Origin of the sequence: Pseudomonas sp. GL-B-19, from assembly GCF_019956415.1 — a bacterium.
In the GTDB taxonomy this organism is placed as follows: domain Bacteria; phylum Pseudomonadota; class Gammaproteobacteria; order Pseudomonadales; family Pseudomonadaceae; genus Aquipseudomonas.
Map to the genome: position 1 here is coordinate 1 of NZ_JAHBDK010000051.1, position 40437 is coordinate 40437.

Annotated in this window: 39 protein-coding genes and 1 pseudogene; 24 read left to right on the plus strand and 16 right to left on the minus strand. The window is 58.2% G+C overall.

The window, feature by feature from the left end; all coding sequences use genetic code 11:
* Window positions 1–200: transposase (locus KGB06_RS20045; RefSeq protein WP_317849395.1), on the minus strand; the 200-nt coding region annotated here is incomplete at its 3' end.
* Between the two features lie 142 nt (window positions 201–342).
* Window positions 343–630, minus strand: coding sequence for a DUF6124 family protein (locus tag KGB06_RS20050; protein ID WP_223518856.1), 288 nt, complete (start codon window positions 628–630; stop codon window positions 343–345).
* Window positions 631–1114: 484 nt separating this feature from the next.
* Between KGB06_RS20050 and KGB06_RS20055 the strand changes: the two genes are divergently transcribed.
* From KGB06_RS20055 to KGB06_RS20110, 12 genes are all read left to right on the plus strand, one after another.
* Window positions 1115–1612 carry a PAAR domain-containing protein gene (locus tag KGB06_RS20055; protein WP_223518858.1) on the plus strand — a complete coding sequence of 166 codons (498 nt, stop codon included), beginning with the start codon at window positions 1115–1117 and terminating at the stop codon, window positions 1610–1612.
* A gap of 18 nt (window positions 1613–1630) precedes the next feature.
* The gene (locus KGB06_RS20060) at window positions 1631–2794 is read left to right on the plus strand and encodes a DUF2515 family protein (RefSeq protein ID WP_223518860.1); all 1164 of its coding nucleotides are present in this window, start codon (window positions 1631–1633) and stop codon (window positions 2792–2794) included.
* Complete coding sequence (locus tag KGB06_RS20065; protein WP_223518861.1) at window positions 2791–3423, plus strand: hypothetical protein; 633 nt, start codon at window positions 2791–2793, stop codon at window positions 3421–3423. The genes KGB06_RS20060 and KGB06_RS20065 overlap by 4 nt, the downstream gene beginning before the upstream one ends.
* Window positions 3416–4066, plus strand: a complete 651-nt coding sequence (locus tag KGB06_RS20070) for a hypothetical protein (RefSeq protein ID WP_223518863.1) — start codon at window positions 3416–3418, stop codon at window positions 4064–4066. Before KGB06_RS20065 ends, KGB06_RS20070 begins: the two co-directional genes overlap by 8 nt.
* A gap of 50 nt (window positions 4067–4116) precedes the next feature.
* A complete protein-coding gene (locus KGB06_RS20075) occupies window positions 4117–4704 on the plus strand; it encodes a hypothetical protein (RefSeq protein ID WP_223518921.1) in 588 nt (195 codons plus the stop codon).
* Between the two features lie 229 nt (window positions 4705–4933).
* Window positions 4934–6592 (plus strand): Na/Pi cotransporter family protein, encoded by a 1659-nt coding sequence (locus tag KGB06_RS20080; RefSeq protein ID WP_223518865.1) that lies wholly within the window; start codon window positions 4934–4936, stop codon window positions 6590–6592.
* A 175-nt stretch (window positions 6593–6767) separates the two neighbouring features.
* Window positions 6768–8156 carry a M16 family metallopeptidase gene (locus KGB06_RS20085; protein WP_223518868.1) on the plus strand — a complete coding sequence of 463 codons (1389 nt, stop codon included), beginning with the start codon at window positions 6768–6770 and terminating at the stop codon, window positions 8154–8156.
* 220 nt (window positions 8157–8376) lie between these two features.
* Entirely contained in the window at window positions 8377–9405 is a 1029-nt protein-coding gene (locus tag KGB06_RS20090) for a DUF5924 family protein (RefSeq protein WP_223518870.1), read from the plus strand.
* Between the two features lie 54 nt (window positions 9406–9459).
* Window positions 9460–10608 carry an ABC transporter permease gene (locus KGB06_RS20095; RefSeq protein ID WP_223518872.1) on the plus strand — a complete coding sequence of 383 codons (1149 nt, stop codon included), beginning with the start codon at window positions 9460–9462 and terminating at the stop codon, window positions 10606–10608.
* A complete protein-coding gene (locus KGB06_RS20100) occupies window positions 10605–11408 on the plus strand; it encodes an ABC transporter ATP-binding protein (protein ID WP_223518873.1) in 804 nt (267 codons plus the stop codon). Before KGB06_RS20095 ends, KGB06_RS20100 begins: the two co-directional genes overlap by 4 nt.
* Window position 11409: 1 nt before the next feature.
* The gene (locus tag KGB06_RS20105; protein ID WP_223518875.1) at window positions 11410–12348 is read left to right on the plus strand and encodes an MlaD family protein; all 939 of its coding nucleotides are present in this window, start codon (window positions 11410–11412) and stop codon (window positions 12346–12348) included.
* Window positions 12345–12971 carry an ABC-type transport auxiliary lipoprotein family protein gene (locus KGB06_RS20110; RefSeq protein WP_223518877.1) on the plus strand — a complete coding sequence of 209 codons (627 nt, stop codon included), beginning with the start codon at window positions 12345–12347 and terminating at the stop codon, window positions 12969–12971. Before KGB06_RS20105 ends, KGB06_RS20110 begins: the two co-directional genes overlap by 4 nt.
* A gap of 116 nt (window positions 12972–13087) precedes the next feature.
* On the opposite strand, the gene KGB06_RS20115 is transcribed toward KGB06_RS20110, so the two are convergent.
* From KGB06_RS20115 to KGB06_RS20130, 4 genes are all read right to left on the minus strand, one after another.
* A complete protein-coding gene (locus KGB06_RS20115; RefSeq protein WP_223518878.1) occupies window positions 13088–14317 on the minus strand; it encodes a nucleoside recognition domain-containing protein in 1230 nt (409 codons plus the stop codon).
* A gap of 221 nt (window positions 14318–14538) precedes the next feature.
* Entirely contained in the window at window positions 14539–15870 is a 1332-nt protein-coding gene (gltP, locus tag KGB06_RS20120; protein WP_223518880.1) for a glutamate/aspartate:proton symporter GltP, read from the minus strand.
* An 850-nt stretch (window positions 15871–16720) separates the two neighbouring features.
* A complete protein-coding gene (locus KGB06_RS20125; RefSeq protein ID WP_003177151.1) occupies window positions 16721–16885 on the minus strand; it encodes a DUF1328 domain-containing protein in 165 nt (54 codons plus the stop codon).
* Window positions 16886–16968: 83 nt separating this feature from the next.
* The gene (locus KGB06_RS20130; RefSeq protein ID WP_223518882.1) at window positions 16969–17256 is read right to left on the minus strand and encodes a hypothetical protein; all 288 of its coding nucleotides are present in this window, start codon (window positions 17254–17256) and stop codon (window positions 16969–16971) included.
* 441 nt (window positions 17257–17697) lie between these two features.
* Here KGB06_RS20130 and algB point away from each other — a divergent pair, with 441 nt between their 5' ends.
* On the plus strand, window positions 17698–19044 hold the full coding sequence (gene algB / locus KGB06_RS20135) for a sigma-54-dependent response regulator transcription factor AlgB (RefSeq protein ID WP_223518884.1): 1347 nt from the start codon (window positions 17698–17700) through the stop codon (window positions 19042–19044).
* 10 nt (window positions 19045–19054) lie between these two features.
* Window positions 19055–20845, plus strand: coding sequence for a KinB sensor domain-containing domain (locus KGB06_RS20140; protein ID WP_223518886.1), 1791 nt, complete (start codon window positions 19055–19057; stop codon window positions 20843–20845).
* Window positions 20846–20852: 7 nt separating this feature from the next.
* On the opposite strand, the gene KGB06_RS20145 is transcribed toward KGB06_RS20140, so the two are convergent.
* From KGB06_RS20145 to KGB06_RS20175, 7 genes are all read right to left on the minus strand, one after another.
* Window positions 20853–22466: an EAL domain-containing protein gene (locus KGB06_RS20145; protein WP_223518888.1), complete on the minus strand. Its 1614-nt coding sequence runs from the start codon at window positions 22464–22466 to the stop codon at window positions 20853–20855.
* Between the two features lie 75 nt (window positions 22467–22541).
* Window positions 22542–23321, minus strand: a complete 780-nt coding sequence (locus KGB06_RS20150; protein WP_223518890.1) for an N-acetylmuramoyl-L-alanine amidase — start codon at window positions 23319–23321, stop codon at window positions 22542–22544.
* Window positions 23322–23425: 104 nt separating this feature from the next.
* Window positions 23426–25387 (minus strand): GGDEF domain-containing protein, encoded by a 1962-nt coding sequence (locus KGB06_RS20155; protein WP_223518892.1) that lies wholly within the window; start codon window positions 25385–25387, stop codon window positions 23426–23428.
* Window positions 25384–26262 carry an endonuclease/exonuclease/phosphatase family protein gene (locus KGB06_RS20160; RefSeq protein WP_223518894.1) on the minus strand — a complete coding sequence of 293 codons (879 nt, stop codon included), beginning with the start codon at window positions 26260–26262 and terminating at the stop codon, window positions 25384–25386. Before KGB06_RS20160 ends, KGB06_RS20155 begins: the two co-directional genes overlap by 4 nt.
* 14 nt (window positions 26263–26276) lie before the next feature.
* Entirely contained in the window at window positions 26277–26918 is a 642-nt protein-coding gene (locus KGB06_RS20165; RefSeq protein ID WP_223518896.1) for a thiol:disulfide interchange protein DsbA/DsbL, read from the minus strand.
* Window positions 26919–27118: 200 nt separating this feature from the next.
* Window positions 27119–27730, minus strand: a complete 612-nt coding sequence (locus KGB06_RS20170; RefSeq protein WP_223518897.1) for a c-type cytochrome — start codon at window positions 27728–27730, stop codon at window positions 27119–27121.
* A 46-nt stretch (window positions 27731–27776) separates the two neighbouring features.
* A complete protein-coding gene (locus tag KGB06_RS20175) occupies window positions 27777–28067 on the minus strand; it encodes a c-type cytochrome (protein ID WP_046031055.1) in 291 nt (96 codons plus the stop codon).
* Window positions 28068–28258: 191 nt separating this feature from the next.
* On the opposite strand from KGB06_RS20175, the gene yihA reads away from it, so the two are divergent.
* Window positions 28259–28900, plus strand: coding sequence for a ribosome biogenesis GTP-binding protein YihA/YsxC (yihA, locus tag KGB06_RS20180; protein WP_223518900.1), 642 nt, complete (start codon window positions 28259–28261; stop codon window positions 28898–28900).
* Between the two features lie 300 nt (window positions 28901–29200).
* Here the strand turns inward: yihA and polA are convergent, their stop codons facing one another.
* Entirely contained in the window at window positions 29201–31972 is a 2772-nt protein-coding gene (polA, locus tag KGB06_RS20185) for a DNA polymerase I (protein ID WP_223518902.1), read from the minus strand.
* A gap of 74 nt (window positions 31973–32046) precedes the next feature.
* Here polA and KGB06_RS20190 point away from each other — a divergent pair, with 74 nt between their 5' ends.
* Together KGB06_RS20190 and KGB06_RS20195 are read left to right on the plus strand one after the other, a co-directional pair.
* Window positions 32047–32337: a DUF2782 domain-containing protein gene (locus KGB06_RS20190; protein ID WP_223518904.1), complete on the plus strand. Its 291-nt coding sequence runs from the start codon at window positions 32047–32049 to the stop codon at window positions 32335–32337.
* A 57-nt stretch (window positions 32338–32394) separates the two neighbouring features.
* Window positions 32395–33345, plus strand: a complete 951-nt coding sequence (locus KGB06_RS20195) for a homoserine kinase (protein ID WP_223518906.1) — start codon at window positions 32395–32397, stop codon at window positions 33343–33345.
* A 90-nt stretch (window positions 33346–33435) separates the two neighbouring features.
* Here the strand turns inward: KGB06_RS20195 and KGB06_RS20200 are convergent, their stop codons facing one another.
* Window positions 33436–34356: a zinc ABC transporter substrate-binding protein gene (locus tag KGB06_RS20200; RefSeq protein WP_223518908.1), complete on the minus strand. Its 921-nt coding sequence runs from the start codon at window positions 34354–34356 to the stop codon at window positions 33436–33438.
* A gap of 66 nt (window positions 34357–34422) precedes the next feature.
* Here KGB06_RS20200 and zur point away from each other — a divergent pair, with 66 nt between their 5' ends.
* The 4 genes from zur to KGB06_RS20220 are packed head-to-tail and all read left to right on the plus strand — an operon-like array spanning window position 34423 to window position 37216.
* Window positions 34423–34905 (plus strand): zinc uptake transcriptional repressor Zur, encoded by a 483-nt coding sequence (gene zur, locus KGB06_RS20205; RefSeq protein WP_223518910.1) that lies wholly within the window; start codon window positions 34423–34425, stop codon window positions 34903–34905.
* Window positions 34905–35681, plus strand: a complete 777-nt coding sequence (gene znuC, locus KGB06_RS20210; protein ID WP_223518912.1) for a zinc ABC transporter ATP-binding protein ZnuC — start codon at window positions 34905–34907, stop codon at window positions 35679–35681. The genes zur and znuC overlap by 1 nt, the downstream gene beginning before the upstream one ends.
* Entirely contained in the window at window positions 35674–36462 is a 789-nt protein-coding gene (znuB, locus tag KGB06_RS20215; protein WP_223518914.1) for a zinc ABC transporter permease subunit ZnuB, read from the plus strand. Before znuC ends, znuB begins: the two co-directional genes overlap by 8 nt.
* Window positions 36463–36499: 37 nt before the next feature.
* Window positions 36500–37216: a PA5502 family lipoprotein gene (locus KGB06_RS20220; RefSeq protein WP_223518916.1), complete on the plus strand. Its 717-nt coding sequence runs from the start codon at window positions 36500–36502 to the stop codon at window positions 37214–37216.
* A gap of 50 nt (window positions 37217–37266) precedes the next feature.
* On the opposite strand, the pseudogene KGB06_RS20225 reads toward KGB06_RS20220, so the two are convergent.
* Window positions 37267–37461, minus strand: a pseudogene (locus KGB06_RS20225) (hypothetical protein); the annotation flags it as partial.
* A gap of 318 nt (window positions 37462–37779) precedes the next feature.
* On the opposite strand from KGB06_RS20225, the gene KGB06_RS20230 reads away from it, so the two are divergent.
* From KGB06_RS20230 to KGB06_RS20240, 3 genes are read left to right on the plus strand one after another with little or no spacing between them, the layout of a single operon-like run.
* On the plus strand, window positions 37780–38787 hold the full coding sequence (locus tag KGB06_RS20230; protein WP_223518917.1) for a methionine ABC transporter ATP-binding protein: 1008 nt from the start codon (window positions 37780–37782) through the stop codon (window positions 38785–38787).
* Window positions 38787–39461: a methionine ABC transporter permease gene (locus KGB06_RS20235; RefSeq protein WP_027926140.1), complete on the plus strand. Its 675-nt coding sequence runs from the start codon at window positions 38787–38789 to the stop codon at window positions 39459–39461. Before KGB06_RS20230 ends, KGB06_RS20235 begins: the two co-directional genes overlap by 1 nt.
* A gap of 60 nt (window positions 39462–39521) precedes the next feature.
* Complete coding sequence (locus tag KGB06_RS20240; RefSeq protein WP_223518919.1) at window positions 39522–40292, plus strand: MetQ/NlpA family ABC transporter substrate-binding protein; 771 nt, start codon at window positions 39522–39524, stop codon at window positions 40290–40292.
* The last annotated feature ends 145 nt before the right edge of the window (window positions 40293–40437 follow it).

Consider the following 40437-nt stretch of genomic DNA (forward strand, 5'->3'; position numbering starts at 1 on the left):
CCCGCTAGCGTCGAGCCTGCACGTTCTTTCCTGACCTGCTCGACCCAGCGGCGCAACGCAGTAGGGCCGATATCGAAGTTGGCGCAGACCTCAAGAATGGGCTGGTCTTCATCAAGCACCATGCTTGCAGCATTGAGCTTGAACTCGCTGGAATAGGACTTTCGCATCATCATGCACACCTTAGATTTGGGCGCCATCATAGCGCCCTATTGATGTGTCCAATTTCATTAGGCCAGATCAGCCTGCTCGCGATAGCGGTCTTTCAGTCAACAGTAATGTTGAATGTGAAGGCCCCATCGCGAGCAGGCTCGCTCCCACATTTTTTTGCGCAAGGTTTAGGGATTAGTGGTTAGCCGGCGGATCGAGGTTATCCAGCACTCGATTCACCGCCAACTCCCCGAGCATGATGACCTGCTGAATTCCCAGCAGGGTGTTGCGTTGCGGGCCCTCCAGAAACCCGGCGAAATCACTCGCCATGACGCTGGCTGATGCCAACGATTCGCAGGCGTGAGCGAGCAGGGTTTCGTTATCGACCTTGGGATCTATGAGGAAGATGGTGCTGGGTTTGCGTGGGGGGAAGTCGTGAGGGACCGGATCGGTGTCCGGTGGGTTTGGCGTAACTTTGAACATAAGCTGATTTACTCCTGAGTGGAGCCACTACCGATCTCTACTAAAAGAAGGGTGGCGGCTGTGCGCAGGTTAGTAGACCGGGGAGAATCAGCATTGCCGGCGCGCCGAAGCGCCCTGCGCACAGCCACCATCAAGTTCAGACTAAAAATCTGACTGACAGCGCTTCTGCATCTTACTGATAACACCTCGGGCTACTAAACCCGACCACTGAAAGGCAGTGGCAGGGAAACGATAGAGTCCGAGGCAAAGGCGCACAAGCCGGCGGATTCTGGAGTAACCGTAGGCAACGACGCAAGGTGTTGTAGCCTCCGAGAAGTAACTCGGAGTGTTTTTAAACAGGACTCCCGGCGCTCGAACATTTAAGCGTTTTCCTACAGCCAATCCGTGTGGTGCTTGGTACGGTCGAAACGCCAAAGGTTGACGCACAGGCCCCCGGTGGTTAGCGTCCCCCGCTCGCATCAAATGACAATGACAAGGAATGCATATGTCTGGAAAACCGGCTGCACGCGTCACGGACCCGACCACCTGCCCGCTTCCGGGCCATGGCACCAACCCCATCGCCAGCGGCTCCCCCGACGTGTTTTTCAATGGCCTCGCCGCAGCGAGAGTCAGCGACCAATGCACCTGCGGCCAAGCGCTCAGCGGCGGCTTTTCATCAACGGTGTTCATCAACGACTTGAACGCCATGACCCTCGATGGCACCACGAGCCATGGCGGCGTAATAATCGGCGGTTCCGGAAACGTCATCATCGGCAGCACCCACACCCCCGCGCCCTTCATTCCACCCCTGCCAATCATTGGCCAGCCCATCGTGGAATTCAAAGCCGTCAGTGCCGGCAATGGCGAACCGATAGCCGAACAAAACTACGAAATCGAAACCGCCGAAGGCCGCATCGTCAAAGGCCAGACCAACGCCTTGGGCATGACCCAAAGCGTCGCCACGCTAAAACCCGACCTCGCCGTCGTTCGCTGGACCGTCTAAGCCTCAAGGAAGAATCAAATGACCGGACAATGCATCGCGCCAGACGACCTGGACATGAAAAAACTCTGGGACAGTACCTGCGAACTGCCCGCCTGCAAACGCGAAACCACCACGGGCGGCCCCAACCCGAAAACCCGCGTCGAAGTGCCGTTGTTGACCTGCAACTGCCTGTGGCGCCGGTTTCAGAAAGAAGCCGAAGAATGGGTTGCACCGGGTGGCGTGCTGATTGCCGATCCGCAAGTGCGTAACCGTAAGATCAATGCCGCGTATGCGCAGTTGTGGCTGGCGGATAACCGGTTTCAGTGGGCGGGTTTGGCGGCGTTTGCTTCGAAGCAGGTGGGGTGTGGGTTGATTCATGCCTCCACGCTAGATCAGAGAATCGAAGCGGAGAAAAAAGCTTACCGAACGTTAAAAGACAGTCAGTCAAAGGATTTGTATGAACGCGTAGTGGTGAACAAATTGCGTTCGGATCCTGAGCTTTGGAACCAGTGGGATCAGGCCAAGCAGCAGAACCCGGTTCCCCTTACGAGTGATCCACTATCAGGCGACGCGATTGCATTTCTTCAAGAAGAATTGCAATACGTTCATGAAATGCTAGCGCTTGGAAACACTGCCCTTTTCCTGGATGTGTATCCACTACACCGGTTTTTCATGGTGCGAGGATTCAAGGAAATGGAGAAGTGTCTGCCCGACCGCAGCAGGCTAAAAAATGAAGTACTTTGGCCCATTGCAGATAAAGTTGAATTTGGAACTAATCACTTCGAAATATCCCAAACATTCGCCTCGATCAATGAAGGCGATGTCAGCGGCAGCGGCAGTGTCAGGGCTATGGCACGGCACGAACAGTTGAATATCCTTCAACCTGCAATGTATGACATAGCGCATTTCGCGCTGCTAATGAGAGGAACTCAAGCTGGCGACGTTGCCTCCGTTGTCACCGGATTATTTTCGGGACTACCAGAAGAAATTCAACTAACCCTGGCAAGTCAGTGCAAAGCACCTGACGACCGGAAAGTTTCTTTTAGTAGCAATCCAATCGCTGATTTGGCAGACAAAGATCAACGTATGGAGTTCGTGTTGCGAGCGGCAACACAATTCGACAATTTACTCAAAAATCCAGCCACTCTCGCTCAAGTAAAAAATTCCATTACGGAAATTGCCAATGGGGGAGGAGTCAAATGAGGCGCAAATTAATTTTGAGTCTTGTGGCTGTAATGTGTTTGTTTTTGCTTGCTTATGTCATCCATGAGCAACCATCTGTGGATACAATTTCCGTTCATATCGGAAAGTCCTATAAAGATGTAGAGCATGACTCGACATTTCCAGTCAGGGCTAAAACGGCAATCTATCCAAGTGAACCACCCGAAGTTGATTCCACTTGGATCAGCAGTCCAGTGATTGTCAAATTTGATGATCCCAAATACGGTTTCACTTTGCCCCCAACGAAATTCGGTGCTGTCGGTTACAACAATGAAAAGGTGTCAACTATTACCACTTCTCCGATGTTGGAGACATTGCGATTTGATCAGTTGATTCCCTTGCTTAATCATTTACAAGAGATGTTTAAGAGTTCCGGTTGGGTGCCACGGGATAGCGAGGATCATGCGTGGCTTATGGTAAGTAACGAAGATGACAGAAATACTCTACAGAGCCTGTTATTCGATCAGGTTGTTGTCGTGATGCTGCTGGTTCCCCATAAGTACGGTCTTGCCCTCAACGTCAAATGCTACGCTCGCTGTGACGAGCGTGATCCGAAGACGGCGAAGTATCTGATCGATGTCAGCGTGGGGTCGGATTACTACAGTGACTGAATCAAAGCAGCGCTGGTTGATTTTGATTGTTTTCATTCTTCTGGTGTCGGGAAGCTTGATGTATGCCCGTTTGAGCACCAAAACCTTATCCGTCCATATCGGAAAGCCCTATGAACAGGTCATCAAAGACTCAACTTTCCCAGTCGAAGACAAAACGGCCATCTATCCAGGTGACCCTAATAACGCGAAAGATCCTCCAAGACCTGGTTCCACGTGGATCAGCAGCCCGACTGTCATTGAGTTTGATGATCCCGTTTATGGATTCAAACTTCCTCCGACGGTGTTTGGTGCCGTTACTTATGGAGGACAGAAAGTCTCGACTGTAACCACATCGCCCATGTCTGAAACGATGCCATTCACGGAGGCTGTGGATCGATTGGTGGATGTACAAAACACCCTCAAGTCCGGAGGGTGGATGCTTGAGCCTTTGGAAAATAACGACTGGTTTAGTGTCGACTCTGCTGCAGAGCGTGAGCGACTGCAGGTCAAGCTATTCGATCAGCCAGTGGGCATTGATTTGTATGTGCCGGGAAAATACAGTCTGCTGCTTTTGATCAAGTGCTATACACGCTGTTCGCGTGATTCGACGACGGCTAAATATCTGATCGATATCAGTGTGGGCCGGGATCGAAGCGGCACATGAGGAAGCCCTACAAGCGGAAAGTTATATGTTGGCGCAGAGCAGTGTTTTTCATGCTCTTTATTTGCCTGACTTCTTTTCACTACCCAATGGATTTTTTGGTTATTCACATCGGTAAGCCATACGAAAGCGTCGTGAGGGATTCGACGTTTCCTGTGTTACGTAAAACTGCCATTTATCCAAGTGAGCCACCTCACCCGAGCTCAACCTGGATTAGCACCCCAGTCATTTTCACCTTTGATGACAAACAACATGGATTCACGTTGCCAGCTACAAAGTTTGGTGCGATTGGGTGGTCCGATTTCAAAGCGATTACCCTGACTACTTCGCCGATGCTTGAAACCTTGCTGTTCGACCAGTTGATTGTTGTGCTTGATCAGCTGCAGAACCAGCTAAAAAATGCGGGTTGGATACTGTGGAGTGCAGATAGAAATCCTTGGGTCAAAACCGCCACCGAGGCAGATAAACGAGCTCTCCAAGCCGAGTTGTTTGATCACGTAATGGTGACCGTGCTGTTGGTACCACACCGATACAGTCTTGCGCTCAACGTCAAATGCTACGCTCGCTGTGACGAGCGAGATCCGAAGACGGCGAAGTATCTGATCGATGTCAGCGTGGGGGCGGATTACTTCAGCGAATGAAAAGTCGCTCCAAGGCTTGCCGCAGTTGCTGGCAATACCGCCATCGCGAGCAGGCTCGCTCCCACAAGGGTGGCGCTGTTTTCATGACAGTCCTGTTTCATTCGCCTCTTCAGCTGTGCAATGCTGGCGTCCAGACCGTTAGCCAACTACAGCTTAAGTACAGAACGTAGAAAAAAGCGCAGTACCGTCAACTTGCCCCTTTGGGGCGCGACCACCACAGGGGGCCTTTATGCTCACCCTGCTCAATTTGTTATCGGCCGTGGCCTTGTTGATCTGGGGCACGCACATCGTCCGAACCGGCATCCTGCGGGTTTACGGCACGAACCTGCGCCATGTGATTGGTCGGAATATGTCCAGGCGTTGGCTGGCGTTTGTCGCCGGGATCGTGGTGACGGCGATGGTCCAGAGCAGTAACGCCACCGCCATGCTCGTTACTTCGTTTGTCGGTCAGGGCCTTATGGCGTTGACCCCGGCCCTGGCGACCATGCTCGGCGCCGACGTCGGTACGGCGCTGATGGCGCGGGTGCTGACGTTCGATTTGTCGTGGCTCTCGCCTTTGCTGATCTTTGTCGGGGTGATTTTCTTCCTGTCGCGCAAACAGACCCGGGTCGGGCAGATGGGCCGGGTCTGTATTGGCCTGGGCCTGATCATTCTGGCGCTGCAACTGATCGTCGAAGCCGCCGGGCCGATCACCCATGCGCAAGGGGTGAAGGTGATTTTCGCCTCACTAACCGGCGACATCCTGCTCGATGCGTTGATAGGTGCGCTGTTCGCGATGGTCTCTTACTCCAGTCTCGCGGCCGTCCTGCTGACCGCGACCCTGGCCGGCGCCAATGTGATCAGTCTGCCAGTGGCCATCGGCCTGGTGATTGGCGCCAACATTGGCAGTGGCATCCTCGCGTTCCTCAGCACCAGCATGCAAAACGCCGCTGGCCGTCAAGTCGCGCTCGGTAGCCTGTTGTACAAGCTGATCGGTTTGTTGCTGATCATTCCGGTGCTCGATCCGTTAGTGCACTGGATGGATAGCCTGGACTTCAGCCCTCAGGAAATGGTGATTGGCTTCCACCTGCTCTACAACACCACGCGTTGTTTGATCCTGCTGCCAAGCGTCGGGGGGATGGCCAGGTTGTGCGCCTGGCTGTTGCCGGAGCGGCCGGAAGCCAACGGAATGGCCAAAGCCCGGCACCTCGACCCGACAGCGCTGGCCACGCCGAGCCTGGCGTTGGCCAATGCGGCCCGGGAAACCCTGCGCATGGGTGATCTGATCGACAACATGCTTGAAGCGATGCTCGATGTGCTGCACGGCAAGCAAACCGCCGTGACCCAGGAAATGCGTCGCCTGACCGATGATGTCGAAGCACTCTACAACGCGATCAAGCTCTATCTGGCGCAAATGCCCCGCGAAGACCTCAGCGACCAGGACAGCCGGCGCTGGGCAGAAATCATTGAGTTGGCGATCAACCTCAAACTCGCCAGCGACCTGATCGAACGCATGTTGCGTAAGGTTCAGCAGCAGAAAACCTCACAGCGTCGGTCTTTTTCCGACGTTGGCCTGGAGGAGTTGGCGGGGCTGCACAGTCAGTTAATCTCCAATCTGCGCCTGGGATTGTCCGTGTTCCTGAGTTCCGACAAGGAAAGTGCCCGCCAGTTGTTGCGTGAAAAACGTCGCTTTCGCGCACAGGAACGGCGTCTGGCCCATGCCCATGTCAGCCGGTTGCAACGTAAGATTGTGCAAAGCCTCGAAACCAGTTCGTTGCACCTGGAGTTGATTGCCGACATGAAACGTCTGAACTCGCTGTTTTGCAGCAGCGCGTATGTGGTGCTGGAAACGTCGGACACCGGGGCACTGGCCGTCGACGATTTGGCTGACATCACGCATTCGCCTTGAACGTCTGGCTGTGTGGTCAGTCAGTTACTTGAGTTCCGGTTCAAAAGCTTTCGCGAGCAGGCTCGCTCCCACAGTTGACTGACGGCGTTCACAAAACCAATGTGGGAGCTGGCTTGCCCGCGATGGCTGCCCGGAAAGCAACACGGATCGCCAATCTGCCGTATGGAAGCTCGTTATGCGTTGTCTGCTGTTCGCCTGTTTGTTGCTTGGCTCATTTCCTTCGTTTGCCCTGGATCGCTTTCAGGTCGAGGGTTATACCCTGCCCAACGGCCTGCAATTGCTGCTCAAACCGGGCACTGAGCGCGGGCATGTGGCGATTCGTCTGGTGGTCGGCGTTGGTCTGGATGACTTCAGTTGCGAGGACAAAGAGCTGCCCCATCTGCTCGAACACCTGTTGTTCAGCGGCATCGACGCCACCGGCGAAGGTGGACTGGAAGAACGCATGCAGGCGCTGGGAGGTGAATGGAACGCTTTCACCAGCAACGCCGACACAACCTTCGTCATCGAAGCACCGGCAAAAAACCAGCGCAAGGTCCTCGACCTGTTGCTGGCACTGCTGACCCAGACCCGAATCGACGACAACGCCATCAACGCCGCCAAGCAAGTGGTCGAGCGCGAAGACGGCGGTCATTACACACACCTGCAACGCTGGCTGGATCGCCAGGACCTCGGCCACACGGCGAGCAATCAACTGGCGGTGGAGCTGGGCCTCAAATGCCCGGAGCGCGCCGAAGTTGATCACCTGACCCGCGAACAATTGGAGAAGGTGCGCAAGGTCTGGTACGCGCCCAACAACATGACGCTGATCGTGGTCGGTGACCTCGACCGGTTGCTGCCGGCCTATCTGGAGCGGTCCTTTGGTGCGCTTGAGGCGGTCGCCCCGAGCGATCACCAGCCCCTGCCGGAAATCCAGACCAGTGCTGCCCATGAGCGCACGCTCAGTAGCGGTTTCGTCGGCGGGGGGGCCAAGTTGCATTGGTTGGTGCCAGAGCCTGTGCTGGCGGATCAGCAGGACGAAACGTTCGATCTGCTCAAGGACTATCTGGACTGGGCGCTTTATCGCCAGATGCGCCTGGTCCACAGTTTGTCTTACGGCCCCTCGGCCGAGCGCGAGCTGTTTGGCGGTGTGGGCTTCATGAGCCTGAACGCTGACCTTGAGCGCGATGATGTGCCGCAAGCTGAGCAGGTCCTTGAGGAATTGAAAGCCCAGTTGCTCAAGGACGGTCTCGACGCCGACACCTTCAACCGCCTGAAACAGGCCGCCATTGCCCGTCAGGCCTGGGCGGTGCAAGGCAATAGCGCGTTAGCCGATTATTACTGGAGTGCCCTTGGGGACTATGAGGACGGACGTTTCGCCAGCCCGGCCAGGGAACTGCAAGGCGTGACACTGGAGGAAGCCAACAAGGCATTACGCGAGTTGCTGCTGCAACCGGGGTATTTGCGGATCGAAAAGCCGCTGATGGGTGATGACCAGTTGATATGGGCGATTGCCGGGGTGTTGGGGCTGATTGCGTTGGTACTGCTGAGCTGGCGCTTGCACCGAAGGACGCCGCCAACCGTGTAGCAGCTGCCGCAGGCTGCGTTCGGCTGCGCAGCAGTCGTTAAACCATTCACCTCGGTGTGCCAAGGACATTTGACATAACAGATTTGCGACTGCTTCGCAGCCGAACGCAGCCTTCGGCAGCTGCTACAAAGGCTCCGGGGCCGGACCGTGGACCTCGCCACGCAGCCCCCCGGCGGGTACCCTGTCGAGGATTTTTCCTACGACCAATGTGAACCGCCGAATGCCGACCCTGACCCTATACGTCCAGCGCATCCTCGAATTGATGAAGCGCTACCCTGGGGTCATTGCACTCTGTGGTTTCATCTCCGGTGTCGGCAGCTTCATCCTGGTGGATCGCCAACAAGGTCTGGCGACCTGGATCACCATCATCATGGTGCTCAGTTGGGTCTGGCTGATGCTGGAAAACAGCCTCACCAAGCTGTTCACCAAAATCTTCAAACGCGAGATTCCCCAGCCTCTGCTGCGTTACGCCACGCAGATGATCCACCAGGAAAGCCTGTTCTTCGTCCTGCCATTCTTTTTCATCACCACGACCTGGAACAGCGGCCAATTGTTCTTCACCGGGCTGTTGGGTATTGCGGCGCTGATTTCCATCATCGACCCGCTCTACTACAAATGGCTGGCACCTCGGCGCTGGGCGTTCCTGGCGCTGCATACCCTGACGCTGTTTGCCGCGCTGCTGACCGCCCTGCCCGTCATCATGCACCTCACCACGTCCCAGAGTTTCAAACTGGCGCTGGGTACCGCCGTGCTGCTGTCATTCCCGAGCCTGGCGTCGATCTTCCCGATCCGTACCGTACGCAACGCCCTGGCGATCCTCAGTATCACGCTGGGCGTCGGCGCCCTCGGTTGGTTCATGCGTTCGTGGGTGCCGCCGGCGACCTTGTGGATGACCGACGTAGCGATCAGCACGCAAATGCAGGACCGCACGCCCGGTACCAGCCTGGAGGAAGTCAGTGCCGAGCAGATCCGTGGTGGCGGCCTGTACGCCTACACTGCAATCAACGCCCCGCGCGGTCTGGATGAGCGGATCTATCACGTGTGGCAGTTCAACGGCAAAGAGGTCGACCGCATCCCGCTGGATATCCACGGTGGGCGCAAGGAAGGCTACCGCGCCTGGACGCACAAGCAGAATTTCCCGGGCAACCCGGCGGGCAAATGGCAGGTCCGGGTGTTGACCGAAGACGGCCAGGTCATCGGCGTGCTGCGCTTCAAGGTCACGGACAGCACACCGACCAAAGAAAAGTAACGCGGTTCGTGCTATTACGTAGCTCTGCGTAGTAACTGAACAAGCACGGAGCTTATGATCAGCAGCACAATGGCCGGCAATGCCCAACTGGATGCCTCTCACTCCCCTGCTCAGCTGCGGGTTTCGGGTGACTGGACGCTCGCCCATTACGCCGATCTCAAATACCTCTGCGAAAAGCTTCGCGGCCAATACGACGACAACACCCACATTGATCTCAACAGTCTCGGCGCCCTCGACACCGCCGGTGCCTCGCTGTTGGTGGAGCTGCTCGGGGCCGAGCGTCTGGGCCGATCCGCCGAACACCCCGATTGCACCCTGAACGCCGCCGATCGTGCGCTGCTGCAGACCATCTACAGCTCAATGACCAATTTCTGTGTGCCGGTCAAGGAACCGGAAATCAGCGTCAGTATTCAATTGCTCACGCGAATTGGCCTCGCGGTGGATGCGGTCTGGCAGGACACCCTGCAACTGCTGGGCTTCGTCGGTCTGATTCTGGAAACCATCGTTCGCGGCCTGTTTAAACCCAAGCGTTGGCGCATCACGCCGATGGTGGCGCACATCGAACAAACCGGCCTTGATGCCGCCCCCATCGTCGCCCTGCTGACCTTTTTGGTGGGCGCTGTTGTGGCGTTTCTCGGGGCGACGGTATTGGCCAGTTTCGGCGCCACAATTTTCACCGTGGATCTGGTGGCCTTTTCCTTCTTGCGCGAATTTGCTGTGTTGCTGACGGCGATCCTGATGGCCGGGCGCACCGCCAGTGCCTTCACCGCGCAGATCGGCTCAATGAAGGCCAACGAGGAAATCGACGCCATTCGCACCTTGGGCCTCGACCCGATGGAATTGCTCGTGGTGCCGCGCGTCCTGGCCCTGCTGGTGGCGCTGCCGATGCTGACCTTTCTGGCGATGCTCTCGGGGATTGTTGGCGGCGGCGTGGTGTGTGCGGTGGCGCTGGATATTTCGCCGGCGATGTTCCTGTCATTGCTGCAGTCGGACATCGGGGTTCAGCATTTTCTGGTGGGAATCGTCAAAGCACCGGTTTTCGCCTTCCTGATCGCTGCGATTGGCTGTCTCGAAGGCTTTAAAGTCAGCGGCAGCGCCGAGTCTGTCGGTGCGCACACCACGTCCAGCGTGGTCCAGTCGATTTTCGTGGTGATCGTGCTCGACGCCGTGGCCGCGCTGTTTTTCATGGAGATGGGCTGGTGAGTCGTTTACCCCGAGCGCCTTCTGAGGCGGTGATCGAAGTCCGTGGGCTGTGCAATCGCTTCGGCAGTCAGAGCGTGCACGAAAACCTCGACCTCGATTTGTACAAAGGTGAAATTCTCGCCGTGGTTGGCGGTTCCGGCAGCGGTAAATCGGTGCTGCTGCGCAGCATTATCGGCTTGCGTCAGCCCAGTGAAGGGGTGGTAAAGGTCTTCGGTAAAAACCTGCCGACCTTGTCCGAGCATGAACGCTCGATGGTTGAACGGCGTTTCGGCGTGCTGTTCCAGCAAGGCGCCCTGTTCACTTCGCTTACCGTGACCGAAAACGTTGCCCTGCCCTTGATCGAACACGCCGGCCTGAGCCGTGAAGACGCCGAGCATCTGGCCGCGGTCAAACTGGCGCTGGCCGGGTTGCCGCTGTCGGCAGCCGACAAGTACCCCGCTGCGCTGTCCGGCGGCATGATCAAGCGCGCGGCGCTGGCCCGTGCGCTGGCGCTGGACCCGGACATCCTGTTTCTCGACGAACCCACCGCCGGCCTCGACCCGATTGGTGCGGCGGCGTTCGATCAATTGATCCTGACCCTGCGCGATGCGCTGGGCCTGAGTGTTTTCCTGGTGACCCACGACCTCGACACGCTCTACACCATCACCGACCGGGTGGCGGTGCTGGCGCAGAAGAAAGTGCTGGTGGCGGACGCCATCGACAAGGTCTCGGAAACCGACGATGCGTGGATCCACGAATACTTCCATGGCCCTCGCGGCCGCGCGGCGCTGACGGCCGCTCAACAGCTTAACGAGGTCTGACATGGAAACCCGAGCCCATCATGTATTGATCGGCCTGTTCACCGTGATTGTGGTGGCGGGCGCCCTGCTCTTCGGCTTGTGGCTGGCCAAATCCAGCGTTGACACCGAGTTCAAGGATTACGAAGTGGTCTTCAACGAGGCGGTCAGCGGCCTCTCCAAAGGCAGCTCGGTGCAGTACAGCGGGATCAAGGTCGGCGACGTGGTGACGTTGCGTCTGGACCCCAATGACCCGCGCCGGGTGCTGGCGCGTATTCGTCTGGGCGGTGACACCCCGGTCAAGGAAGACACCAAGGCCAAACTGGCACTGACCGGGGTCACCGGGACTTCGATCATCCAGCTCAGCGGCGGTACGCCACAGAGTCCGGCGCTCAAGGGCAAGGACGGCAACCTGCCGACCATCGTCGCCTCGCCCTCGCCTATCGCACTCTTGCTCAGTGACAGCAACGAGTTGATGGCCGGCGTGAACACGCTGATGCATAACGCCAACCTGTTGTTCTCCACGGAAAACGTCGAGCGCATCAGCAACACGCTGGAGCACCTTGAACAAACCACCGGGACGATTGCCGATCAGCGAGGCGATATTCGTCAGGCGATGCAGCAACTGGCGTCGGTCGGCAAGCAAGCCAACAACATGCTGGAGCAGACTACGGCGCTGATGCGCAATGCCAACGGCCTGCTCAATGATCATGGCAAGCAGGCGTTGGGCAGTGCCGAGCAGGCGATGAAGTCGCTGGAACAGAGCACCACGACGATCAACAAATTGCTCGCCACCAATCAGGATTCGCTCAACAGTGGCATGCAGGGTCTCAATGGCCTCGCCCCGGCGATTCGCGAACTGCGCGAAACCCTGACCTCGTTGCGCGCCATTTCTCAACGTCTGGAGGAAAACCCTAGCGGTTACCTGCTGGGTCGTGACAAGAACAAGGAATTCACGCCATGAAGCTGACTCGTATCGCCCTCCTCGCCGGTTTCATGCTGATCACTTCGTGCTCGATCCTGCCCAAGTCCGAGCCGTTTGATGTCTATCGATTGCCATCGGCCCAGAGCAACGCGCCGGCCAGTCATGGCACGCCGCAACGCTGGTCGCTGCGCCTGACCAAACTCCAGGCCAGCGACGCGTTGAACAGCCCGAACATCGCGGTGATTCCCCAAGGCGATCTGATCAGCAGCTACAAAGGCACACGCTGGAGTGACCCGGCCCCGGTGCTGCTGCGCAATCGTCTGCTGGACGGCTTTCAGCGCGACGGTCGGGTGCCGTTGTTGAGCACCGATGACAGCATCTTCCAGACAGACCTGGAGCTGGGCGGCCAGTTGCAGGCGTTCCAGACCGAGTATCAGGGCACGGGCGCCAGCGTGGTTGTGAGTCTGGATGCCTTGCTGGTGCGCGGTTATGACCAGCGAATCCTCGCCAGCCGCCGCTTCGAAGTACGCCAGCCGTTGAGCGATGCGAAGGTGCCTGCGGTGGTTGCCGGGTTTGGCCAGGCGAGCGACCAATTGACGGCGCAGGTGGTGGCTTGGGCGGTGGAGCAAGGTCAAAAGCTCGCGCCGCCAGTTAGACCTTGAAGGTCCTGCGGACCTTATCGCGGGCAAGCCTTGCTCCTACAAGACCGGGGCGTTCGCGGGATGTGCGCATGACCTCGTACCGTAGGAGCAAGGCTTGCCCGCGATAAATTTTGGATTCACCCGAAGAACCAGTAGCAAACCCCGATGGCGCCAAGAACGCCGGCCAGCTCAGCCAGCAACGCACACCCCACCGCATGCCGCGCGCGCTGGATGCCCACCGCGCCGAAGTACACCGCCAGTACATAGAACGTGGTTTCGGTGCTGCCCTGAACCGTGGCCGCCACCAGCGCCGGGAAGCTGTCTACGCCGGAGGTCTTCATGGTTTCAATCAGCATCGCCCGCGCGGCGCTGCCGGAGAACGGTTTGACCATGGCCGTCGGCAACGCGTCGACGAAGCGTGTGTCCCAACCGGCCCACTCCACCAGGTGCCGAATTCCGTCCAGACCGAAGTCCAACGCGCCGGATGCCCGCAGCACGCCCACCGCGCAGAGCATCGCCACCAGGTATGGCAACAGGTTTTTGGCCACGTCGAAGCCTTCTTTGGCGCCTTCGACGAATGCTTCGTAGACCTTCACTTTGCGCAATGCGCCGATGATCAGAAACAGCATGATCAGCCCGAACAGCGTCACGTTGCCGAGGATTGATGAAAGACCGGCCAGAGCGGTGGCTGAGAGCGTCGCCAGCAGCGCCATGAAGCCACCGAGGGCGAGGGCACCGGGAATCATATACGCCAGCACCACCGGGTCCCAGATGCGCAGACGCTGCATGAACGCGACCGACAGAAAACCGACGATGGTCGAGCAACTGGTGGCCAGCAGGATAGGCAGGAACACCAGCGTCGGGTCGGGTGCGCCTTGCTGGGCGCGGTACATGAAGATCGTCACCGGCAGCAGGGTCAGGGAGGAGGCGTTGAGCACCAGGAACAGGATCTGCGCATTGCTGGCCACGGTGGCACTGGGATTGAGTTCCTGCAGGGCCTTCATCGCCTTGAGGCCGATCGGTGTGGCGGCGTTGTCCAGGCCCAAGCCGTTGGCGGCGAAGTTCAGCGTGATCAGGCCGATGGCCGGGTGACCGGGCGGCACTTCCGGCATCAGGCGCAGGAACAACGGCCCCAGCGCTTTGGCCAGCCATTCGACGATCCCGGCTTTCTCGGCAATCCGCAGAAAGCCCAGCCACAGGGTCAGGGTGCCGAACAGCAGGACCATGACCTCGACCGACAATTTGGCCATGGCGAAAATGCTCTCCACCATCGCCGCGAAGATCCCGGCGTTGCCGCCGATCAGCCATTGCGCCAGCGCCGAAACGGCAGCCACGATGAAGAAGCCAAGCCACAGGCCATTAAGCATCAGTCAAATCCCCCGGAAGATGCGGCGAATGATAGCGGGGTAGCCAGAAACGACAAACCCCGGATTTCTCCGGGGTTTGTTTGTGTGGCTTGCTCGGGTCACTGTGGGAGCCAGCCTGCTGGCGATGAGGCCGGCAAATTCAACATCTCTGTTGTTTGATACACCGCTATCGCCAGCAGGCTGGCTCCCACATAAAAGCCAGACGCCACAGGGTTATGCTATTAGTTCTTGGAAACTTCGCCAGCCGGCAGCTTTTCCTTGCTGCGCCAGTGCGGCAGGGAGTTCCAGTAGCGCTGACCCTTGGCGTCGTCGTACATGCCTTCCCAACGCGCGATGACCAGCACGGCGAGGGCGTTACCGATCACGTTCAGCGCGGTACGGGCCATGTCCATGATGCGGTCGACACCGGCGATGAACGCCAGGCCTTCCAACGGAATACCAACGCTGCCCAAAGTGGCCAGCAACACCACGAAGGACACGCCCGGTACGCCGGCGATGCCTTTGGAGGTAACCATCAGCGTCAGCACCAGCAGCAACTGCTGGCTGATGGACAGGTCGATGCCGTACAGCTGGGCAATGAAGATGGCCGCGATGCTCTGGTACAGGGTCGAACCGTCAAGGTTGAACGAATAGCCGGTCGGCACCACGAAGCTGCAAATGGCTTTCGGCGCGCCATAGGCTTCCATCTTCTCGATCACGCGCGGCAGCACGGTTTCAGAGCTTGCAGTGGAGTAGGCCAGTACCAGCTCATCCTTGAAGATGCGGATCAGCTTGATTACCGAGAAGCCGAACAGGCGAGCGATCAGGCCCAGCACCACAAAGGCAAAGAAAGCGATGGCGAAGTACACCAGCACCACCAGCTTGGCCAGCGGCAGCAGCGAGGCGAAACCGAAGTTGGCCACGGTCACCGCGATCAGTGCAAACACGCCGATCGGGGCGTAGTTCATGATCATGTGGGTGACTTTGAACATGCTTTCCGACACGCCCTGGAACATCTTCACCAGCGGCTCGCGCAGGTCCGATTGCAGGCTCGACAGACCGAGGCCGAACAACACGGAGAAGAAGATGATCGGCAGCATCTCGCCGCGGACCATGGCCGCGAAGATGTTCGACGGGATCAGGTTGAGGATGGTTTCGACGAACGCGTGTTCATGCTGAACCTCGGCAGCGGTGGCCTGGTACTTGGAGATATCCACGGTACCGAGGGTGCTCATGTCGATGCCGCTGCCCGGATGGAACAGGTTGGCCAACACCAGACCCACCAGAATGGCAATGGTGGTGACAATCTCGAAGTAGATGATGGTCTTCAGACCGATGCGACCGAGTTTCTTTGCGTCGCCAACGCCAGCAATGCCAACGATCAGCGAGGAGATGACGATCGGGATCACGATCATCTTGATCAGACGGATAAAGATATCGCCTGCTGGTTGCAGGACATTGCTGATCCACCAGGCTTTTTCGGCACTGAAATGGTTGAGCAGCGCACCGATTGCAATCCCCAATACCAGACCGATGACGATCTGCCAGGCGAGGCTAAGCTTTGCCTTCTTCATATCTTTACCCTTACTTGCGTTTGACTCAGGCAGAGGCAGTCACTGAAACGCTTGTGGCGAAAAAGTGTGTGCATCTGCCCCCGTATAAGGTGCCCCGGAGCGCTTGTTATGGCTCTCTGGCAGGCGAAAAAAGGCGCAACTATTCCCATGCAAGGGGGCGACGTCTAATGCCGTAAACGCCTACCCTATGCCGAATCGGCATGAACTTTTCTAAATGAAACTGGCGTCCCAACGGGTTTAATACGACATTTCGGCAGCTATAAGTACCGTGAACCGGCCATTTCAGCGGCGGTCCGGGTATTTTTCGCGCGAGCGAATCAAGGCTAAAACTTCAGAAAAAACCTACGTTTAGCGGCGAAAAATCGCTGCCATGTGCAGGCATCTTCTCGATATACGGTCGCAAAGAAACACCGCGAAATGCTTTTGCGGGGATTGAGCAGAAGTAGCATAGGGGTAAATGAGCGGTGCACTCACGGATGCTGCTTTTAGCGAGTGAAGCTCTTCGCAAATTCGCCGAGCCCCGATGGCCCGGCGAACATGCGTCGCAGCTTTTGTCTGACCCGGCCCTTGCGCAGGCACTCCCTGTACCCGTAGGTCACTCCGACCCTGTAACAGTCAGAACGTCCCGGCCCCATGGTCATGCGCCTACCTTCCTCGGGTAGCGCAGTAGAAAGAAGCATGGTGCTTCCTTCATATGACGAATTCAGTACCAGTTCGGATATTTCTTGAGTTATTCCACCAGCAAGCTCTGCAGCATCTGGCCGTCATTGGCCGTCATTGGCCGCCATCGCCATGGCACTACCGCCCGGAAGCAGGGCGGCTGCCAGTGTCTTAAACAGAACGCTCATGTTCAGCCTCGACCGCGACGGCCAAAGAAGAAGGAAGCGATGAACATCACCAGGAACACGACAAAGAGAATCTTGGCGATACCCGTGGCGGTGCCCGCGATACCACCGAAGCCCAGTACTGCAGCGATGATGGCAATGATCAAGAATGTGATTGCCCAGCTCAACATGGTGATTCTCCTTACGCTTCATTATTTAGAGGTGTCACTTGTGGTGCTTGTCCCGGCGCAGGGAGCACGCCAAGTTCGGTTAACTAAAACACCCAGCGCTCCTGACGCGGCATCTCATCCAGTGGCTGAGCCTGGTCGACTTCCATCATCCGCATGGGAGCGATGTCGGCCAGGTTGCTGCTGGCGGCGCTGAAGTGGGTTTGGGTTGGATGTTGAATCGATACGTGCGGCGCCTCTGGCTGCTGGCGCTGTTCCCAGCGAAGGATCTGTTGGCCGGCGATCAACGTGATCAGCATTGCCAGCACAGCAAACAAGCCTTGCTGGATATGCAGTGGCGAGATACGCAGTTGGGCGGCTTGGTAGCGATTCATCCTGAAGCTCCTCCCACTTTGGTGGTGATCTTGTTAGAGGGCGTCGTGTAGGAAATGCCCTGATTACCCAGATCATTGCAGCCTGCATGCCAGTTTTTTTGATCGTATAAAAGTTAATAAAATCAATTTGTTATAGAGAAGTTGGAAATCGTTTGCGACGCATCCTGCACGATGACTCCTCCACGGTCGTGCGAAATGCACGATAAATTCGTGGGTGGTTTTAATATTTTTGAATTGAGTGGCGGGCGCAGATGTCAGAAAGGGAGGCGAGCGATCGCTTAAATCACGATGTATAGATAAAAAACCTGTCAATTCAGTGGATTAGGCAGCGCGGTAGCAGATAGCTACCCGACTGGCACGGGAATGGATCAGAATCGACCATGCAACTTGCCCGATTTATCCGGGACTAACCAAGATCAACCTTAAAAGGAGCGCAGGAACATGGAATCAGACACGGTGCATCAAGGCCGCATTCTGTTGGTGGACGATGAGTCCGCTATCCTGCGAACCTTCCGCTATTGCCTCGAAGACGAAGGCTATAGCGTCTCCACCGCGAACAGCGCGGCCCAGGCCGACGCCTTGTTGCAGCGTCAGGTGTTCGATCTGTGCTTCCTTGATTTGCGTCTGGGTGAGGACAATGGTCTGGATGTGCTGGCGCAAATGCGCATCCAGGCACCTTGGATGCGTGTGGTGATCGTCACCGCGCACTCGGCCGTGGACACTGCTGTCGATGCAATTCAGGCAGGGGCCGCCGACTACCTCGTCAAGCCGTGCAGCCCCGATCAATTGCGTCTGGCCACCGCCAAGCAGTTGGAACTGCGGCAACTGTCCGCTCGCCTGGAAGCCCTTGAAGGTGAAGTGCGTAAACCCAAGGATGGTCTGGACTCCCACAGCCCGGCCATGAAAGTGGTACTCGAAACCGCCCGCCAAGTCGCCAGTACCGATGCCAACATTCTGATTCTGGGCGAGTCTGGCACCGGTAAAGGTGAACTGTCCCAGGCCATTCACGGCTGGAGCAAGCGTCAGAAGAAGTCCTGCGTCACGATCAATTGTCCGTCCCTGACTGCCGAACTCATGGAAAGCGAACTCTTCGGTCACAGTCGTGGCGCCTTCACCGGTGCCAGCGAAAGCACACTCGGGCGGGTCAATCAGGCTGACGGAGGAACGTTGTTTCTCGACGAGATCGGCGATTTTCCACTGACATTACAGCCAAAATTGCTGCGGTTCATTCAGGACAAGGAATACGAGCGGGTCGGTGATCCAGTGACCCGCCGCGCCGATGTGCGCATTCTCGCGGCGACGAACCTGAACCTTGAAGACATGGTGCGGGACGGCCGATTCCGCGAAGATTTGCTCTATCGCCTGAACGTCATCACCTTGCACCTGCCACCGCTGCGCGAACGCCGTGAAGATATCCTCAACCTGGCTGACCGTTTCCTGGCCCGGTTCGTCAAGGAGTACGCGCGCCCGGCCCGGGCCTTCAGCGATGAAGCCCGTGAGGCGCTACTGGGTTATCGCTGGCCCGGCAACATTCGCGAGCTGCGTAACGTGGTGGAGCGGGCGAGCATTATTTGTCCGCAGGAACGGGTCGAAATCAGCCACTTGGGCATGGCCGAAACCCCGGTTAACAACGCGCCGCGCATTGGGGCGGCGTTGAGCCTGGATGAATTGGAAAAAGCCCACATCGGTGCAGTACTCGCCACGGCGGATACACTGGATCAGGCGGCAAAGACCTTGGGCATTGATGCCTCGACCCTGTACCGCAAACGCAAGCAATACAACTTGTGAGCTGTAATCGATGAAACTGGCGATGAAGCTGCGTACTCGGCTGTTCCTGAGTATTTCCGCGCTGATCACCGTGGCACTGCTCGGGCTCTTGCTCGGGCTGGTCAGCGTGATGCAGATGGCCGGCTCCCAGGAAGCGCTCGTTCGCAACAACTTCGCCACCCTCGACCTGGGGCTGAAACTGCGTCAGACCCTGGGCGACCAATTGATGGTCATGGTCAGCGAGAAGCCGGATCCCGCCAAGTTCGAATCGGCCAGGCAACACTACATCCAGTTGCTCGATGAAGGCATCGCCCTCGAACAATCCGGCAATGGCGACCCGCACGGGTTCAAACAAGCCAAGGATGACTATCTGGATTTTCTTCAAGCCTACGGCCAGGCCTCTGATCCGGCCAAGGTATTGAGTGGCAACGAAACACTCACGGAAAAATTCAACACGTTGCGCAACGGTCTGCTCGCGGAACACAAGCGTGCGCTGGATGACATCAATAGCACCGAGCGCCAGTCGCGGGAGCGCGCGTTGCTGGTGGCTGGCCTGCTGGGGTTGGTGGGGTTGGCGGTGCTGATCATTGGATTTGTGACTGCCCACGCGATTGCCCGACGTTTTGGTGAGCCGATCGAAGCCTTGGCCCAGGCTGCCGATAATATTGGCCAAGGCAATTTCGAGGTGACCCTGCCGATTTCGTCCGCCATGGAACTGAACCTGCTGACCAAGCGCTTCGGGATCATGGCCGAGGCACTACGCGAGCACCAGGCCACCAACATCGACGAACTGCTCGCCGGTCAACAACGCCTGCAAGCCGTGCTCGACAGCATCGACGACGGTTTGTTGATGATCGATCGTGAAGGCCATCTTGAACACCTCAATCCTGTGGCTCAGCGCCAATTGGGTTGGGACATTGATCGCCTGGGCCAAGGCTTGGGCGCAGCCCTTGAACGTCCAGAACTGGATGAACAGCTGCAACTGGTGTTGCGCGGCGGCACGCTGGAGCGTGCGCCGGAAGACTTGAGTATCGAGGTTGATGGTGAGTCGAGGTTGCTGACCTACAGCCTGACGCCGGTCATCCATACCCAAGGTCAAATTCTTGGCGCGGTGATGGTGTTACATGACGTGACCGAACAGCGCGCGTTCGAACGGGTGCGCAGCGAGTTTGTCTTGCGGGCGTCCCATGAATTGCGAACGCCAGTCACCGGCATGCACATGGCTTTCGGCCTGTTCCGCGAGCGGGCGCAATTCCCACAGGATTCCCGCGAAGCCGACCTGCTGGATACCGTCAATGAAGAAATGCAGCGCTTGATGCAGTTGATCAACGACTTGCTGAATTTCTCTCGCTACCAGAACGGATTGCAGAAACTGTCCCTGGCCCCATGTTCCATCGAGGATCTGCTGGCGCAGGCCCATGCCCGCTTTGCCGAGGCTGCGACGGAGCAGGGCATCGAATTGCGGGTAGAAGTGCAAGGGCCGCTGCCCCGGTTGCAGGCCGATCAACCGCAACTGGACCGAGTGCTCGATAACCTGATCGACAACGCTTTGCGCCATACCTCGCGGGAAGGGCTGATTCGGTTGCAGGCCCGTCGCCATGGCGAGCGGGTGATTATCAGTGTCGAGGACAACGGCGAAGGGATTGCCTATGGTCAGCAAGGGCGAATCTTCGAGCCCTTTGTCCAGGTCGGCCGCAAGAAAGGCGGTGCCGGGCTGGGTTTGGCACTGTGCAAGGAAATCGTGCAGCTGCACGGTGGGCGGATGGGCGTTTATTCACGGCCGGGGGAGGGTACGCAGTTCTACATGGCGCTGGCGGTGTAAGCCGCTTTCACGCCTCGTCACTCATGCGCCGACTCGTCTTTCGACGGCCGCGGGTAATCAGTTCGATGAACTGTACGGAGCTCAAGGCATGGGCGAATAGCCAGCCCTGACCGAACTTCACCCCTTCGCTGCATAGAAACGCTGCCTGCGCTTCATGTTCGATGCCTTCGGCGATCACTTTGAGTTGTAGCGCTTGTGCCATGTGAATGATGTGCGGTGCTACGCCGCTACTGGCGGCGTCATGGCCCAGTGCGTCGATAAATGCCTTGTCGATCTTCAGGCAATCCACCGGCAGGGTTTGCAGGTAGGCGAGGCTGCAATAGCCGGTGCCAAAGTCATCGATCAGCACTTGGTGCCCGACATCGCGCAACGCTTGCAGGTTTTCCCTGGCCACCACGACATCAATCAATCCCCGCTCCGTTACCTCGAAGGCAATCTGCTGTGCGGCGACCCGGTGCAGCGTCAGCAGGCGGGCCATCACCTGACCGATACGCGGCACCATCACATCGCACGCAGCAAGGTTTACCGAGATATACAGCTGCGGGTTGGCGCGTAGCAGTTGCCCCAGTTGTTCGAGCAGCCGTTGCAGTACGAAATCGGTCATCTGCCGGATCTGGCCGGTGTTTTCCGCCATGGGGATAAACAGGTCGGGGCTGGTCAATGTGCCGTCTGGCCTTCGCCAGCGCAGCAACGCTTCGGCACCGACACAGTTGCGGCTGTCGAGATCGAAGATCGGTTGATACAACACTTGAAGCTCGCCTCGCCGTATGGCGCCGTGCAGTTCGGCGTCCAGCGACTGGCGCTGACGCACCAGCAGAAACACCAGAAAACCAACAATAACGCCCAGCACCAGACTGGCAGGAAGCAGCCACCACCACACCGCCGGCACGTGCATGACTGTGCGCGGTGTGATCAATACCAATTGGTATTCCGGATTGTTGGTCGGCATGTGGTAAATCAAACGGTTTTGCGTGACTTGCAGTGCTTCGCGGCTTTTGGGGGCCCAAGATTCCGCCGGTGGCCAGGATTGGGCTGCACCCAGGACTGGAATGGCGCGAGTGCCGTGGTCCAGCACCACCAGCAGGCTGCTTCCGGGCGTCAAGTCGACCATGTCGGTCAAATGTCCGCGAGACGTCGCCACCCGGAAATTTCCCCTTCCAAGCATCAGCGCAGCGCGGTTTTCATCGGGTTCGGTGGTGGTGTTCAGCCAATAGCTGTAGGTGGGGCCTTTGATGTCGGGAGGTCGCAGCAGCGAAAGCCCTTCCTGGCGAGGTCGGTTGGTGCACAAGCGTGAATCATCGACGTAAGCCGCTTCGTAAACGAAGCGGTAATTGAAGCTGACCTGTTGCAAGGTTGCGATCAATTCGGTATCGCAGCCTCGGAGCGGCTGGGCTTCGAGGTCGTCGAGACTTTCGCGCAGCTGCCCGAACAGCTGTTCCAGGCGGGCGAGGAAACGCTCGCCCTGAGCGTTCATTTCTTGGCTTTCGTTCTGTTCAACCTGATGCATCGCCACGAACAGACTGCCGACGATCAATAACGTCGCGCTCAGGGCAGCCGCCAACATCGCCAAAAACCAGGGGCGATAGAACCAGCTACGGAGTGTCTCGCGAGCTACAGTCATTATTAATATCCGAAGGATTACCAATGAGTTATAGCTGCTGATTGGGAAAAAGCTCTTACCGTCGGACGGGCGCCATTATTTTGTCTGATTCAGGACCTGCAGGAGCGCAGCCGTTTCAGCGTCTGGCGTGCCGTCGAAGCGGGAAGGGCGGAAGTGCATCTGAAAAGCCGCCAAAACATGGCGCGTCGCTACGTCCAGTTCACCGGTTTGTGGCGTGTCATAACCCAGTTTGGCCAGTTGTCCCTGAAACCAGCTGATGCTCGGCAATTGCGCTGCGAATTGGGCTTGCTGACGCGCCACGGCTTGCTCGTTCGGCCAAACCCCTATGCCTTCGGCGGCCAGGCGTTTCCAGGGGAACAGCGGACCGGGGTCGAGCTTGCGCGTTGGCGCGATGTCACTATGGCCGATGATGGCGCGTGGATGGATGTTGTAACGCTTGCTGATGTCTTTGAGCAGGACGATCAACGATTGCACCTGATCTTCACTGTAGGGGTACCAGACGCGTCCTGTGGGAGTGTCTTTGAAGCCCGGGTTGACGATTTCGATACCGATGGAGCTGGAGTTCAGCCAAGTCCTGCCTTGCCATTCGCTTTCGCCCGCGTGCCAGGAGCGAAAATTCTCGTCCATCAGCTTATAGATGGTGGCGCCCTTGTCGTCACCAATCAGGTAATGACTGCTGACTTCGCCATGGGTCAACAACTGCAGTGAGCGCTCCAGCGAGGCGTTGGTGTAATGCAACACCACGAACTGGATGCGACTGTCGTAATTGGTCGAAGGGTGGCTGGTGTCGATACGGGGGCCGCTGGCACAACCGGCCAACAGCAGCAGAGACGCAATGAGAGCAAAATATTTCATGGCAGGAGGCAGTGCACGCGAGACTGTAATGCAACAGTGTAACGTACTGCTTTGAGTGTCGACGGCAAATGCTCTGTTTTAAACAAAATGGAACAAAATGGCCGTTAACCGGCCTCCACCCGATTGCGCCCGGCGTTTTTAGCGCGATACAGTGCCTGATCGGCTCTTTTGAGTGCCATATCGGTATGTTCGCCGGGTTTTAGCGCCGTAAGACCCATGGAAATAGTGATGGTTACGCGCTCACCTTTAAAGTGGAAAGGGCAGGCCTCGATCGAGGCGCGCAAGGTTTCCAGCAGTTTTGCGCCGACTGCCGGCACCGTGCAGGGCATCAGGAGCACAAACTCCTCACCACCAAATCGCGCGATGAAATCGGTGTCGCGCAGGCGCTTGCGCAGTACGTTGGCGATGATTTTCAGCACCTTGTCGCCTGCCAGGTGGCCATAGTTGTCATTGATACTTTTGAAGTGATCGAGATCGAGCATGGCCAGCAACAGGGTATTGCCGTGCCGCTGCCATTGACTGACTTCGTGATCCAGGCGTTCGCTCCAGGCGGCTCGATTGGGCAGGCCGGTGAGCGGATCAATCAGCGCTTTCTGCCGCTGCTCTTCAAGGTGTTCACGATAACCCAGCGCTTCCTGCTCCATGTGCGCCACCCGTTCAGCCAGACTGTGTAACCGTGCGGCTACCGCTTGTTCACGCTCGTCACGCTGCTTCTTGTGGTGATCCATGGTGCCCAGCAGGCCTTCAAGATGGTTCTCCAGGACGAGCTTGAGGTCGTCCAGGTCCGCCGCTTCCTGCATGCTGCTGTGCAAGCCGTCGACCTGTTCGCGGATCTGCGTATCCATCTGGCGCGCCGCAGAGCGGCTGTCGGCGTGGCCTTCGCTGGCAGCCTGCAAGTTACTCTGGAAGGACTCCAGGCGTTCATTGAGTTGCTGTAAATAGGCTTCGAATTCATGCTGGCCGCTGTCGTTTATCGCCAGCATCAAGGTCGCTAGATCGTCGAGGATCGGAATCAATTCATACCAGTTCAAACCATTTTGCAGGCGATCACGCATCGCTTCGGCTTGTGGTCGGTGGCGTTCCGGTAACGTCAGATCGTCGAGCAGGCCCAGCAGTGTGTCTTCGATGTGTTTGGCAACCGAGCTGTATGACGGCTCCGGCGAGTCGGGCAAGGCGTAGAGAAGGGGCTCTGGTTCGCGGTGCTCAGGATCAATAGTCGTGAATGCCGGGGTCAGCTCATCAGGATTGATTGCCGGTTGAATCAGCGTGGCGGGTGCGAGGAAGGGAGGGGTGGGCTCTTCCGGGTGTTCATTGTCCGACGCTGTTTGTGGTTCCGGAATTGGCGCACAGACAGCGATTGCCTCAAGGGCGGTCGTGACGAGCGCCGCCACTTCACAGGCGGTGGCCGCTGGCAGTGTGACTGACGGCCGGTCCTCATTCGGTGCGTGATCGACATGCGCAATCTCGGCAGCCGGTTCCACAGGCTGCGCAGCCGTTGTGTGAACGGCAGGAGCGGCGACCTGTAGCACTTCCTCGTCAGCTTCGCGGCTGCCGAACAGTCTCTGTAGAAAACCGGGCCGCTCGGGCTCCGCGGGGTTCTCCAACTGACTCAAGGCATCGCCTTGCAGGCCGCTCAGTTCGCTGAGCAGCAACGGAATTTCGCGAGCCTGACTGACTCTTCCCTCGAGCTTTTTGGCAAAGCTCTTGAGCGGCCGGCTCACTTCCCGGGGCAGCGGCAATGATTGCAGTTGCGCGACCAGCGCAGTCAGTGCGGCGCTGGTCTGATTGATTCGGGTTTCCCGGCGCTTCTCGGAATCGAGCACGGCTTTTTCGAGTCGCGGCAGCAGGGCGGCCAAGCCGGCGTCCATGTCATCGGTGCGCACGACGTCGCGCATTTCTTTCATGCATTGGTCGACGGCGAGGTCAGTTCCCTCCGCAGCCAGCGTGCTGCGCACCAACCCACGGCGCAGCAGGTCGAGCCGGGCGTCCCAGCGACGTTCAAGCTTTTCCTGTTGTTCGATGCTTTGGAGGTATTTCTCTTTCCAGCGCTGTGTTTCGTCGCTCATTCATGGGGTCCGCGAGGGGCAGGGCTCAACGCGGGTAATGCATCTGCCGTGAGCGAACCCGGCAGACGAATCTCTACCGCGACCGGCAGGTGATCGGAAATGGGCTGTGCCAAGACCTCGACCTTTTCAAGGGTCAGCGTCGGGCTCAGTAGAATATGGTCCAGGCAGCGCTGTGGGCGCCAACTGGGGAAAGTCGCTTCCAATTGAGGCGCGAGCAAGCCGAGGTCACGCAACGGGGAGTTTTGCAGCAAGTCACTGGCATGGGTATTCATGTCGCCCATCAGTACCTGGTGTTTATAACCGCCGATCAACTCGCGGATGTAGGCAAGTTGCAGGCTGCGCACGCGAGCGCCCAGCGCCAGATGCATCATGACCACCACCAACGCCTCCGGACCTTCGCCGAAGCGCACCAGAATCGCTCCGCGACCCTTGGGGCCCGGAAGCGGGTGATCTTCAATGACCCACGGGCGCAATCGGCTGAGCACGCCATTGCTGTGTTGGCCGAGGCGACCGAGGTTGCGATTGAGTTGTTGATACCAGTAGGGGAAGGCGCCGAGTTGCGCCAGGTGTTCGACTTGATTGACGTAGCCTGATCGCAGGCTGCCGCCATCGGCTTCCTGCAAGGCGACCAGATCGAAGTCGCCCAGCAGGTTGCCGATCTTTTGCAGGTTGTCGGCACGCCCGGTGTGCGGCAACACATGTTGCCAGCCTCGGGTCAGATAATGCCGATACCGCTCGGTACTGATGCCGACCTGGATATTAAAACTGAGCAAGCGCAGACGACTGTCTGCGGGCAAGCCCGTCGACTCCAGGTGATGTTCGTTGACCCGTGGATCATGCAGGCCAACAACGCGTTCAGTTCCCCAGCGGCGCATGGCAGTCGCTTCGCTTAGTTGGCGGCAGCCTTGTTAGCCGCTCGCTCTTTGTCGACCAGTGTATCGGCCAGTTTCAGGGCTTGCTCGGCACCGCCGGCAGAACCCACGTCAAAGCGATATTTGCCGTTGACGATCATGGTCGGTACGCCAGAGATTTCGTACTTCTTCGCAAGTTCTTTGGCTTTGTTGATCTGGCCCTTGATGGCGAAGGAGTTGAAGGTGGCCAGGAACTTGTCCTTGTCGACGCCCTGAGTGGCCAGGAACTCTGCCATATCTTCTGGATCAGTCAGTTTCTTGTGTTCTTTCTGGATTGCTTCGAACACCGCTGCGTGGACCTTGTGCTCGACGCCCATGGCTTCAAGGGTCAGGAACATTTGGCCGTGTGCGTCCCATGGGCCGCCGAACATGGCTGGAATACGCACGAAGTTCACGTCGGACGGCAGCTTCTCGACCCAAGGATTGATCACCGGTTCGAACGCGTAGCAGTGCGGGCAGCCATACCAGAACAGTTCCACGACTTCGATCTTGCCAGGCACGGCGACCGGAACCGGATTGGTCAGTTCGACATAAGGGGCGGCGGGGGCTTCGGCGGCTTGGGCAGTCATGCCGAACAGGCTGGCAGCGACGAGTGCGGCGCTGATGATCAGATTACGCATGCTTTACTCCTGGACAATTTTGGTCGCCTCGCGCGACCTGTTTTCAGACAGGTCTTGGCGGGCTTGAGTTCTGTAGTGTAACGGCAGCGGCCACAAAAAAGGGCGGCCTAAGCCACCCTTTTTATACTTGCTGCGACGGATTAATCGAGCGTTAACATTGCAAGAGATGTTCATCGCTCGCTACGCTCGATCAACCGGCCTTAGTGCAGGCCTTGAATGTAACTGGACACGGCGGCGATATCTTCGTCGCTCAGCTTTTTAGCGATGGTCTGCATGGTTTTTGCATCGCCATCGTTGGTACGTCCACCTTCTTCCTTACGGAAATCGGTCAGTTGCTTGGCGACGTATTGAGCGTGCTGGCCGCCCAGGTGCGGGAAGCCGGCAGCTGGGTTACCCACGCCATTGGGCGAGTGGCAACCAGTGCAGGCTGGCAGGCCCTTGGCCAGGTCGCCGCCACGGAACAAGGCTTCACCGCGAGCCACGATTTTAGGGTCGGCTGCGCCAACACTGCCGTTTTGTTTGGCGAAGTAGGCAGCGATATCAGCCAGATCCTGATCGCTCAGGTTGGTCAGCAGGCCGGTCATTTCCAGAACAGTGCGCTTACCCGACTTGATGTCGTGCAGCTGTTTGGTCAGGTAGCGTTCACCCTGACCTGCCAGTTTTGGAAAGTTAGGCGCCATGCTGTTGCCATCCGGGCCATGACAGGCGCCACATACTGCGGCTTTCGCCTGACCAGCAGTCGCATCACCTGCAGCATGGGCAATGCCGGAGATCCCCACGGTCAACAGCAGACTCACGATCAATTTGTTCATCAGCTAATCCAACTACGGCTAAGGGTTAAAGAGTTATGGACCGGGATCACTCGCTCATCCACTGGATGATTGCCTGGTAATCCTCGGCACTGCAGTCCATGCACAAACCACGCGGCGGCATCGCCTTGAAACCCTGGGTCACGTGTTGCACCAGCGTCTCCATACCTTTCGCCAACCTCGGCGTCCAAGCTTCCTGATCGCCCTTTTGAGGGGCCATGGGTAGTTGGCCGGAATGACAGGCACCACAAACACGGTTGTACACAGCTTCCGGATCCTGTGTAGCCTGAGCGCTGTAAAGCGGTATCAAGACACCGGCAGCTAGCAGCCATTTCGTCATAAAACGACCTTTTCAGGGTTGAGAGCGTTCTGCGTTCTAATGCGCAATCATGGTCAATCGCTCTCGTGAACTTCATCCTTCGCTGGGACAAAGCGCACACAAAATCTGCGGCATTATATACTGGCGTCACTGAAACGGAAACGACACCGCTTGCCGCGTCCATTCCCGGCGCCGCCCACATCGGAAATCCCATGCAACTCAAGAATCCCATCCTCGGCCTGTGCCAACAGTCCACCTTCATGCTCAGCGCTGCCAAAGTCGACCAATGCCCGGACGATGAAGGCTTTGAAGTGGCCTTCGCCGGCCGTTCCAACGCCGGCAAGTCCAGTGCGCTGAACACCCTGACGCACGCCAGTCTTGCGCGAACCTCGAAAACCCCGGGGCGTACGCAGCTCTTGAACTTCTTCAAGCTAGACGATGATCGTCGTCTGGTCGACCTTCCGGGTTACGGTTATGCAAAAGTTCCTATCCCGTTGAAGCTGCACTGGCAGCGTCACCTGGAAGCGTATCTGGGTGGTCGCGAGAGTTTGAAAGGTCTGATTTTGATGATGGACATCCGTCATCCAATGACCGACTTCGACTTGTTGATGCTCGATTGGGCTGTCGCCAGCGGCATGCCGATGCATATTTTGCTGACCAAAGCCGACAAGTTGACGTACGGCGCGGCGAAAAACGTCCTGCTCAAAGTTCAGGCAGATATCCGTAAGGGTTGGGGGGATGCCGTCAGTATTCAGCTGTTTTCGGCGCCAAAACGCCTCGGTCTGGAAGACGCCTACACTGTGCTGGCGGGCTGGATGGAGCTGGCGGACAAGGGTTGCGAAGCTGCTGAGTAAGGCCATTGAGGCAAATGGCAGGCAAAAAAAACCCCGGACTTCTATGGGGAGGGGGAAGTTCCGGGGCTCAAGTTCCGGACCGCTAGGGCGGGGTCCAGATTATCTGCCAACACTTAACACAACATAGGAGCATCGAAGGGCTTCACCAGCCATTCAGTAACTCTGAGTGGCGGTTGACGGGTTTAGTTCCGAAGAAGTTCCAAATCCATTGGAAATAAGTCCAAATATTTTTCGATATAAAGCGCTCCGCGTTTTCTGCTGCGGCGCTATGCCACAGCAGAAAACGCCTGTTCAGACGGCTCAGTGCGCCTCATCCCAGTTATTTCCCACCCCAACCTCTACCAGAAGCGGCACATCCAGCTTCGCGGCGTCGCTCATGTGGATGCGAATTTCTTCACGAACCTGATCGACCAAATCTTCACGCACTTCGAGAACCAATTCATCGTGCACCTGCAGGATGACTTTGGCGTCGAGGCCTGACGAAGTCAGCCAGTTATCCACAGCCACCATGGCTTTCTTGATGATGTCCGCCGCGGTGCCTTGCATCGGGGCGTTGATCGCTGTGCGTTCGGCACCTTTGCGCAGGGCCGGGTTTTTCGCGTTGATTTCCGGCAGGTACAGTCGGCGACCGAAAATCGTCTCAACAAAACCTTGCTCGGCAGCTTGGGCGCGAGTGCGCTCCATGTATTGCAGCACGCCTGGGTATCGGGCGAAATAACGGTCGATGTACGCTTGAGACTGCTTGCGATCCACACCGATCTGCTTGGCCAGGCCGAACGCGCTCATGCCGTAGATCAAGCCGAAGTTGATCGCTTTGGCGCTACGACGCTGATCAGTGGTCACATCCGCCAGTTCAACGCCGAAGACTTCGGCCGCGGTGGCTTTATGCACGTCCAGATCATTGCGGAAGGCGTGCAGCAACCCTTCGTCCTTGGCCAGATGGGCCATGATCCGCAGTTCAATCTGCGAGTAGTCCGCCGCCAGCAATTTGTAACCTGTGGGTGCAACAAACGCCTGACGAATGCGACGGCCTTCTGCGGTGCGGATCGGAATGTTCTGCAGGTTCGGATCGCTGGACGACAAACGCCCTGTTGCTGCGACGGCTTGATGATAGGAAGTGTGAATCCGTCCGGTGCGCGGGTTGATCTGTTCCGGCAGGCGATCGGTGTAGGTGCTTTTCAGCTTGCTCATCGAGCGGTACTGCATCAGCACTTTGGGCAGCGGGAAATCCTGCTCGGCCAGTTCCGCCAGTACGGCTTCGGCGGTGGAGGCCTGGCCCTTGGCCGTTTTGCTGAGCACCGGCAGGCCGAGTTTTTCGTACAGGATAACGCCCAGTTGCTTGGGCGAGCCGAGGTTGAATTCTTCGCCGGCGATGGCGAACGCCTCACGCTCCAGAGCGATCATCTTCTCGCCCAGTTCCACGCTCTGAATGCCCAGTAGGTTGGCATCGACTAGCGCACCCTGGCGTTCAATCCGCGCCAGCACCGGCACCAGCGGCATTTCGATTTCACTGAGGACTTTGCTGAGGCTCGGGATGGCATTGAGCTTTTCCTGCAACGTCTGGTGCAGGCGCAGGGTCACGTCGGCGTCTTCGGCGGCGTAAGGCCCGGCCAGTTCCAGCGAAATCTGGTCGAACGTCAACTGTTTGGCGCCTTTGCCGGCGATGTCCTGGAAGCTGGTAGTGGTGTGATTCAGGTACTTGAGCGCCAGGCTGTCCATGTCGTGGCGGGTCGCGGTTGAGTCCAGCACGTAGGATTCGAGCATGGTGTCGAAAGCGATGCCCCGCACGGTGATGCCGCAACTCTGATCACCGCCGATGGCGCAGTTGGCCAGGATATTCATGTCGAACTTGGCGTGCTGGCCAACCTTGAGCTTGTTCGGGTCTTCCAGAATCGGTTTCAGTGCGCGAAGCACGGTGTCGCGGTCCAGCTGATCCGGCACGCCCATGTAGGAATGGGTCAGCGGGATGTAGGCAGCTTCGTTGGCTTGTACCGCGAACGACAGGCCGACCAGTTGCGCCTGCTGCGCATCAATGCCGGTGGTTTCGGTATCGAAGGCGATCAGCTTGGCGTCGTTGAGCTTCTTCAGCCACAGGTCGAAATCAGCCTGGGTGAGGATTGTTGTGTATTTGAGCTCGGCCTCGACGGCGGCTTCTTCAACCACTGGCGCGGTCACTTCCTGGCCGGAGCGTTTGGCGTCGCGCTGGTTCTCTTCGAACCAGCTCTTGAACTCCAGCAAGGTGTACAGCTCGGCGAGCTTGTCGTGATCCGGTTTGCCCATTTGCAAGTCATCGAGGCCGATGTCCAGCGGCACGTCGATCTTGATGGTTGCCAGTTGGTAGGAGAGGAACGCCATCTCCTTGTGCTCTTCGAGCTTGGCCGGCAGGGTTTTCGCGCCGCGAATCGGCAGGGTCGGGACGATGTCGAGCTGTGCATACAGCTCGGTCAGGCCGCCGTTCACACCCACCAACAGGCCGGAAGCGGTCTTCGGGCCAATACCCGGAACGCCCGGGATGTTGTCGGAAGAGTCGCCCATGAGTGCCAGATAATCGATGATCTGCTCGGGAGCGACGCCGAATTTCTCCTTCACGCCCTCCACGTCCATGCTGCTACCGGTCATGGTGTTGACCAAGGTAATGTGGCCGTCGACCAGTTGTGCCATGTCTTTGTCGCCGGTGGAGATGATCACCGGGCGATCCGCCGCCGCACTGCTGCGGGCCAGGGTGCCGATCACGTCATCGGCCTCGACGCCTTCGACGCACAGCAGCGGGAAGCCCAGGGCGATCACGCTCTGGTGCAGTGGTTCGATTTGCACGCGCATGTCATCGGGCATGCTCGGACGGTTGGCCTTGTATTCGGCGTACATGTCATCGCGAAATGTCCCACCCTTGGCGTCGAACACCACGGCGAACGGACTGTCCGGGTACTGCTTGCGCAGACTCTTGAGCATGTTCAACACGCCCTTGACCGCACCGGTCGGCAGGCCTTTGGACGTGGTCAGCGGTGGCAGCGCGTGAAAGGCGCGGTACAGGTAAGAAGAACCGTCCACCAGGACGAGGGGGGCTTGGCTCATGAGCAGGATCAACCTTTTCGGCGGGTCCGGCGCTAGAATAGCGGGACCGTTGACGACAAAGGGACAAGGTTATCATGCGCACACTAAATCGCCTGTTGCTGGCTGGCTTGTTTGCAACTGTTCCATTGGCCGTCATGGCGGCGGACGATGCGCCGACACCGGAACCGGAAGTGACGATCCGCACGGAAGGGGACAAGGTCATTCAGGAGTATCGTCAAAACGGTTTCCTGTATGCCATCAAAGTCACGCCCAAAGGCGGCAAGCCGTATTTCCTGGTACGCGCAGATGGTACAGAGGCAAACTACATCCGCTCGGATCAGCCGGATATGCTGATTCCGGCGTGGGAAATTTTCACCTGGAAGTAGTTTCTTAATTTCAATCGGCGCTGGCTCACGAGCGGCGCCCGTACTGGCAGTTTAAACATGTCTGTGTTCACCCCCCTGGCTCGGCCCGAGCTGGAAACTTTTCTCGCCCCTTATGGCCTCGGCCGCCTGCTTGATTTCCAGGGGATTGCTGCCGGTAGCGAAAACACCAATTTCTTTATCAGTCTGGAGCAGGGCGAGTTCGTCCTGACCCTGGTTGAGCGCGGTCCGGTCGATGAAATGCCGTTCTTCATTGAACTGCTCGACGTCCTGCATGAGGCCGATTTGCCAGTGCCTTACGCCCTGCGCACCATCGACGGCGTTGCCCTGCGCGAACTGGCCGGCAAGCCTGCACTGCTGCAACCGCGACTGGCCGGCAAGCACATCAAGCAGGCCAACGCGCAGCACTGCGCGCAGGTCGGCGAGTTGCTTGCACACCTGCATCTGGCGACCCAGGCCAACATGATCAAGCGTAAAACCGATCGTGGTCTGGACTGGATGCTGGAGGAAGGCACGCAGTTTCTTTCTCATCTGAATGCCGAGCAAAGCGATTTGCTGAATCGGGCGCTGGATGAAATCGCCGAGCAGAAGGTAAAAATTCTGGCGTTGCCGCGCGCCAACATCCACGCCGACCTGTTCCGCGATAACGCGATGTTCGAAGGCACGCACCTGACCGGGTTGATCGACTTCTACAACGCCTGTTCGGGGCCGATGCTCTACGACGTGGCGATTGCCTTGAACGACTGGTGTTCGGACGAAGACGGGTTGATCGATGGACCGCGAGCGCGAGCATTGCTGGGGGCTTATGCGGCGTTGCGTCCGTTCACAGCGGTTGAAGCCGAACTGTGGCCGACGATGCTGCGCGTGGCGTGCGTGCGGTTTTGGTTGTCACGGTTGATCGCGGCAGAGTCTTTTGCCGGGCAGGACGTGTTGATTCACGATCCGATGGAGTTTCAGTTGCGGTTGGCACAGCGGCAGAAGGTCAGCACACCGCTGCCTTTCGCCCTTTAAAAGCTTCGCGAGCAGGCTCGCTCCCACAGGTTTACGGTGATCCATGTGGGAGCGAGCCTGCTCGCGATTGAGGCGAAGCCGAACAAGGTTTTACAGCGACTCCAGACACCCCGCCAAATCATTCCCCAACTTCTCCAGCACCTGCTCATACCCCTGAGCGGTCGCCGGTGTATATCCGCCCAGCGCATCCAGTTCCGCCAGTTTCACCGGCAGACCCGTTACTAACGTTTCCGCCAGGCGCGGACGTAATGGCGGCTCACTGAACACGCACGTCTTGCCGACTTCCTGCAACCGCGCGCGCATCGCCGCGACGTGCTGGGCACCGGGCTGTACTTCGGCGGCGACGCTGAATACGCCAGTATGCTTAAGGCCATAGGCGTCTTCGAAGTAGTCGAAGGCTTCGTGGAACACGAAGTACGGCTTATCTGCGATCCCCGCCAGCCGCGCCTTCAAGCGCTGGTCCAGCGCGTCCAGTCGCTCATTGAACGCCTTGAGGTTGCTCTGATAGCGCGGCGCATTGTCCGGGTCGGCAGCGCTCAGGTCGGCGGCCATTTTTGCAGCGATCACTCGGGCATTAGCCGGTGACAACCACAAATGCGCGTCCAGACTGCCTGGGCGATGATCGTGGTCATGCTCATCAGCATCTTCGGTGTGGGAGTGACTGTCTTCGGCGAAGCGACGCAATTTCAGCCCCGGCAAATCCTGCACGGCGACGCTCGGCAGCGTACGACCATTCAGCACGCGCGGCAGGAAGCCCTCCATGTCCGGCCCGATCCAGTACACCAGATCGACCGATTGCACCTTTCGTACGTCGGAAGGGCGCAAGGCATAGCTATGCGGCGAAGTGCCAGGTGGCAGCAACACTTCCGGAACCGCTACGCCATCCTGCACCGCAGCGGCAATCAACTGCAGGGGTTTGATGCTGGTGAGGACTTTGACTTCGGCATGCGCCGAACCGATCAGCAAAAAACTTGCGATAAATGCGACAAAAAAAGAAAAAAGTCGGGACACGATGACCACTCGAAGAGGCGAGAACGAGTAACATAATAACGTCTCTCACAAAACTCGTCGCCGCTCATGCCTAAAACACCGATTGCCAGCCGTCCCCACGACCACTCTCATTGCGTGCATAGCGCATTGTCTGAGGCGGATGCCTTGTGCGCACATCAGGGACTGCGTCTGACCGCGTTGCGCCGGCGAGTGCTGGAGTTGGTGTGGCAAAGCCACAAACCGTTGGGTGCCTACGACATTCTCGCGGTGCTCAGTGAGCAGGATGGCCGTCGCGCCGCGCCGCCGACGGTGTACCGCGCACTGGATTTCCTCTTGGAAAACATCCTCGTGCACCGCATCTCCTCGCTCAACGCCTTCGTCGGCTGCAATCATCCGGGGCACGCCCACCAGGGGCAGTTCCTGATTTGCCGCGAATGCCACGCCGCCATTGAGCTCGAACAGAAGTCCATCAGTGACGCGATTGTGATGAGTGCCAAGGATGTCGGTTTTGTAGTCGAAGGCCAGACCGTTGAAGTGGTCGGTCTCTGTTCGGGCTGCCAGGGGGCTTGATGAGCAACGCGCTGATCCGTCTCGAGCAGGTTGCTGTCACGTTTGCCGGGCAAAGCGTGCTGGATAACATCGAGCTGAGCGTCGAGCCGGGGCAGATCGTCACCCTGATCGGCCCTAACGGTGCCGGCAAGACCACGCTGGTGCGCGCGGTGCTCGGTCTGTTGAAGCCAACCAGCGGCAGCGTCTGGCGCAAGCCGAAACTGCGCGTGGGTTACATGCCGCAAAAACTTCACGTCGATCCGACGCTGCCGCTGTCGGTGCTGCGCTTTTTGCGGCTGGTGCCGGGTGTGGACCGCGCGATGGCGTTGGCGGCACTCAAGGAGGTCGGTGCCGAACAGGTGATCGACAGCCCGGTACAAAGTGTTTCCGGCGGTGAAATGCAGCGCGTGCTGCTGGCCCGGGCGCTGCTGCGCGAGCCGGAACTGCTGGTGCTCGACGAGCCGGTGCAAGGCGTCGACGTGGCGGGTCAGGCTGAACTTTACAACCTGATTACGCGCCTGCGTGACCGTCACGGTTGCGGCGTGCTGATGGTTTCCCACGATTTGCACTTGGTCATGAGCACCACCGACCAAGTGGTTTGCCTCAACCGCCACGTCTGCTGCTCCGGGCATCCTGAGCAAGTCAGCGGCGATCCTGCGTTTGTCGAGCTGTTCGGCAAGAACGCCCAAAGCCTGGCGATTTATCACCACCACCACGACCACGCCCATGACCTGCATGGCTCGGTCGTCACGGCGGCTCAACCCCACGTTCACGGAGATAGTTGCAAGCATGGCTGATTTTCTGCTCTACGCCCTGCTTGCAGGTTTGGCTTTGGCGCTGGTGGCGGGCCCGTTGGGCTCGTTCGTGGTCTGGCGGCGCATGGCCTATTTCGGCGACACTTTGTCCCACGCGGCCTTGCTCGGCGTAGCGCTGGGATTCTTGCTGGATGTCAGCCCGACCGTTGCGGTGACCGTTGGCTGCTTGCTGTTGGCGGTGTTGCTAGTGACGTTGCAACAACGCCAACCGCTGGCGTCTGACACGCTTTTGGGAATTCTCGCACCGAGCACGCTCTCCCTGGGCCTGGTGGTACTAAGCTTCATGCACGAAGTGCGGATCGACCTGATGGCGTATCTGTTCGGCGACTTGCTGGCGATCAGCCCGACCGATCTGGCCTGGATCCTGGGTGGCAGCGCTGCCGTATTGGCGTTGCTGGTGACGTTGTGGCGGCCAATGCTGGCCATCACTGTGCATGAAGAGTTGGCCAGGGTCGAAGGATTGCCGGTGGCGTCGTTGCGTCTGACCCTGATGCTCTTGATCGCCGTGGTGATTGCTGTCGCGATGAAAATCGTCGGCGTATTGCTGATTACGTCGCTGTTGATCATCCCGGCGGCTGCCGCACAACGTCACGCCCGGTCACCGGAGCAGATGGCACTGGGCGCGAGCCTGCTTGGCATGCTCGCGGTCTGTGGCGGTTTGGCATTGTCGTGGTTCAAGGACACACCGGCGGGCCCCTCTATTGTTGTGACGGCTGCCGCACTGTTTCTGCTGAGTTTTGTCCTGCCCCGTCGAGGGGTGTAGACTTGCTCGTTTTTTGCGCAAATAGAGAGTCGCAGGAATGAAGTTGTTCGCCTCCCGTTATCTGCTCCTTGTCGCATTTTCTTTGCTGCTGGGCGCCTGCCAAAGCACGCCACCGGCGGCCCCAGAGGCCTCTGAGTCTCGGGCTACGGCCATCGCGCAGCTGGAACAAAGCCTCGCCAGCAGCGAGTTGGCCACCGCCGAAGATCAACTGGCCACCTTGCAGGCCCAGTCACCCAACGACCCAACCCTTGAGCAATACCAACGGCAACTGGCCGAGGCGTATCTGCGCCGTAGCCAAATCGTGCTGCAAAAAGGCGATGTGAATGCCGCCGCCACCGCGTTGAGTCGTGCCCGGGCCCTGATGCCGAAAGCCCCGGCGCTGACTGGCGGGGTGAACAACGCCATTGTTACTGCCCGCAAAGCCGAACTGGATAAAGCGGAAGCCGATCTTCAAGCCGCTGAAGCCCAACCCCACGCGAAGGTGATTGATCCAACGGCCGAAAGCACCACCGTTGCGTTGAATCTCACCGATATGGCGAAACTTCGTCGCCAACTCGATGCCATCGCCGCCGATGTGGTGAATTTTAACTGCGACGTGAGCATTCAGGTCCCGCGCACCGATGATTATCCCTGGCTGGCGACGTTGCTGACCAAGCGGGTGACGAAGCTGGATGCGGATTTTGATCTGAAGCTGGAGAGACAGATTCTACGCAACATTCCGGCGCAGATGGTTCTGAGTCCTCGTAAATCCTGAAAGCATCGCGGGCTTGCCCGCGATGGCGTCTTTCCTGGCACCACATCCCTTCAGGCCGGAATCGCCTTGGCCTTAGGCTCCCGATCCCAAACCCGATGCTGCCCGATCGCCGCAAAAAACGGCTTGATCAGCTTCGCATCCGTCCCCATGATCAACCCCGCATCAGCCTCCAGCTTCAACACATCCAGCAACTGCTTCACCTCGTCATGCAGCGCAATCGCCTTCAAGTGCTTATAGGCCTCCAGCGGGTGTCGGTACCGGCCAATTCGCTTTTGGTGGGGGCAGGCTTCTTGATACTCATCCGTCCAAACTCCTCGTTGCGATTCCCGCCGTAGCCAGGATTCTTGTGCATTCCCCAGGTACGGCACCGGGGCGTAGTCGAGTTGCCTTATTAGTGACTGATGGGGTTTTTAGCCGTTCCTTTTTTATGACCTTTGATCGCGTTATTGCCAAATCGAAGGATGAATGCGGAATAAATGCTAATAACCTCTATACGGACAGGCTAAAATGCGCGCCCGGCTAACCGCTGATCCTTTTCTAACGCGCCCCACAAGGTTCGCTACGTGATCGAGTTTCAAAACGTCCACAAAACCTACCGCGTCGCCGGTAAGGATATTCCCGCCCTGCATCCGACCAGTCTGACGATTGAGAACGGTCAGGTTTTCGGCCTGATAGGTCATTCCGGTGCGGGAAAAAGTACCCTGCTGCGTCTGATCAATCGCCTGGAGAACTCCAGTGGCGGCAAGATCATCGTCGACGGCGAAGAAGTCACTGCGCTGGATGCCAACAGCCTGCGACGCTTCCGTCAGCAAGTCGGGATGATTTTTCAGCACTTCAACTTGCTGGCGTCGAAGACGGTTGCGGACAACGTCGCGTTGCCGCTGACCCTCGCCGGCGAATTGTCGCGCAGCGAGATCGACCTGCGCGTGGCCGAATTGCTGGCGCGGGTGGGTTTGTCCGATCACGCCAAGAAGTACCCGGCGCAGTTGTCCGGTGGCCAGAAGCAGCGTGTCGGCATTGCCCGCGCCTTGGCGACCAAGCCGAAAATCCTGCTGTGTGACGAAGCCACCAGCGCCCTGGACCCGCAGACCACTGCGTCGGTTCTGCAATTGCTGGCCGAGATTAACCGCGAGCTGAAGCTGACCATCGTCCTGATCACCCACGAGATGGACGTGATCCGCCGCGTTTGCGACCAGGTGGCGGTAATGGACGCCGGTGTGATCGTCGAGCAAGGCTCGGTGGCCCAGGTGTTCCTGCATCCGAAACACCCGACTACCAAGCGTTTTGTGCAAGAAGACGAGCAGATCGACGAAAGCGAACAACGCGATGACTTCGCTCACGTGCCGGGCCGCATCGTGCGTCTGACCTTCCAGGGCGACGCGACCTATGCGCCGTTGCTGGGCACCGTCGCCCGGGAAACCGGTGTGGACTACAGCATCCTGGCCGGCCGTATCGACCGCATCAAAGACGTCCCTTACGGGCAACTCACTCTGGCCGTCACCGGTGGCGACATGGACGCGGCGTTTGCCCGTTTCACCGCGGCTGACGTCCACATGGAGGTGCTGCGCTAATGGAAGCCCTGACTGCTTTCTTTGCCAATATCGACTGGTTCGAAATCTGGCTGGCCACCGGCGACACGCTGCTGATGCTCGGCGGTTCGTTGTTGTTCACCGTGTTGCTCGGCTTGCCGCTGGGTGTGCTGCTGTTCCTGTGCAGCCCTCGCCAGTTGCTGGAAGCCAAAGGCGTCTACGCGATGCTGTCGCTGGTGGTGAACATCCTGCGTTCGCTGCCCTTCATCATCCTGTTGATCGTGATGATTCCGTTCACCGTGCTGATCACCGGTACGTCGCTGGGTGTCGCCGGTGCGATCCCGCCGTTGGTGGTGGGTGCTACGCCGTTCTTCGCCCGACTGGTGGAAACCGCGCTACGTGAAGTGGATCGCGGCATCATTGAAGCGACCCAGGCCATGGGCGCGACGACGCGTCAGATCATCACCAATGCCTTGTTGCCAGAAGCGCGTCCGGGCATTTTTGCAGCGATTACGGTGACGGCAATTACATTGGTGTCCTACACGGCAATGGCCGGTGTGGTCGGCGCTGGCGGTCTGGGCGACCTGGCGATCCGGTTCGGATACCAGCGTTTCCAGACGGATGTGATGGTCGTGACGGTGGTGTTGCTGCTGGTGCTGGTTCAAGTGCTGCAAACCGTTGGCGACAAATTGGTTGTCCATTTTTCTCGTAAGTAAGACATGAGCCGGCCATTCGCTGGCAGGCGCCAAACGGGCGCCTCATATGGAGTTAGCTGAATGAAAAAACTACTCGTCGCGTTTGCTGCTGTTGCGGCTTTTTCCGCCCATGCCGACACCCTGACGGTCGCGGCCACCCCGGTCCCGCACGCAGAAATCCTCGAATTCGTGAAACCGGCCCTGGCCAAAGAAGGCGTGGACCTGAAGGTCAAAGTCTTCACCGACTACATTCAGCCGAACGTGCAGGTGGCGGAAAAACGTCTGGACGCCAACTTCTTCCAGCACCAGCCATACCTCGATGAGTTCAACAAGGCCAAGGGCACCAATCTGGTCGCTGTTGCCGGTGTTCACCTGGAACCGCTGGGCGCTTACTCCAGCAAGTACAAAGCGCTGACCGAGTTGCCGGGCGGCGCCAATGTGGTGATCCCGAACGACGCCACCAACGGCGGCCGTGCGCTGTTGCTGCTGGCGAAGGCAGGCCTGATCAAGTTGAAGGATTCGAACAACATCCTGTCGACCGTGAAGGACATCACCGAGAACCCCAAGGATCTGAAATTCCGTGAACTGGAAGCCGCGACCATCCCGCGCGTGCTGACCCAGGTCGACCTGGCGCTGATCAACACCAACTACGCGCTGGAAGCCAAGCTTGATCCGGCCAAGGATGCGCTGGTCATCGAAGGCAACGACTCGCCTTACGTGAACATCCTCGTGGCCCGCCCTGACGACAAGGACAGCGAAGCGATGAAGAAACTGGTTGCCGCGCTGCACAGCCCGGAAGTCAAAGCCTTCATCCTCGAGAAGTACAAAGGCGCGGTATTGCCGGCGTTCTGAAATTGAAGGGGACGCAGAGCGTCCCTGGCTGCATTACCACGCAGAGCGTGGGAACGATTGGGGCGCATTCAATGCGCCCCATTTTTTTATGCCTGAAACACCGACCCCTGTAGGAGCCCGGCTTGCCGGCGATGGCGTCCGTGAG

Coding starts and splice junctions, on each gene's coding strand:
- KGB06_RS20050 (WP_223518856.1), bottom strand. CDS start 630: ATGTTCAAAGTTACGCCAAACCCACCGGACACCGATCCGGTCCCTCAC.
- KGB06_RS20055 (WP_223518858.1), top strand. CDS start 1,115: ATGTCTGGAAAACCGGCTGCACGCGTCACGGACCCGACCACCTGCCCG.
- KGB06_RS20060 (WP_223518860.1), top strand. CDS start 1,631: ATGACCGGACAATGCATCGCGCCAGACGACCTGGACATGAAAAAACTC.
- KGB06_RS20065 (WP_223518861.1), top strand. CDS start 2,791: ATGAGGCGCAAATTAATTTTGAGTCTTGTGGCTGTAATGTGTTTGTTT.
- KGB06_RS20075 (WP_223518921.1), top strand. CDS start 4,117: ATGCTCTTTATTTGCCTGACTTCTTTTCACTACCCAATGGATTTTTTG.
- KGB06_RS20080 (WP_223518865.1), top strand. CDS start 4,934: ATGCTCACCCTGCTCAATTTGTTATCGGCCGTGGCCTTGTTGATCTGG.
- KGB06_RS20085 (WP_223518868.1), top strand. CDS start 6,768: ATGCGTTGTCTGCTGTTCGCCTGTTTGTTGCTTGGCTCATTTCCTTCG.
- KGB06_RS20090 (WP_223518870.1), top strand. CDS start 8,377: ATGCCGACCCTGACCCTATACGTCCAGCGCATCCTCGAATTGATGAAG.
- KGB06_RS20095 (WP_223518872.1), top strand. CDS start 9,460: ATGATCAGCAGCACAATGGCCGGCAATGCCCAACTGGATGCCTCTCAC.
- KGB06_RS20105 (WP_223518875.1), top strand. CDS start 11,410: ATGGAAACCCGAGCCCATCATGTATTGATCGGCCTGTTCACCGTGATT.
- KGB06_RS20110 (WP_223518877.1), top strand. CDS start 12,345: ATGAAGCTGACTCGTATCGCCCTCCTCGCCGGTTTCATGCTGATCACT.
- KGB06_RS20115 (WP_223518878.1), bottom strand. CDS start 14,317: ATGCTTAATGGCCTGTGGCTTGGCTTCTTCATCGTGGCTGCCGTTTCG.
- gltP (WP_223518880.1), bottom strand. CDS start 15,870: ATGAAGAAGGCAAAGCTTAGCCTCGCCTGGCAGATCGTCATCGGTCTG.
- KGB06_RS20125 (WP_003177151.1), bottom strand. CDS start 16,885: ATGTTGAGCTGGGCAATCACATTCTTGATCATTGCCATCATCGCTGCA.
- KGB06_RS20130 (WP_223518882.1), bottom strand. CDS start 17,256: ATGAATCGCTACCAAGCCGCCCAACTGCGTATCTCGCCACTGCATATC.
- algB (WP_223518884.1), top strand. CDS start 17,698: ATGGAATCAGACACGGTGCATCAAGGCCGCATTCTGTTGGTGGACGAT.
- KGB06_RS20140 (WP_223518886.1), top strand. CDS start 19,055: ATGAAACTGGCGATGAAGCTGCGTACTCGGCTGTTCCTGAGTATTTCC.
- KGB06_RS20145 (WP_223518888.1), bottom strand. CDS start 22,466: ATGACTGTAGCTCGCGAGACACTCCGTAGCTGGTTCTATCGCCCCTGG.
- KGB06_RS20150 (WP_223518890.1), bottom strand. CDS start 23,321: ATGAAATATTTTGCTCTCATTGCGTCTCTGCTGCTGTTGGCCGGTTGT.
- KGB06_RS20155 (WP_223518892.1), bottom strand. CDS start 25,387: ATGAGCGACGAAACACAGCGCTGGAAAGAGAAATACCTCCAAAGCATC.
- KGB06_RS20160 (WP_223518894.1), bottom strand. CDS start 26,262: ATGCGCCGCTGGGGAACTGAACGCGTTGTTGGCCTGCATGATCCACGG.
- KGB06_RS20165 (WP_223518896.1), bottom strand. CDS start 26,918: ATGCGTAATCTGATCATCAGCGCCGCACTCGTCGCTGCCAGCCTGTTC.
- KGB06_RS20170 (WP_223518897.1), bottom strand. CDS start 27,730: ATGAACAAATTGATCGTGAGTCTGCTGTTGACCGTGGGGATCTCCGGC.
- KGB06_RS20175 (WP_046031055.1), bottom strand. CDS start 28,067: ATGACGAAATGGCTGCTAGCTGCCGGTGTCTTGATACCGCTTTACAGC.
- yihA (WP_223518900.1), top strand. CDS start 28,259: ATGCAACTCAAGAATCCCATCCTCGGCCTGTGCCAACAGTCCACCTTC.
- polA (WP_223518902.1), bottom strand. CDS start 31,972: ATGAGCCAAGCCCCCCTCGTCCTGGTGGACGGTTCTTCTTACCTGTAC.
- KGB06_RS20190 (WP_223518904.1), top strand. CDS start 32,047: ATGCGCACACTAAATCGCCTGTTGCTGGCTGGCTTGTTTGCAACTGTT.
- KGB06_RS20195 (WP_223518906.1), top strand. CDS start 32,395: ATGTCTGTGTTCACCCCCCTGGCTCGGCCCGAGCTGGAAACTTTTCTC.
- zur (WP_223518910.1), top strand. CDS start 34,423: ATGCCTAAAACACCGATTGCCAGCCGTCCCCACGACCACTCTCATTGC.
- znuC (WP_223518912.1), top strand. CDS start 34,905: ATGAGCAACGCGCTGATCCGTCTCGAGCAGGTTGCTGTCACGTTTGCC.
- znuB (WP_223518914.1), top strand. CDS start 35,674: ATGGCTGATTTTCTGCTCTACGCCCTGCTTGCAGGTTTGGCTTTGGCG.
- KGB06_RS20220 (WP_223518916.1), top strand. CDS start 36,500: ATGAAGTTGTTCGCCTCCCGTTATCTGCTCCTTGTCGCATTTTCTTTG.
- KGB06_RS20235 (WP_027926140.1), top strand. CDS start 38,787: ATGGAAGCCCTGACTGCTTTCTTTGCCAATATCGACTGGTTCGAAATC.
- KGB06_RS20240 (WP_223518919.1), top strand. CDS start 39,522: ATGAAAAAACTACTCGTCGCGTTTGCTGCTGTTGCGGCTTTTTCCGCC.